This window comes from Paenibacillus sp. 453mf (assembly GCF_900116105.1).
GTDB lineage: Bacteria > Bacillota > Bacilli > Paenibacillales > Paenibacillaceae > Paenibacillus > Paenibacillus provencensis.
The window spans coordinates 2,078,238-2,135,908 of record NZ_FPAC01000001.1; the positions used below are offsets into that span (position 1 = coordinate 2,078,238).

The following is a 57,671-nucleotide window of genomic DNA, read 5'->3' on the forward strand; positions in this document are numbered from 1 at the left end:
AAGAAATACGCCCATGATCTTCTAATTAGGATGAAGGAATTCTTCATCAAACTGTGTAGAAGTTCATGAGCGGATAAACGGCTAACGGTTTATACGCTGTTCATATCAGCCCTGCTTCAACGCTTCTATTACTGAGCCAGCAGCATGCTCCTCTTTGTTCGCTTTTGCCTGCTTCTTAAGCGTGCTGCCAGGTGCAGATTCTAAGGTCTGGGCCTGCCTGACTTTATGCAGCACCTCTTTGCCCGGAAGAAAATGCTGTGTTCTTATGTAGCGGATCGTTCGGGTCTTGGCTCTCATAACAATAGAATGCGTCTCGGCTCTGTCATCAGCAAGATATCGGACTCCACCAAGAATTTCACCTGGCGTGACTCCCGTGGCTGCAAAAATAACATCGTCCTTACCGATCATATCCTCCATTGTCAGCACTCTATATGGCTCTGTAATTCCCATCTTCAAACAGCGCTGATATTCATCTGCATTCGCAGGCATTAATCTGCCCTGGATTTCTCCACCAAGGCAAGACAGCGCTGCAGCAGCCAGTACTCCCTCTGGTGCTCCTCCTGAGCCTACGTAGATATCAATGCCCGCTTCCGGGAATGCCGGCGCCATCGCTCCTGCCACATCTCCATCACTCAGGAATTTGATTCGAACGCCCACTTTACGCAGCATCTTAATGATGCTCTCATGGCGATCACGGTCTAGAATCATAACGGTTAGATCAGAGATGTTCTTGTTTAACTCAGTAGCCGCTTTTCGCAAGGTGACATCAATCGGATCTTCAATACTTACTTTACCGACCAGCGCTGGTCCGACCGCAAGCTTCTCCATGTACATGTCTGGAGCATGAAGCAGATTCCCTTTGCCTGCAACGGCGATAACAGACAGTGCATTATTCAGTCCCTTGGCTACAATCTCGGTTCCTTCCAGCGGGTCCACAGCAACATCCACTTCCGGCCCCTCACTGTTCCCTACTTCTTCTCCGATATACAGCATTGGAGCCTCATCCATCTCCCCTTCGCCAATGACTACCGTTCCCTTAATGGATACAGAATCAAACATGGCGCGCATCGCCAGAGTTGCGGCCTCATCCGCACTATTCTTATCCCCCCTGCCCATCCAAGGAGCTGATGCCAATGCAGCTAGTTCTGTTACCCTGACTATCTCAAGCGCCAATTCACGTTCCACCTTGCTTCCACACCCTTTCTCCCGTTTGAGTCTTATCATAATAGAAGCAGAAGCATAAATCTACCAATTCATCCCTTATTTTATAATGAAATAGACGACTTTGAATGAATATTCCCTTTACTTTAGTGATGAATTCAACTGTTTCTTGGCCCCCATAGAATAATTGCAACCCCTGCAAGACAAATGAACGAGCCTAGCCAATCATAGAAGTCCGGTGTTTTCTTATCGACCCCCCAGCCCCACAATATTGCCATGATGACGAAGACACCTCCATATGCCGCATACACTCTACCAAACGTGGGAAATTGCTGCAGCGTAGGAATGATGCCGTAGATTACTAGAATTAAACTTCCTGCAATTCCATAAATATAATGTCTTCCCTCTCTAAGCCACAGCCACACTAAATATCCGCCGCCAATTTCAGCAAGTCCGGCGAGAATGAACAATATGATAGATACACCCATTGAGATTCTCTACTCCTTCTAAAATGAAATCATTCGATCATACCACACATTAAAAAAAGGCACAGAGCCTCATTCAATAATGAATGTACTCCGTACCTTGGTCTATCATTTTATTATCGTTATGGAATCCATTTCCACTTATTTGGCAGGCAAATATTCTGTCGTGAATACTTCGCTTACATCGAGGTCTTTCGTAAGCAAGCCGATCTCCAGCAGCTGATCCTTCAGCTCATTCCAGCGAGCCTCGGTCATATAGCCCATGCCATTCTCTTCCGCGTCGTAACCAAATACAAATTCTCTTTGTTGTTCTTCTCCAAAGGCAATCTCATCTTCTGCCAAATTAGTGTTAATCTCAAGGATCTTCTTATTAATCTGTTCAAAATTCTCTTTATAATCATACCAGCCTTCTACTGTACCGTTAACGAACGCTTTGACTGTCTCCGGGTTCTCCTCTAAATATTTCTCAGTGGTGTAAACAACGGCGGCATACGGTTCATATCCGGAATCGGCAATCAGCTTCGTTCCTACCTCAATGCCTTGCTTCTCCACAACATACGGCTCACCATTAACGAAGGACTGGCTTGCAGACTGAGGGTCTTCAATAAAGTTACCATGCTGGCCTGTATATGCTACTTCCTTAACCGTATCCAGACTGTATTTATGCTTCAAGAATTCCCAGTAGGGCTGGCCTTGCTGAATAAATACGGTTCTGCCATTCAGATCGTCAAAGTCCTCGATACCAGACTCCTCATGGAACATAAGAGCCTGCGGACTAATCTGAAACGTCGTTGCCAAGGCGACAATTGGAATTCCTTCCTCGCGTGCTAGCAGAATCTGATCCGCATGTGCAACTCCGAACTCCGCTTTTCCGGAAGCAACAATCTGAATGGAGGAGACCTGTGGTCCTCCTGGCTCAATCGTTACGTCCAGATTCTTCCCTTCATAAATCCCGTTCTCTTCGGCTGCATAGAACCCGCCATGCTCCGTCTTGGCGAACCAGTTAAGAACGACCTTAACAGGAGTTGTTTCTTGTGCACTTCCCGAAGCACTGGTATTATCCGTTCCTGCTTCTCCGCCGCCACATGCTGTTAAGGTTAAGGACACAGCGAGGAGCAAGGCGCTCATCTTCGATCTTTTGTTATTCCATTTTACCGACTTCTTCCACATACCCTTCACGCTCCGCTCATCATTTTTAGTAATGGATATCGTACGATTACACAAGTGATGTTCTTCTTGATTTTATAGCTATTCGGCGGGGCTCCAGTAACCTTCATGAACAGCAACAATCTCACTTGCCAGCTCAGGGAATGGCCCGATGACCTCAATTTCTTTTTGTCCTTTGGCAAAAATCTCGCGGCATGGCATGTCAAACGTCGGATTCTGAGGATCATTACCTGTCAGAGCCAACAGCTCCTTCTCCGAGATACCATATACGACACGCCCGATATTTCCCCAATACATCGCACCTGAGCACATGGCACAGGGCTCTGCTGTCGTATATAATGTACACTCCCATAAGAATGCAGGATCATATGTATGTGATGCTTTCTCCATCAACGCAGTTTCGGCATGACCGGTACAGCGATGCTCTGTAATCTCGACATTTCCCTGCTCCAGCAGGATGTGGCCTTCTTTATCCACGAGCACCGCGCCAAAGGGTGTATTCCCACTCTCTCTGGCCATGCGTGATACTTCTATACAACGCTTCAAAAATACAACATGATTGAGCTCCACTGCCTGACTCCCCATTTTCTTCTCCCCTTCACCTCTCTGAATATGACTTGATATTAGATGAACGCACTATATGCGTCAATTAATCTTACACAGTTTTATCATACTGAATAATATAAGTCGTTATTTTTGTGAAAAAGCACATATCTTCAAACTTTTTCGCTAGAAACTTAAGAATATTCATGATTTCCACAAAGTTTTTTTACATTTCATGTTATATCTATGTTCGTTTAACGGATAAATAAATATATATTTCAGCTCAGCTTTAGTTTCTATGTTAATTCAATCTTCTTGTCACACAAAAAAAGCTGCCGTTACATCGGCAGCTCGAAATCCGTGTTTGTTTTCAGCTGTGATATCCTATATGGATCATTTTTATATCAGCACCCTTTTTATTTGTTCCGCTATGACTTCATAATGCTTATGAATAAAGAAATGGTCTCCCTCATAAACGGAGAGCTGACAAGCTCCAAATGTTGTCTCTTTCCAGGCTTCCATTTGGTCTACAGCAATGACATCCTGATTCCCGGCAAGCACGGTGATATCCGTATGAAGCAGGTCTCTGGTTTTCCATTCATAATTCTCTACGAGCCTCATATCCGCCCTAATCAATGGCAAGAACAAATCTAACAACTCTTGATTCTCAAGCACTTCTTCTGACATGCCACCAAGCTTTATCATTTCTTCAAGAAACGTGCGGTCTGATAATTCGGAAATCCGCTTTAACTTTTCATTCAAGTGTGGAGCCCTGCGAGCACCTACAAATAAGTGTTTAAGCTCACGATCATGCTTCTCTCTAATATAATGAGCGAGTTCATAGGCTATTAAGCTCCCCATACTATATCCGAAAAAGGCAAAGGGCTCACTAATCAGATGTACCGGAATGGATAAGTAGGCATCTTCCACTGCCTCATCTATGCTGTTATAAAACGGCTCATTCATTCTTCGTCCTCGGCCCGCCAGCTCAATTGGATGGACCTCAATGAACTCGGACAGCTGATTACGCCAGCGAAAGTACATCATTGATGACCCTCCGGCATAGGGAAAACAGAACAAGTGAATCTTTTTCATTAGCTGCCTCCTCTAATCCAAAGCCCGACTAAGCTCTTGATCAGCTGGCACGGATGCCTCTACGGTGTCATTTTTGCTGTCAAACTTAATCTTGATTCCTGGAATTAAGCCAACAGTAAGCACAAGAACAGACAGGACATATGCTGTAAATAATGAAGTATTGCTCATTACGACACCAGCAAAGGAAGATCCGATGAGCATTGCGCCCATAAACATAGGCGTTATGGTACCATTAACGCGTCCAATCATTTGTTCATCAATTTTGGTAACAAGAAATGTGGAGATGATCACATTTACAAAAGCTAGACATAGAGAGCTTAAAAAGCTGATGACTAATGTAAGCCATAGCCAACCTGACATGACTTCTCCAAGAGTTGTAACCGCGAGAAAGATAACTCCTAATACAAGTGTACGGTTTTGATCCAGCTTGCTGCTTAATGCTGCTGCAACTCCCCCACCTATAAGCAAACCTAATCCCGAAGCTCCCGTTAAATATTGAACCGAGGTTTGATCAAGACCAAGTCGCTCCGTAATCAGAAAAATTTCTAGTGGACTGATTAGACCCGAAGACAATCCCAAAATAATAAATAACAGGGTTAAGAACTTTAAAGAGCTGGACTCCAGAACATACTTCCAGCCTTCTTTCATCTCGCCAAAAAGTGAGGTTGTGGCAGCAGGACTTGGTTCATCTTTTGGCAGAAGCGTTAATATTAGAGCCGAAGCAACGAACAATACAAGAAGTGAATACATCGAAGCTTGAATTCCCAATGTACTATAAATAAAAGTGCCTACGATGGGACCGAGAATAAGAAATAACGACTGAGAGCTCTGTGTAATCGCAATAGCGGACTGGACATGCTCCTCTTCAACATTTCGTTTAACGATTTTAACAGAGGATGGCTGGGAAAACTGACTAACGATGGACGATACAAAGGTGGCAGCATACAGCACCTGCCAATATCCTGATGCCATCACTGCAATAATGAGCACAATGGACAGCGAACTTAGAATGTCACCCATAATCATGGTCCGTTTTGGATTCCAGCGGTCAGCAAGTGCACCTCCAATAAAGGAAAAAACAAAGATTGGAACATATTCAAGCACTGTAATAAGTGAAACTGCAATCGGGTTCCCTTGTGTCTGATCCATAATGAAGTAAAGAATCGCCATATTTCTAATCCAAATTGCTAAATTTTGAAGCAGATCAGATAGGGTAATAACAAGGAAAGCCCTGTTTTTAAACAAAGTATTCATAGCCATCTCCTTTTTAAACCGACTATTCGGTCTATTAATTTATAAAAGAAAAACTGATAAGTTGATATCAGTCTTTCATTGTTTTACTTGTGTGTTGAATTCCCATCAGCAAGCTTGCGATTCCTGATTTATACAATCTGCGAATTTCTGTTAAGTCTTTCTCATAGTAGAGCGTACCTAACCCGTTAAATAATCCATTAATAATATGCATTAAATCTTGTGGGTCACTAGGCTTCAATTCCTCGCGTTCTATGCCTTGAATGATGATTCGCTCATAGGTTACATACGGGATACGTATAAGTGACAGCATTTCATCCAGCATTTCTTGACTGACGACTTGACCTGAAACAAACTCGTTAATTGCATGATTAAGTGGATTAGCCAAATCATCTACATAATGGTCGGCAAGACCGTATAACTTCTCGACTGTTGTTTCGTACTGTGATTCCTTCTCTTGCCAAGAATCCATCCACTCTTGATTATTCAGCTTGATCAAGAACATGAAGAGCTCCTCTTTGCTCTTGAAGTGATAATAAATACTGCCTTTGCTTCGATTGTTAACCGTGCAGATCTCTTCCATTGAAGTTGCGTTATATCCTTTTTGTGCAAAGAGTTCTTTTGTATTTCGAGCGATATCCTTTTTAATCTGAGCTACATCTTTTCTGCGTTTAACTTCGATCGGTAACCCCTCCAGAAAACTGACTGGTCAGTCTATTAGTATTATAGCCATAAAACGATTATTTTCAATATGTACCCTCTTACATATCACCATATTTGCTGGTGATTTGCAAGAGGGTATTGGATATTTTAAAGTTAACAATAATTATTTGTCCTCTTTTTCATTCTTGAATGCTTCATTAATTTCGTTAACAATGGTCTCCGGCAGTTTCTCCACTTCACGAGCTGCCTCGTTCACTTCCTCAGGTACATCCTCATTCTTAATGACACCGAATTTGAAAAATTTGTTTGCCATTTTTCTCCTCCTCTAATCATCTTTTTGTTAGTGTATCACAGCTTTTGTTGAGATGTTAGTATGTTCCAGCTGATTTATTATCGTATCCGGATCATACGCAATTTGTTTCAACAAATCCATATAATGCTTGGTGAACTTATTCATAAATTGTTTTTCGAAAATAGCTGTTCGATAATCAAACTGGATCATATACATCTCTTCAAGCTCCTGAGCAGTTACATATATATCATATTCGCAATAATCGTACTCGCAAGGATATGAAGAAATACAATAATCCCTTTCCTTACTTTCTAATGCGGACAGCATAAAGTTATTAAGATTAAACATGGTGTTAAATAACGGGTTCTCTCCTGGAGATAGCGGTATATCCAAATCCTCTAGCATCTTCTCATACGGATAATGCTGATGCTGTAAAGCAAGATTCATCATCTCTTGGACCTTTTGGAACATGTCTGTCATCGGATCTTCTGTATTAACTCGATATCTCAGCGGGATGGAATTAATGAACAATCCTACGATTTCCTGTACTTCAGCACGTTCACGACCAAATGCGTAGGTTCCAACAATGAGATCCTTCTCATTCGTTAACTGGCTTAACAAAATAAGATAGGTTGAATAGAAGATCGTATAATCCGTTACCTCTATATTCATCGAGTTCTTCATTTGTTCTATTAGAGCCTTGGAAATTTCTATTCTGACATGGCTTCCGTTATGATCAGATGCCCTCGTTCCCTCAAGCTGTAATGGAGATAGCTGAACAGGTCGATAACCGGCAAGATAACTCTTCCAGAAATCCGAAGCGGCTGTGAAATAACCCTGCTCTAGCTTCGTATGTTGCCATTCAGAGTAATCTTTATACTGCAATTCAAGAGATTTCAACTCTGAACCGTCATAGAGTTTAAATAATTCATCCAAAATAATCCCGAGTGAAGTTCCATCAGAGATGGCATGATGCATATCTAGTAATAGAATGTGCTCGTCCCGATCAAGCTTAAGAATCTTTGCTCTTAACAACGAAGCGGAATCTAAAGCAAATGGCTGGATGAATCTCTTAATGACTTGACTTAACTCGCTATAGGAGCCTAGCGGTTCTATCTCAAGCTGAAATCTTACTCGGGACCTAATGCGTTGAACCACATGATCTCCCTGAAGCTCAAATGATGTTCTAAGGGCTTCATGACGTAATATCAGTTTCTGAAAGCTGAGCTTGAGTCTATTCAGATTAAGCTCTCCTTGGATCAGATATGCCGTCGGCATGTTCCAGTCCGTATTCCCTAAGCTGGACAAATATCCATAAGATTGATACGGGGTTGCCCTGTAAACCTCTTGTATAGGGGCTCTCTTGATCGATTCGTAGTTCTCAGAACTTTGCACAGACCGTGTTGCTAAATACTCGGCAAGCAGCTTAATGGATGGATAATCAAATATCGTTTGTAATTCAATTGGCAGATTTATTTCCTTCTGTATTCGAGCAACCAACATCATCGCTTTAAGGGAATGGCCACCTGCTTCAAAGAAATGATCCTCTATCCCGATCTCATCAATACCCAGAACATCACACCAAATCTTATGAAGGTTTGCCTCCAGTGCATTCGTTGGTCTCTCACCATTCATACTATTCACTGGACTTGGCAATGCATGCCGGTCTACTTTGCCATTAGCTGTCAGTGGCAGCTTGTCCAGGAGGGCAATCGATGTCGGAATCATGTATTCGGGAAGCTCTTCTCTTAAGCAATCCCTGATGTACCGATGCACCTTGTCATGCTCTACACCTTCATCAGGAACTAGAAATGCTGCCAAGAATGAATGACCCTGTTCATCTCTTCCTGCTGTTACGGCCGCCTCTTTTATCTCCGGAAGTTCAAGCAGCTTGTTCTCTACTTCGGTCAGTTCTATTCGGTTGCCTCGGATCTTGACCTGCCGGTCCAGCCGGTCCATGAACTCCAGATTTCCATCCGGCAGCCACCTTACCAGGTCCCCTGTCCGATACAACCTCTCTCCCTGCTCAAACGGATGTGAAATGAACCGTTCCTTCGTCAGCTCTGGCTGCTTCAAGTACTCTCTGGCTAGTCCGTCTCCGCCAATATACAGCTCCCCTGGTAGTCCTACAGGCTGCCGCTGACCCCAGCGGTTTAACACGTACACCTTCGTATTGTGAATCGGTTTACCGATAGGAACACTGCTGTGCGCTCGGACATCCTCATCCACCGTATAGGTTGCTGCAAATACCGTCGTCTCGGTCGGACCATATCCATTAGCGATCCGATTAGGACCCACATAATCAAGCGCCTTAATGACATGCTTCTTCGAGCCTGCTTCGCCTCCAAAAAAGAGCTTTCTTACATGCTTCAGGCTCGTGACATCATAATCAACCAGTGTGTTAAACAAGGCTGCTGTCATAAATGCAGACGTTATACCATACCGCTTCATTACTTGAGACAGCTCTGCTGCATCCAGCACGTGCTTCTTCTCAATCAAATATAGCGTTGCTCCATTCAGCAAAGCGCCAAATATTTCATAGGTTGATCCATCAAAGGCATAGTTTGACAGCTGCAGCATCCGATCCTCTGGCTGGACATCCATGAATCCATTATTCACACTGGTCTTCACCACGTTCCGATGTGTGGTCACCACCCCTTTGGGCCTGCCCGTCGAACCGGACGTATACATGACATAGGCGGCAGACTCCGGGGATAGGGACTCTTGTCCATACTCACCTCCAGCCTGACTCCATTCTATGCCTTGACTGCTCCAGTCGATCTCCGAAAGCCACAGCACCGCTCCGTCGTAACCATCGACTCGCATTCCTGCCTCTGCAATGAGCAGCTTGGCTTCACTGTCTTTGAGCATGTAAGTCAGCCGATCGGACGGAAAGCTCGGATCTAGTGGCACATAGGCCGCGCCTGAGCCCAGGATACCCATAATAGAAACCATCATCTCAATGGAGCGGTCTGCCAGTAGCCCGATCCTATCTCCAGGACGTATCCCTTGCTCCTGCAGCACAGCAGATAAATGGGCTGCACGAGTGGCAAGTTCTCGATATGTGACCATCCTCTCTTCAAATACGATCGCAGGATGATCTGGACTCCGTTCAGCCTGCGCTTGAAACAACTCCATAATGGTGGATTCTCGTGGGTAATCTACAGTTGTACCCTCAAACGTGTTTATTTCCAGCTTCTCCTGCACAGTCAGCAGCTCAATGTCTTGAATAAGAAGCTCATTTCCAGCCACTAGCTGCTCTAATACATGTTCATAATGCCCCAGCATTCTCTCGATTGTCTTTGCTGAGAACAAATTAGCGTTGTATTCAATGGTTACGGCTAGTCCATCTTGTGTTTGTACTGCTCCCCATGTCATATCAAATTTGGGCTGTGTACTCACCGTCTCAAGTTGACTGATATGAAGTGATGTCGATTGTAAAGAATAGGTCTCCATATTCTGAAGTACAAACAAGGTATCAAATAGAGGCTGACTTGGATGAATCCGTGAAACTTTTAACTGATCCAATAGTTCTTCAAGAGGATAGGAGCCGTGATCAAATGCCGTTAATAGTTGATCCCTAACATGGCCAAGGTAATTTACTGCTGTAAGATTCCCGATCGGTTTTAGCCGAAGGGGTAAAGTATTCACAAACATGCCGACCATGCCCTGGGTAACGGAGAGCTGCCGCCCCGCCTCAGGCACGCCGATAATGACATCTTCTTCTTGCTTATACTTAGATAACAAGATGGAATAGGCACCGAACAATACTGTAAATAGAGTTGTCCGATGAGCGGAAGCTATGTCCTCAAGCTGTTGTGACAGACTAGTATCGATGTTGAGTCTTGAAATCGCTCCTACAGGGACCTTGGTACTCGCGTTGTTGAAGTCGTATGGGAGGCTTGATTGCGGCAGCTCCCCACTAAATTCCTTAAGCCAGTACTGTTCCTCTGCTTGGTATTGCTCGCTGCCTTTGTACTGCTGCTCCCACCAAGCGTAGTCCTTATACTGCAAGACTGGTTTTGGTTGAAGCTCTTTTCCATCATATTGTTGAAACAACTCTGTAATAATGATACTCGTTGATATCCCATCTGAGATACTGTGGTGCATGTCTAGAACGAGCACGTGCCTTGTCTCTGAAATGGAGAGCAGCCCTGCCCTGAACAACGGTCCTGATGAAAGGTCAAATGGACGAATAAATGATTTTACATATTTTTCTATACTAGATTGAGTTAACGAATGATCTTCAACACCTTTTGTCCAGCTTTTTCGTTCGATACTAAAGTCTGCTTCCCGATTTGGATCAATGCTTTGTCTAAGTTCACCACCAATCATGACATATGAAGTTTGAAGCGCCTCATGTCGTTTCGTCACGATGGAGAGCGCCTCTTGCAGCTTGCCATAATCGAGGTACCCCTTAATTTCAAAAGCGAGTGGCATATTATAGCTGGTTCCCTCTTTGAGCAGCTGCTGGGTATAATAGAGCCTCCATTGAGAAGAAGATACTGGATAGGTCTCCTGTACAGGAGCTGCAATTATAGCAAGCCGTCCATTCATGTCCGATTTCTTGTCATGTACTATAAGGGCTTGCTCCTCAATAGTGTCATGTGTAAAAATCTCTTGCAGAGACAGCTTGACTTGAAGTTCTTGCTGTACTCTGCCGGATAGCATCATGGCTTTGAGTGAATGACCTCCAAGTTCAAAAAAATGATCTCTAATTCCAATATTTTCGACTTTGAGAATTTCAGTCCATATTTGTACTAAGATGCGCTCAGTTTCGTTTGATGCTGTAATCCGGGAGTTGGTTTGATACGCGTAAGGCTTAGGAAGTGCAGCTCGATCTACTTTGCCATTAGCTGTCAGTGGCAGCTTGTCCAGGAGGGCAATCGATGTCGGAATCATGTATTCGGGAAGCTCTTCTCTTAAGCAATCCCTGATGTACCGATGCATCTTGTCATGCTCTACACCTTCATCAGGAACTAGAAATGCTGCCAAGAATGAATGACCCTGTTCATCTCTTCCTGCTGTTACGGCCGCCTCTTTTATCTCCGGAAGTTCAAGCAGCTTGTTCTCTACTTCTGTCAGTTCTATTCGGTTGCCTCGGATCTTGACCTGCCGGTCCAGCCGGTCCATGAACTCCAGATTTCCGTCCGGCAGCCACCTTACCAGGTCCCCTGTCCGATACAACCTCTCTCCCTGCTCAAACGGATGTGAATTGAACCGTTCCTTCGTCAGCTCTGGCTGCTTCAAGTATTCTCTGGCTAGTCCGTCTCCGCCAATATACAGCTCCCCTGGCAGTCCTACAGGCTGCCGCTGACCCCAGCGGTTTAACACGTACACCTTCGTATTATGAATCGGTTTACCGATAGGAACACTGCTGTGCGCTCGGACATCCTCATCCACCGTATAGGTTGCTGCAAATACCGTCGTCTCGGTCGGACCATATCCATTAGCGATCCGATTAGGACCTACATAATCAAGCGCCTTAATGACATGCTTCTTCGAGCCTGCTTCGCCTCCAAAAAAGAGCTTTCTTACATGCTTCAGGCTCGTGACATCATAATCAACCAGTGTGTTAAACAAGGCTGCTGTCATAAATGCAGACGTTATACCATACCGCTTCATTACTTGAGACAGCTCTGCTGCATCCAGCACATGCTTCTTCTCAATCAAATATAGCGTTGCTCCATTCAGCAAAGTACCGAATATTTCATAGGTTGATCCATCAAAAGCATAGTTTGACAGCTGCAGCATCCGGTCCTCTGGCTGGACATCCATGAATCCGTTATTTACACTGGTCTTCACCACGTTCCGATGTGTGGTCACCACCCCTTTGGGCTTGCCCGTCGAACCGGACGTATACATGACATAGGCAGCAGACTCCGGGGATAGGGACACTTGTCCATACTCATCTCCAGCCTGACTCCATTCTATGCCTTGACTGCTCCAGTCGATCTCCGAAAGCCACAGCACCGCTCCGTCGTATCCATCCACTCGCATTCCTGCCTCTGCAATAAGGAGCTTGGCTTCACTGTCTTCGAGCATGTAAGTCAGCCGCTCGGACGGAAAGCTCGGATCTAGTGGCACATAGGCTGCACCTAAGCCCAGGATACCCATAATAGAAACCATCATCTTAATGGAGCGGTCTGCCAGTAGCCCGATTCTATCTCCAGGCCGTATCCCTTGCTCCTGCAGCACAGCAGATAAATGGGCTGCACGAGTGGCAAGTTCTCGATATGTGACCATCCTGTCCTCAAATACAATCGCAGGGTGATCTGGGCTCCGTTCAGCCTGTGCTCTAAATAGCTCCATAATGGTGGAATTTCGCGGGTAATCTGCAGTTGTACCCTCAAACGTGCTTATTTCCTGCTTCTCTTCATCTGCTAACAATTCAATGTCTTTGATTCGCACCGGCACAGAATCAACGAGTTGTTCAAGGATATGTCTATAGTGAGAAGACAATCCTCTAATAAATGACGCTGAATAGATATCTTGATTATATTCAACCGTCATTAGAATGACGTCATCCTGTTCAGCACCAGCCCAGATCATATCAAACTTAGATTGACTAGACGGGACTTCTAATTGGTGTATATGAACATCCTCTATTAATAATTCTGCGGTGTTCATATTCTGCAGAACAAATAGAGTATCGAATAATGGACTTCTTCCAGAATCTCTAGTCACATCCAGCTCTTCTATCAATTCTTCTAACGGATAATCCGCATGCTTATAGGCCTCAAGCATCGTCTTCTTCAATTCATCAAGATACAGGTCAATGGATAAATCCGCTTTTGGTTCACTCTGTATCGCCAGTGTTTGGACAAACATACCGACGACAGGTTCCACTTCTGGAACATCTCTACCGGCAACAGGAATACCAACCACAATCTTTTCTTGCTCCGCATATTTGGATAAGAGAACATAATATCCAGCCATGAGAAGCATAAATAAAGTGATATCTTTTTCCTTCATCTTGTTCTTCATTTTGCTGACCAGCTCTGTATCTAAATAAAATGAATGCTTTGCCCCTCCTAAGCCCTGACTTAGATTTCGGCGTTCAGAGGTTGGCAAATTCAACTCGGGAACCTCATCCTTATACATATGAGTCCAGTATGTCTTAGCTGCGAGATACTTTTCACTCCTATGGTACTGCTCTTCCCAGACCGCATAGTCTTTATATTGAATAGTAAGTGGCGGAAGCTCCACTTCGCTGTATAACTTGAACAACTCATTTAGAATAATGGAAGTCGATACCCCATCTGAAATAATATGATGAATATCCATGAACAAAAGATGATGATCTAAAGTTTGCTCTCTAACGACAGCACGAATCAGGTAAGGCGACGACAGATCAAAGGGTTTAATCTGTGACGAAACCCATTGTTGGACTGCTTCATCATCTAACGGTGATCCTGTCTCCTCTTTCTTTATTTCCCACTGGACACTGCCCGGAGGCAGAATCTGTTGCTTAATCTCATCTCCCATGAGATGAAAAATCGTCCTTAAGGATTCATGACGCATGATCAACTGCTGAAATGCGCAGTTTAGTGCACGCAAGTCTAGCTTTCCCTCTAAACGAAGCAGCATGGGCATGTTATAGCTCGTTCCTGCATGCTCATACTGTGATGCAAGATAAATTCTTTTTTGTGCAGAGGATACAGGATAGAATTCCATCGCTTGCGCCTTCGGCAGGGTAAGCTTCACAGATGGAGCCTCCTGACGATGAATCAAGCTTGCTTGTTCTCTGATCGTCGGATATAAAAAGATATCCTGCAAACTAAGATTGATACCAAACTCATGTTGCACCTTCACGGATAGCTGCATTGCTTTTAATGAATGGCCTCCAAGATCAAAGAAATGTTCGAGCATACCCGGACCTTCAACACCGAGCACTTCGGACCAAAATTTTTGAAGCTGAACTTCAATGTTATTCTCAGGCTGTTCCTTATTCGTCATATGGGATAACCGAACCGGCTCAGGAAGCTTGGAACGATCTACCTTGCCGTTTGTTGTAAGTGGAATGGCCTCGATTATCATAAATGTAGAAGGTATCATATAGTCCGGAAGCCGGCTCTTTAACCACTCTCTCCATTCCGAATAGAGTAACCGCTCTGCTTCTTTATCTATGCCGGATTCATGACATACCACATAAGCGCTCAAACTAACCGTCCCTTGGGTATCAGCAACTGGAACGACAACAGCCTGGTTAATCGCTGGATTAGAGATCAGCATGCTTTCAATTTCTCCTGTTTCCACTCGGTTACCCCGGACTTTCACCTGTCCATCCATCCGTCCCAGATACTCTAATTCTCCCTCACAAGACCATCTGACCAAATCTCCCGTTCGATACATCAGCTTGCCTTGTTCCTGCGGGTTCGGTATGAATCTTTCTGTTGTCATACTCGTATTGTTCAAGTAACCTGCGGCGACACCATCGCCTCCAATGAACAGCTCACCAGGCATTCCAACGGGCTGTTCATGACCCCAAGCATTCCGAACGTAGAGTGAAGTATTATGAATTGGCCTCCCAATCGGGACATTGCTCTTCTGCTTCAGATCATTTGTAATCGGATACGTCGTTGCAAATACGGTCGTTTCCGTAGGGCCATACGCGTTAAATATTCGGCCTTCGCCAAGATAATCAAGTGCTTTATCTACATGCTGAATAGATGCAGTTTCACCGCCAAAAAAGAGCTTGTTAACATGTTTGAAACAAGTCACATCATAGTCCACCATCATGTTAAACAAGGAGGTTGTCATAAAAGCCGAGGTAATGCGCTGCGCTTCCATTATTGATGCAAGCGTTGCTGCATTCAGCAATTCATCTTTTGTTATGATATGGAGCGAAGCCCCATTAAGGAGAGCACCAAAAATCTCATAGGTAGAGCCATCAAATGCATAATTGGATAGCTGCAGCATTCGATCTTCCTTGCCCAATTCGGCAAATCCATTATTGATGCTTATTTTGACCACATTCCGATGTGTTGTCAGAACCCCTTTCGGTTGCCCTGTTGATCCCGAAGTGTACATCACGTATGCGATATCTTCAGGTGCTATTGATCTTCTGTCCGTTGTTCTTGTTAATTCAGATACGACCTTGCCTTGGCTTAACAGGTCACTATATGCAATATGTGTTATGCCTTCTTGATCATAAGCATTTCCACTTGTTGAGACGACAAATCTCGCTCCGCTGTCCTTTAATATATATTCGATTCGATGTTCAGGCAGCGCAGGATCAAGCGGAACATAAGCCGCTCCGGCTTTTAGAATGCCGACGATCGCAATAATCATCTCCATAGACCTGTCCGCTAGAAGACCAACTCTATCCCCTGGATTGACTCCCATTGAAATCAGAACTCTTGTGAAGTGTTCCGCAGCTTCATTCAGCTGATAGTACGTCATCACCTTGCTTCCGTGAATCAGAGCGGGTAACTCAGCTGATTCAACAGCTTGCTGCAAAAATAAGCAGGGTATAGAAGCCTCATGTGGATAATCGGCCTGCCTTCTGTTGTGGAGATTCAGCCATGCGTGCTCCTCTTCAGTCAGCATATTAATATCCATTAACAGCATATCAGGCGCATGGACCATTTGCTCCAGAATCGTCATAAAATGTCCGATCATTCGTTGGATCGTTTCTTCTCTATATAAAAAGGCTGCGTATTCTACGATAAAATCCAAACCATGCGGAGACTCTCGGCAGCCCCATGTCATGTCAAACTTCGCCTGGCTCCAATCCCATTCAGCTGAGCGAAATGCGACATGCTCAAGCTCAATAGGCGGTATATCCATGTTTTGTAATACAAATAACGTATCAAACAATGGATGTCGACTCATATCCCGGGAAAAATTCAAATCATTCAACAGATCCTCTAGTGGATAATCCCCATGGGCTTGCGCTTCCATGAATTGCTGCTTCACTTCCCGGATCCATTCGTGGACTCTAAGGCGACCTTTGGGCTGGGAACGTAAAGCGAGCGTGTTTACAAACATCCCGATCATCTGATGGGTATCCTCATGGGATCTTCCCGCTATCGGAGAGCCTACAACCACATCTTCCGTTCCGCTGTATCTGGATATGAGGATTTTGTATCCCGCAAGCAGCACCATATACAATGTTACTTCATTTGCAGCAGCCACTCTTTTGAGCTGATCCAATAGATCTACTTCAATATGGAATGACAATGTTTTCCCTGCAGCACTTCTAACCGAAGGCCTTGCATAATCTGTACTGATCTCCCCTTCAGGCAGTGCTGCGGCGAACTGATCTCTCCAGTACTTTTGATTCTTTTCATAGCTTGAGCTGGATCGATACTCTTCTTCATATACTGCAAAATCCTTGTAATGTAGCTCTAAAACAGGTAAAGACTTCGATTGATATAAGCGCGCCAAATCCTGATAAATAATACCCGTTGATACGCCATCAGAAATAATATGGTGGGTATCCATAAACAATAAATGGTGCGTTTCATCCAAAGTAATGACCATAGCCCGAATAAGAGGACCATTCCCTAAATCGAACGGACGAATAAATGAATCCAAGGCTTGATTAATCCATTCTTTTTTGGCCGTACCAGAGGATTGATAAATTGCAAAGTCTTCGTCGTTAATCTCTAAGTAATCCATGGACCAATTAACATCCTTAGATGCGATGATCTTCTGCCTCAGTGTCTCACCAATCCATACAAAAGAAGTTCTTAACGATTCGTGCCGCTCTATCAATTTTCTAAGAGCTGACTCCATTCTATTTCTATTAAATTCACCCTCGATTTCCAGTATCATTGGCATGTTGTAATTTGTTTGACCCTTCTCCAATTGCTGCGCGATATATACTCTTTTCTGTGCTGAAGAAACAGGATATGTCTCCTGTATAGGCGCTCGTAATATCGGCATATACTGACTTTCTTGAGACATTTGAATACATCTCGCCATATCTGTCAGAACCGGAGATTGGAACACGTTGTGTAATGAAAGTTTAACACCCAGCACCTTATGTATCTTTGCAGTGAGCATCATTGCCTTTAGCGAGTGTCCACCAAGTTCGAAGAAATGATCTAATGCGCTAATTTGTTGAATGCCCAAAACTTCTTTCCAAATTTCGGCCAGAGCAACCTCCGTTGGACCCGACAATGGAACGAATGTGCTGGATGTGATGTTCGGTTCAGGCAGCCTGCTTCGATCGACTTTTCCATTTGAGTTCAAGGCAAAGGGCGACTCCATCCTATGGAATACAGCAGGCAGCATGTAGTCAGGAAGGCTTTTCTTTAATTCCTCTCTGCATTTTGCTATATCTAAGAAGTAATTATCTTGCACAGGAACAATATAAGCACATAAATATAAATGTCCCTGTTGATCATGAAATGTTTTGACTATTGCATCCTTGACCTCACTCAAATCCTTCAATTTGCTTTCAATTTCCCCTAATTCGATTCGATGTCCCCGAATTTTGACTTGATAATCTGCTCTGTCAAGGTATTCAATACTTCCATCTTCATTTCTTCTGACGATATCCCCAGTCTTATACAGCTTCTTACCAGCATAAAAAGGATGTTCAATGAAACGTTCTGAAGTCAGTGCGGGCCGGTTACGATAGCCTTTGGAAAGTCCATCACCGCCAATATATAGCTCACCTGATACGCCCACTGGCATCGGCTTCAGATCCCGATTTAATATAAAGGCTGTCGTGTTGTGGATAGGCTTCCCAATAGGAGTGCTCCCAGACTCCGTTATCGTGTGACAGGTAGCAAAGACTGTCGTTTCTGTAGGTCCATACATATGTAATAGTCGACCTGGACCCATAACTGTCAAGGCTGTGTTAATATGCCTCGCCGATGCCTTCTCTCCCCCGAATAAAATATGACGTACCTCTGTCAATACGTCAGGGTTCCAATCCACCAATGTATTAAATAGAGCTGTTGTCATAAAAGCTACACTTATATCATATTTGCTGAATGCATTCCCTAGGGATTCAATATTGGAGGCTTCTTCTCTGCTAATCAGTACTAAAGCGGCACCATTCAGCAAGGCTCCATAAATATCAAATGTAGCTCCGTCAAACGCATAGTTTGAAATTTGCAATAGTCTGTCTGTTTTATCTATCTCGATATATCCGTTATTTATCATGGTTTTGATGACATTTCGGTGAGTAGCGGTCACCCCTTTGGGCTTACCCGTGGAACCAGAAGTATAGATGACGTACGCATCATAATCCGGATGCAGGTTAACGGTCGACTCTACGGCATAATTCATATTCTCTGATAACTGTAGATCTGTTAAGGTCACAATCTCGCCATTAAATTCCGGTAAATCCATATCTGTTAACAGCACAAGCTGCTGTACGTCTGCATCCTCCATCATATAGGATAAACGTTCAGACGGAAAAGTCGGATCAAGTGGAAGATAGGCCGCGCCTGTCTTCAATATAGCTAATATGGCAGTGATCATTTCACAAGAGCGCTGCGAGCATAGACCTACGATATCCCCTGGCTTAACTCCTTTATTTCTAAGTAGGTGTGACCATTTTTCTGAAATCTCGTTAAGCTCCCTATAGGTCCACTGCATGTTGCCCATAACGACCGCAGTCCTGTGTGGTTCTGCAGCAGCTTGCTGAGCAAAGAGATCAACTAGTGTTTGATCCATCGGATAATCTGCCTTCGTGTTATTCCAATAGGATAAGTGCTCTGTTTCTTGATAAGTCAGGACTGAAATGTCTTTCACCTTTATTTCAGGGTTTCCCGCGATTTGAGTACAAACCATTTTTAAGTGAGAGAACAGACGCTGAATAAAACGAATAGAGTACATATCCTCGTTATAATTCATCTTTATTCTGATTTCTGTACCCGGGCCAATAGAAATGTTCAGGTCATAATTTGTATGCTCATAAGCCTCAATGGAGCGGATCTTAAAGCCAAGACCAAGCTCTTCCGTATTGAACATACTGTCGCTAGCTGGGTAATTTTCATACACCAACAAATGATTGAATAGGGAACCCCCGCCCGCTTCCGCTTGGACATCGGCCAGTGATAGATAGCTATGTTCCTCCGCCAATACAGAGTTCTCATGAGTGGTTTTGACTAATTCTGCAAAAGTGGTTTCTGAACTCGATTGAATCCTGACAGGAGCGGCATTAATGAACAAGCCCATGATTTGATCAACATCAGGAATGGAGGTAGATCTTCCAGATACGATGGTTCCAAACACGACATCGTCAGAATCTGAATAATATTGAAGAACCACACCCCAAACCGCTTGAAATAGACTGCTCATCGTAACCTGATACTGACGAGATATGGCAGTAAGCTGATCGGTAAGTGATAATCCTAGATTAAACATGCTTTCTTGAATGTTCGAACGATCCTGGTTAGTAGGCGTTCTTTCTTGTGGAAATGAAGATTCCTCATAACCCGACAGATATTTATTCCAGTATGTTTTTGCCTGTGAAGCGTCCTTGGCTTCCAACCACTGAATATATCTCTTGTAAGGAATTACTCTGGAGAGCCTGACAGGCTCTCCAGAAATTTCTCCCCGATACAGTGCAAACCATTCTTGAAACAAAAGTCCGAGGCACCAGCCGTCTATCAAAATATGGTGATTACTCCATATCAATTCATAGGCATTTATATTGGTTTTGATCAACGTTAATCTCAGTAAGGGACCTTTGGATAGGTCAAATCCAATCCTTCTATCCTCAATTGCAAGCTGAGATACGTGATTATTTCGTTCCGTCTCATGTATATTCGTTAAATCCACAAGTCTGATTTTAATGTTCCTATTCTTCAGCACTACTTGCCTTGGCTTATTGATTTTGTCATACACAAAGACAGTTCGAAGTATATCGTAACGATTTATGACTTTATTTAAGCTGTTTTCAAGCGCTTGTTCGTCTACATGCCCTTCCAACGAGAAGATCATCTGCTCGAAATACATATCTCCTTGATCATACAATGAATGAAACAGCAGGGATTCCTGCATAGGAGATAATGGATAAATATCTGCTATTTCTGTCTTGCTCATCATCCCTCAACTCCTTCTCATCTTATCGAAATCAAAGCTCCTTGATGATATCCTCGATGTCGTCCAGCTCATCAAAAGTCAAATCTGAATCTGTGTAATCACTAGGTGTATACTCTTCCTCTCGATCAATACAATGATTGATTAAAGATTTCAAATGAGAATTAAATTGCTCCAGCCTAAGATTTGCCGTGTTCTCCCCGATTACTTCAGGATTGTAGCGATAAGTTAGTTTAAACTTGCTCTTACTGATCACACAGTTCCATTCTTCGTGATGTGTCATCCTGTTCAGTGGGCTGATTAGCTCACCCATAGGCATCGGTGAAAAATGGTCATCTCGGTTATTCTCATGATTCTCGAATTGACCTAGATAGTTAAATACAATGTCAGCGTTCGAGGCATTCAAGGCCTCCCCCATATCTGTAGTCAAATATTTGAGAACACCGTATCCCGCCCCTTTGTTCGGAATGCTGCGAAGCATCTCTTTCATGTTTCTAAGCGTATCACCCAAGTCTTGTGAGGAAGAGAGGATTACAGGATATATGGAAGTAAACCATCCAATCGTGCGACTCAAATCTGACCCATCTACTAAATCTTCTCTCCCGTGCCCCTCCAGATGAATGAGTATCTCAGTCTCGTAAGTCATAGCAAGAGCTGATAGCAGCAGATCATTCACTTCTGTATGATAAGCTCGATGAACCTCGGTTAAGAGCTGCAGGGTTACCGCTGCATCCAGTTCCATGCTTAATGTTGCGCTGTCTTTATATGTGCACGGTACCTGCTTACGACTATGAAGCGCTACAGCCCGTTCCTCTATTTCCTTCCAGTAAGATGCTTCTCTTTGATAATCCCCTCTCGCTGCTTGAGCAGCAAGACGATGACTCCAGTCAAAATAAGTGTCTGTATTATCCAGGATATAAGGTTCTTCTCCAGCAAGCATAGCGTTATAAATTTGCATTAAATCCTCGATGAGAATTCTCCAAGACACGCCATCAATAATTAAATGATGTATGGCAATGAGGAGATGATCTCCTTGATCTGTTCTGAATATCCCAAGCTTACACAGCATGCTAGCAATATCCATCTGCGAATGAATGGCAGTTGCCAAGTACTCCATTTGTGCATCGTAATCTGTATGTTCTTCAAGCTCAAACGTATCCAGCGTATAGAACGGCCCTTGGTCCAAAGGGCATACGATTTGTTTAGTGACCGCATTCTCCTTGGTGAAGCGAATTCGAAGGGCATCATGTTCGGCAATCAGCTGAGCAAAGGAATCACGAAGCACCTGCTCATTCCATCCTCGCGCGTTATACAGCATCATCGACTGATTAAAGTGTCCCTCATCAACAAAGTTCTGTTCGAAGAACCAAATTTGAATTGGAGTGAGTGGGATTTCGCCAACCATAAGTCGTGATGATTCTCTTTTAATCTCTGTCCGTTCAAGGTATAGGGCGCACTCGGCGATCGTTGGATACAGCATTAAATGTTTAACCTGCAATTTCCACTTCAGCTTAGCAAGCTTCGATACAATTTGAATCGACCTGATGGAGTCTCCCCCGAGCGTAAAAAAGTTATCGTCCACACCCATTTGGGTAACACCAAGCACTTCTGACCATACTTCAGACAGAACAATTTCCTCCTCAGTCTGTGGAGCAACGTAGCTTTCTTGAATTAGATCGAGATCTGGATCTGGCAAAGCGCGATGGTCCAGCTTTCCATTTCGCGTCAACGGAAGCTGCGCAATGAATATGAAATATGATGGTATCATGTACTCAGGGACTCTTTCTTGTAGGAATCTCCTGACTTCCTGTGTTGATAGATTTGCAGAATTAACGAGATACGCACAAAGATAATGTCCTGTATCCGCCTTTCGAGCAATAACTACGGCCTCTTTCACCAAAGGGTGCTCCATGAGCCTGGTTTCAATTTCCCCTGGCTCGATCCGATGTCCACGAATCTTGACCTGATGATCTATTCTTGAGATGAATTCCAGGCTTCCATCTGGCAGCCATTTTACCTTATCACCTGAACGGTACACTCTCGGTTCGTTTAATGATGGTATAGATGCAAATCGGGTATGCGTCATTTCGGGTTCCCCGAGATATTCTTGCGCAAGTCCTTCCCCTGCAATATATAATTCCCCTGCTATTCCGATCGGCTGCAAATGTCCTTCCTCACTGACTACATAGGTCCTTGTATTGTGAATTGGCCGGCCAATGGGTACGGAATGCATGGTGTGAAGTGTTTCATCTACATTGTAGGTTGTCGCAAATACAGTGGTTTCCGTAGGCCCATAACCATTTGCAATCCGGTTCGCTCCCAAGTATTCATAAGCACTCTTCATATGAGGCTTTGAAGTCGCCTCTCCTCCGACGAATACCCGCTTTATATGTTTTAGTGACGTAACATCATAGTCAACCAAAGCGTTAAAGAGAGTTGTCGTTATGAAAAAGGAAGCTACGTGCTCCTTCTCTATTATTTCCGCTAGCTTAGCTATATCCAGAACATCTTCCTTTCGAATGACAATAAGTGTGCTTCCATTCAATAGTGAACCAAAAATTTCAAACGTTGACCCATCAAAAGCGTAATTGGACAACTGAAGAATCCGATCCTCTGGTGTAAGAACAACAAAGCCGTTATTAATCGAAGTCTTGACTACATTTTGATGCGTTGTTACAACACCTTTGGGCTCCCCTGTTGAACCAGAGGTATACATGATATAGGCAGGCATGTCTGGGTGAATCAGCACTATATCACCATTAATTGCTTCACTGTTACTCCAATGAAGTGGCTCTAGAGGTGCATATACACCATTAAAACCATTTATGATGGTGCCACTAGGAGCCGCCAAGATCGTAGCACCACTGTTGTTTAACATATAAGCAGCACGTTCATCAGGATATGAAGGATCGATTGGTACATAAGCACCGCCTGCCCGCAGAATCCCTAATATGCCCACTATCATTTCTATCGAACGCTCTGCGCGTAATCCGACGGCTGTACCCGGACGCAGACCTTTATCAATCAACACTGCAGCAAACTGTCTGGTCAGTCGGTTAAGCTCCGAGTAGGTCAAAGACTCTTCATTAAAATGAACAGCTGCATGATCCGGTCTTGATAATGCCTGTTCCTCAAACAACTCTATAATATTTTTCGAGCGAGGGTACGAGGCGCCTGTATTGTTAAAGCATTCGAGAATTTGCTTCTCTTCTTCAACGGTAATTAATTTGAGCTGGTGTAACTGCCCTTTTGGCTGCGAAGTCATTTGATCCAAGATATGAACAAAATGCTGTGTCATTCGATCGATCTGTTCTGCCTGGTACAGCTCCGTACTATACTCCACGGTCATCTTTAACAGACCATCATTATCATGAACTGCCCAGGTCATATCGAATTTGGCCGTACGGGTCGCCCATTCTAATGACTCAATATCCAACTGACTTAGATGAGCTGCTTCGGGCTTAGCATCTTGAAGCACAAACATGGTATCGAATAGTGGATTTCTGCCTGGGTCTCTATTCATACGAAGCTTCTCAATAAGTTCGTCCAATGGATATGCTCCGTGTTCAAAAGCCTGCAGGGTTGCTGTGCGAATAAGTTTAATCCATTCATCGACCTCATAATGGCCTTCAACACAATTACGGAGTGCAATGGTATTAACAAACATCCCGGCAATAGAAGCCGTATCCGAATGATACCTTCCGGCAACCGGTGTACCTACCACAATATCTTTCTCGGCCGTATATTTGGACAGGAGAACGTTGTATCCGGCAAGAAGCACCATAAACAACGTGGAATTTGTCCGAGTTGATAACTCCTTGAGCCGCTTGTACAGTTGAGAATCAAGTTCAAATGAGTACACTGCTCCCTCAAATCCTCTTCTCACCGGTCTTCTTCCTTCGGTTAGAATGTCGATTACTGCTGGGGACTCCTTAAATTTGCTAACCCAGAACTGTTCACTCGCCAAATAATCCGGTTCCGAACGCCTATGATTATGCCAGGTTGCATAATCCTTAAATTGAATAGACATTGGCTCTAACGCTTGACCTTCATATAACTTAATTAAGTCTTGATAGAGGATACCTGTTGATATTCCATCAGAAGCAATATGGTGAGTATCTAATAGCAGTACATACTCATCATTAGACAAGTCATATAAACCAGCACGAATGAGTGGTGCTTCACTTAGATCGAAAGGACGTATAAATTCCCCTAAACAGGACTCGATATAAATATCTGAGGACAATCCTTGCGTATTTTCACCTCTAATAAGTTCAAATTCAATCTCATTTATAGAATGAATTCGCTGCCTGACTTCACCGTCGTCCATTCCATAGCTGGTTCGCAGCGATTCATGACGATGAATCAGCTTTCTAAGTGCAAGCTCCAAACGCTCTACAATTAATTTACCTTTCATTTTCATAACAATGGGCATATTGTAGCTGTTATTCGTCTCCTCAAACTGCTCTATTAGATACAGTCTTTTTTGCGCAGACGATACAGGATAGCTGACCTGTTCAGCTGCCATAGGAATCGGGTTATATTTTTGTTTGTGCCCTTTTTCTATAAGCCTGCTCATCTCCGCCAACGTTCCCGCGTTGAACAGCTCAGGTAAGGCAAGCTTAACTTCCCAGCGCTCATAGATGCGTGCTGCAAGCATCATTGCCTTTAGTGAATGTCCTCCAAGTAAGAAGAAGGAATCGGCAGATCCAACAGATTCTATACCCAGCAGATCGGACCAGAGATTAGCAAGCTCGATTTCAATGTCGGTGACGGGTTCGACGTATGAAGAAGAAGCTGTCATGGCGGGCTCAGGCAGTGCTCTTCGATCCACTTTTCCGTTGTGCGTTAGCGGAAGCGATTCAAGCAATATAAACACGGAAGGAATCATGTATTCAGGCAGAATAGTTCTGAGCTCCTGTTTCCATCCCATCATCAATTCATCTTCGCTGAACCCAAATCGGGGATGGCAAACAACATAAGCCACAAGCATTGAAGTCCCATTCCGATCTCTATGCCCCTTAGCGACGGCTTCACTTACGCCAGGCAGAGAATTGATCGCATTCTCAACCTCATCCGCTTCAATCCGGTTTCCTCTTATTTTTAACTGACCGTCAGCTCTGCTTATATAAGCCAGGTCTCCATTAGGCAGCCATTTTACGATATCGCCTGTTCGATAACTCCGCTCCTTCTCTTGGAAGACGTCTATAAACTTGCTGCTTGTCAGCTCTGGTTGACCTAAATATCCCTCTGCAAGGCCGTCACCTGCTATATAGAGCTCTCCCGGAATGCCTACTGGCTGAAGCTGATCATTTGCATTTACGACGTATAACCTAGTATTCTTTATCGGGCGTCCGATTGGTATATTTCTAGTGATCTTAATGTAATGATCCACCGAATACATGGATGCAAATACGGTTGTTTCTGTAGGTCCATAGGCGTTAATCATCCTATGCTCTCCCAGTGTATCAAGTGCCTTTAATACATGCTGGTAAGAAGCAGCTTCACCACCGAATATGATCTTGCGCAGGCTCTTCAAGCTATCAAGATCATATTCTACCAATGTATTAAACAACGCCGTTGTCATAAATTGTACGGTGATGTTTTCATTTCTAATCGTAGAGGATAGTACAGAAACGTCCTGAAGCATTGTGCTTGGCAATAATACGAGCGTAGCTCCATTTAATAGTGTCCCAAAAATATCAAAGGTTGATCCATCAAATGCATAATTAGAGAGCTGCAGCATTCGATCTTCTGGGCCGAGCTCCACGTGACCGTTATTACAGCAAACATTTACGATACTCCTATGAGTCGTGATCACTCCTTTTGGCTGTCCCATTGACCCTGAAGTGTACATGATATAGGCTGGGTCAGCGGCTGTTGCATATGTTCTCGTTGAAATGAATGAATCTTCAGCGTAGTCTGCCGGCTCAGACATGGATAGTACTGCCCCCATAAATTGTGGAATACACTTTCCTTCTTCCGCAATCAGCCACTTTGCCCCGCTGTTCTCCAGCATGAAATGGAGCCTTTCATCTGGGAAGCTTGGATCTAGCGGAACATACGAAGCCCCAACCTTCAATACCGCCAATATAGAAACGATCATTTGAGGATTTCGATCAGTGAGCAACCCGACATAGCCGCCATGACGTATACCTTGTCTCCACAAGTAGCCTGCCATTCGAATGACACGGTCGTTTAATTCCTTGTACGTAATCTGCTGTTCTTGATACTTCAGGGCTGTATGTCCTGGTTGTTCTTTTACTCTTCGTTCAAATAGATCGATTAATGACAGATTATCCGGATACAAGGCCTTCGTTTGATTCCATTGTTTGAATTGCTCATATTCTGGCGCCGACAGCATTTCGAGATCTTTTATTTTCGTATTTCGGTGGATAAGCATTTCGTTTAGAAGTCGTTCATAGTGAACGGCCATTCTCTTAATAGAATCCTCATTCCATAGATCGGAACAATATTCAATCTCTGCCATCATTCGCCCTTCTTCTACTTGCCATGCCCAGGTCATATCAAATTTTGCTTGCTGGCCTCGCCATTTCATTGGCCGAACATTTAAATCCGGCAAAGCCGTACTATTCAATTTCATATCCTGGAGAACAAAAAGCGTGTCAAACAATGGATTTCTACTCGGACTAAAAGGAATGTTGAGCTTTTCGGTTAGACTGCTAAGTGAATAATCCCCGTGTTCAAAGGCGTCTAGTATATAATGTTTAAGGTTAGTAATATATTCGACTGCTGTCTTTGCTGAATCCGCTCTAACCCGAAGCGGCAGTGTATTCACAAACATTCCTATCGTTTGTTGAGTATCCGCATGGTTACGCCCAGCAATCGGCGTTCCTACAACAATATCTTCTTCCCCTGTATACCTCGACAGTAGGATGTTATAAGCAGCAAGGAGCAGTGTGAAGGGAGTAGTACTATACTTTTCAGCTTCCTGCTGTAGAAGATGATAACTCTTCTCACCGAGCTCAAACCGATATATACTTCCCTGCGAGCTTTTGACTGCTGGGCGCTGATTATCCATTGGCAGCTCCGCTGTCCCTGCAAAATCCGAGTACTCCGTAAGCCAAAATTGCTCACTTTCTTCATAAGCTTTATCTTTAATCCGTTCGCTCTTCCATACCGCGTAGTCTTTATACTGAACTCTGACTGGTTTTAAAGGAAGCCCTTGATATAAAGTCATCAGCTCGTCGTATAGCAGCTCGGTAGAAACCCCATCTGAAATAATATGATGAGTATCGAACGCCAAGTAATGAAGCTCGGGATGGACGGTTAATAGAGATACCCGTAAAAGTGGGGCATTCTCCAATTGAAAAGGCTTTACAAATCCTGTCATCCATTTGTTTAGGTAATCCTGTATGTTAACTTCCTCTGATTGGTCTTCCACAATAGAACGGGAGATTTGCCAATCAAGCTTACTCATATCGTATATCTTTTGAGAAAACTGACCTGATTCCAAATGAATCGATGTTCGTAATGCCTCATGGCGTCCAATAATTCGAACAAAAGAAGCCTCCAGCCTAGCGATATCAACGATGCCTTCAAGCTCAAACAGCATTGGCATATTATAGCTGAGTACAGCTTCTTCATGCTGATATGCATAATAAATCTGCTTCTGAAGATCGGTTAAAGGATACTCTGGCTGCTCAGGTCCGGATTGAATAGCCATGTGAGGCTGCAGGTCTGACTGCTGAATCCAAGCAGACATATCTGCGAGAATCGGCATTTGAAAAATATCAGACAAAGACATTTTGACATTAAATGTTTGATGAATTTTGCCCACGAGCATCATTGCTCTAAGGGAATGACCACCAATCTCGAAGAAATGATCGTGAATTCCGATTTTGCTAATACCTAGAACTTCTTCCCATAAGCTGACCAGTACTTTCTGCGTTTCATTGGTTGCAGGGGCATAGTTATCACCTTGTTTCAGTTCCAGCCTCGGCAATACTCGTCGGTTCACCTTGCCATTGCTCGTTAGAGGAAGCTCTTCAAGCAGCATGAAAATCGTAGGAATCATATAATCTGGCAAGTAAGGTTTAAGTTCATTCTTCCAGCTGGCAATGGTAAAAGGTGTTAGTTTTAGCAGCCGTTTATCTTCAGCTACAACATATGCACCTAAATAGGAATGACCTTGTTCATCCGTATTGGCGACTACAATCGTCTCTTGAACTCCCTCTAGCATTCGAATTCGGGCTTCAATCTCACCTAGCTCAACACGATGTCCTCTGATTTTCACTTGCAGATCGATTCGTTCGACAAATTCAAGACTTCCATCCGAGAGTAATTTCACCCAATCTCCTGTTTTGTATAAACGGGACGACGATAAATTTGGGTCTACAATGAATCGCTCAGATGTGAGCTCTGGCCTGCCCAAATAAGCAAGTGCTACACCATCCCCGCCTATATATAATTCACCCGGTACCCCAATGGGCTGTCGTTTGCCCGATTTGTTTAACACATAGAGCAAGGTGTTATTTGTCGGACGGCCAATTGGAACGTGGGACGCTGAGCTGATCTCATGAAATGTCGAGAATACAGTCGATTCGGTTGGACCATACATATGAATAAGACGTCCTTCGCCAAGTACATCGAGTGCTCTTCCCACATGATTCACAGATACCTTCTCTCCGCCAAACAGCACTTTTCTGGTTCCCAAAAAGCAGCTCGGGTCGAAGTCAATAAGTGTATTGAACAAAGCTGTCGTTAGGAAAAGAACCGTGATGTGCTGACTCGAAATCACATCTGCCAAAGCTACAGCATGTAGCATCTCTGTACGCTCTATCAAGACAAGTGATGCACCATGGAGTAATGCGCCGAATATATCAAACGTTGCACCGTCAAAGGCATAGTTAGAAGCCTGGAGAAAGCGATCACTATCTTTAATCTGCAAATAACCGTTATTTATCATCGTCTTTACAACGTTACGGTGTGTCGCCAAAACTCCCTTTGGCGTCCCTGTTGATCCAGAAGTATACATAATGTATAGAGGCTGTGTAGATTTGATCTGACGGTAGTTTTCTAGATTGGAGCTAGATTGACCTGACCACAGCGCCGTATCGTAGTGTACGATTTCTCCTTCATAACCAGATACTTCATATTCATCAGATGCAATAACCAGGTGGGCTTGACTATCTCCGAGCATGAACAGTATCCGATCCTTCGGGAAGGTTGGATCGAGCGGAACATAAACGCCACCAGCCTTTATCACTGCCAGAATGGACACGATCATATCCATTGAACGATTCATCAATAGTCCCACACGCTCTCCTGGACGCAATCCTTTCTCAGATATATACCTTGCTAATCGATTAGCAGCTTCGTTCAGTTCTCTGTAGGACATTTTGCTCGTGCCCATGATTAGAGCGTCTGCTTCACTTCTGATCCTGCTTTGCTGCTCAAATAATTCAGCGATGTTCAGATGTGCAGGATAATCCACGCTGGTCTTGTTCCATTCGTCAAGCTGCTCTGCCTCAGTCGATGTCAGCAGCTCCACATCTCCGATACTTAGATCTGGAAATTCAAGAAGCTGGCTAAGAATATGGAAGTAGTGATGAGCAATTCTGTGGATCGTCTCTGCTGTCCATAGATCCGTCCGATACTCAATTCCGAGGTCCATCCCCTCCTCAGTTGAAGAACAAATCCATGTCATATCAAATTTGGAAGTGCCCTGATCCCATTCTGAATAGTGCACACTAAGCTCCGTATTAGCCAGCTGCTCCATTCCCTGGTCTTGTACAACAAACATCGTCTCAAACAACGGATGACGTCTATGATCAGTAGATAGAGAAAGTCGATTAATTAATTTCTGTAAAGGGTACGTTCCGTGCTCAAACGCAGACAGGACTTGTTTATGAACAGAATCCAGGTATTCCCGAACGAGCATTCCTGGATCAGGAGTCGTCCGAATCGCCAGTGTGTTTGCAAACATTCCTGTCAGACTCTCTTCTCCCACTGCTCCCCTTAACGAGAAAGGTGTGCCAACCACGATGTCATCTTCTCCTGAGTATTTGGCGAGTAGAACCTGGAATGCCGCCATCATTATCATAAATAAGGTATCGTGACGAGCGGCAGAGATCTGCCGCAATTTACTCTCAAGCTCAGCAGGCATTTCGAAGCGCAGACGCTGACCCTTGAAGCTCCGATGTACGGGTCTAACATAATCCGTAGGAATATCGATGACCGCTGGCTCATGCTTAAATTTGGACAGCCAGTAACGCTCACTGCTTTCGTAGCCCTTCTCATCCATTTCCGATTCCCAAACCGCAAAATCTTTATACTGAATACGAAGTTCTGGCAGCTGTTGATTCTCGTATAATGCGATCAAGTCCTTCAGTAGAATATGAATAGACATCCCATCCGAGATAATATGATGCATATCTAACAGAAGAACGTGATGATCATCGGCAAATGTCATAAGACCTGCTCTAAAGAGAGGTGCCTGTCCCAGATCAAAAGGAACAATGAATTGACTTGCAATTCGTTTAACTGCCTCATCCGATAATTCATGATGCCTTAACATTTCCTGTTGTAATACGAACGGTTCTAAAGCTTCCACTTGATGTACTCTTTGACATAGCTCACCATTTTGTATCTCAAAAGACGTTCTAAGCACCTCGTGTCTTCGAATGAGAGCTAGTAAGCTCTTCACAAGCTTTTCTATCTTAAGTTCGCCCTTTAATTCCACAGTGATGGGCATGTTATAGCTTGTCTCGGCATTCTCAAATTGCTGAACGATATATAGCCGTTTTTGAATAGAAGAAGCAGGGTAGAGATCCTGCACAGCTGCTGGCTGAATCTTTAATATGTCAGTTTTCTGTTTAGAAACCATCCATTCAGCCATTTCTCGTATCGTCGGAAGCTTAAATACATCCTGTAATGAAATATTGATTTCTAAGTTTTTTTGTATCTTTGCCGCGAGCATCATCGCTTTGAGTGAATGACCCCCGATTTCAAAGAAATGTTCATCGATACCTATTCTCTGAACATGGAGTATTTCTTCCCATAGCGAAATTAATTTCTCTTCTAATTCATTCGTAGGTGCTATATAACTGTCGTTTTCCAGTTTCTCAGGTGCAGGCAATGCCTTATGATCCAATTTTCCATTAGAGGTTTTTGGAAGTGTACTTAAAGTAATAAAAGTACTTGGTATCATATACTCGGGAAGCGTTTGTCGTAATTGTTTTTTCCACTTTTGCACACTGTAGTCGGTTCCTTCCGGAACAACATAAGCGCATAGGTAAGAATGTCCATGCTGGTCACGCTGAGCGGTAACTACCGCCTCTTTGATCGAATCCGTTTCGGCAAGCTTCCCTTGGATTTCTGTCAGCTCCACTCGATTACCGCGAATTTTCACTTGCTGATCAATTCTGCCTCTGTATTCCAGTAATCCATCAGGAAGCCATCTTACTAAATCTCCTGTCCGATACATTCTTTGGCCTGGTTCAAAAGGACATGGGACAAAGCGTTCGTCAGTTAGGTCTTGCTGGCTCAGATAACCTTCAGCCAGCCCGTCGCCAGTAACACAGAGTTCACCAGGAACACCTACGGGCTGAAGCTGATCCGCTTGATTAAGAACGTAAACCTTTGTGTTATGGATGGGTTTCCCAATTGGCACTGTATCGTAAGCCAACAAACTCCCGTCTACTGAATATGTCGCTGCGAAGACGGTTGTTTCTGTAGGTCCATATCCATTGACCAATCTGTTCTCTCCGAGTACTTCAAGCGCTCTTGCAACATGGCTTTTAGAGGCGGCTTCTCCTCCGAAGAATAGCTTTCTTACATATTTAAGGCTGTGAACATCCCAATCGACAAGTGTATTAAATAAGGCCGCCGTCATGAAGCAAGATGTAATTTTCTGTGTGAGCATTGTTTTGGCCAGTTCTTGAACGTTTAGCATTTGTTGTCTAGAAATAAGGATGAGAGAAGCACCGTTTAACATGGCTCCAAAAATCTCATAGGTTGATCCATCAAAAGCATAATTGGATAGCTGTAATATACGATCTGACTCCTGTACGTCCATAAATCCGTTGTTAACCGAGGTTTTGACAATATTACGATGGGTTGTCACTACCCCTTTTGGCTTTCCAGTAGAACCCGAAGTATACATAATATATGCAGGGCACTCAGCTGAAATGGAATAAGCCGGGATCAGAACCTCTGTCATCTCTTTTACATTATTTACGTCATCAATGGAAAGGATCTTTCCATCATAATCTTTTATAATTTGTTCTTTATCCGCAATAAGCCAACTTGCCTTGCTGTCGGTGAGAATATTGCTGATCCTTTCATTTGGAAAAGCAGGATCAATCGGGACATAGATACTGCCTGTTCTTAAGATCGCGAATATAGAAATGATCATTTCCATCGAGCGATCGGCTAACATACCAATCGTGTCTCCGGATCTTACTCCCTTCTTCAGCAGAGCCGAAGCCACAGATTCAATACGCTGATCAAGCTCTCTGTATGTTAGTTGCTCATCTCCCATAATAAGAGCTGGGTGATCTGGATACATCAATACTTGCTTCTTAAACAAGCTAACAATAGAATCATTTCTCGGATATGCTGCAGTTGTGGCATTAAACTGCTCAAGCTTCTCTTTTTCTTCCATGGTCAATATTTTTGCCGTATCTAAGATACTATCCGTCTGATGGATCATGCAATCCATAATCTTGAGATATACGTCAAAAAGCCGATCAGTGAAGTCCCTTTCGTACATGGATACCATCTTGACAGATAATTCGCCAAGCGTTACTGAGACGCTAAAATCTAGTAAAGTGTTTGTTCTTTCGAAGCTAAAGGGCATAAAATCAAACAAACCTTCATTAAGTGTTTCGTAAACATGGAAATCTATAAAATTGAAAGCAGTATCGAAGAATGGATTTTCCATGTTGCTTTGTTCTTCTTCCACAGCTTTTTGGATTTGAACTAAAGAAAGTCTTCCGTACTTTTTTAGTTCATTTTGCTTGACTTGAACGTACTGTACTACTTCTCCCCAACTCATACCTGGATGGAAAATCGTACGGAGCGGAACCGTATTTAAGAAGCATCCCAACATGCGAGCTCCATCTTGAGAGACTGGTCGACCATTTTCTACAAGGCCGATCAAGATATCATTTTCATATGAGAACATGTACAGTGAACTGATGTAGGCAGCTAAACATATGGATTTTACAGTGACTTTTTGCTGTTGTGCAGCTCTCTGCAAATGGTTATACCGATCTGAAGATAGTGTCTTGATGGAAGTGCTTGATTCATTAACCTTGCTTAATCTTGGCTGTTCAGGGAATTCATATTTGCGATAATCACTCAGCTCAGCACGCCAGTAATCGAACATCTCTTGATTCGAAGAAAGGGCCAGCTGTTCAATTACATAATCTCTGTAGGTTGACTTTATGGGATTAAGCAATGACTTCTTCCTCCTTCAACATGCCGCATAAATTTAATAACTCAGACATAAAGACAGCTACGCTCCAGCCATCGAGTATCGCATGATGAAAGATCCAGCCAATATACGTTTCTTCATTCGAAGTAAATAGTACAATTCTCCATAGAGGCGCTTGATGAATATCAAAAGGCTGCTCACGATCTTTTATTAAATAATTCGTAATTTCCGATTCCACGTCCGAGGAGGTTAATCGTACTTCCCTCACTTCAAAATTGACTTGCTCACAAACATATTGAACAGGCACAGGAAAATCAGAGATATTGAAGCCTGTACGCAAAATAGAATGCCTGCTGGCTAGAACACTCATGATCTCATGTAGCTTAGAGGTTGTTACTTGAAGCCCATTAATACGGTATATGAATTGGTCGTGATACACCCCTTCGCCTTGATGCTTTATGTAGTGAAAGACCATGCCTTGTTGAATGTCGCTCATAGGGAACAGATCCAGAACGTGTTGTGGAAGAAATGAACGATATAACGGGTTTTCCATCCATTCCTTTCTTTGTTCGATCAGCTTTGCTTTTATTATTCTTTTTTCTTCATCGATTGTATTCGTTACTTTACTGTTCCGAATCAAGCTTCTAATCGTTGGGTATTTATATAAATCAATGATTTCCATACTCGTACCAAGCTCTTTATTGGTCATACTTATAAGCTCGATTGCCCTGATCGAATCCCCGCCTAGTTCAAAATAATTACTTTCTACACCCATATTGGTGTGATGAAGAAGCTCTTGCCAAATACGGAGCATATTTTCTTCCATGAGGCTCTCTGGCAGGACGAGCTCGGCTGTCTTATTCGACTCAGAAAGAGCACCGGGGGTCGGTAGTAACTTCACATCCACTTTATTGTTTGTAGTCATAGGTATCTCTTGCATGTGGAAAAAGTGAGCTGGAAGCATATACTGGGGAAGATGCAGTGACAAATGTTTTCTTAGATCCCCAGCTTGGTGAGAGCGTTCAGATACATAATAGGCGCACAATTTATCTTCATTGAACCGGTCCTTTTTGACAGTTACGACTGCTTGCTGAACCCCATCGAATTGCAACAATCTGGATTCTATTTCACCTAATTCAATCCGATAGCCTCTAATTTTAACCTGATGATCCATCCGGCCAAGATACTCTAGTTCACCATCCATATTCCAACGGGCTAAATCTCCTGTCCGATATAAACGCTTACCAGGAAGGAAAGGAAGCGTTACAAAACGAGCTTCTGTCAGTTCCGGCCGATTTATATATCCTCTTGCAACCCCATCTCCTGCGACATAGATCTCTCCCTCTACACCGATAGGCACAAGTTCACGTTTATCATCTACAATATAGATTTGAAGGGTAGGAATCGGTTTCCCAATCTTACTGGCACGACTGTTTATTTCTATCATACCTATCTCTTTATATGTGACGTGAACCGTTGTCTCCGTAATACCATACATATTAATCAGCTTCGTTTTCGGAAAATGCTGATTAAAGCTGGCTAACATTGCAGGCTGAAGCGCCTCACCACCAAAGATGACCGTCCGTACTTTAAGGCTGCTATTCTTAACCGTTAATGCGATCCTAGCCAGCTGATAAAATGCAGTGGGCGTCTGATTGAGCACGGTTACCTGCTCTTCTTGCAACAAATGAAGAAATTTAGCCGGCTCACGGGACACAGCTTGTGGAACAATTACCAGAGTGCCGCCATACAATAGGGCTCCGTACATTTCCCAGACAGAAAAATCAAAGCAGAAAGAATGGAACAAAGTCCATACATCCTTCTCGCTAAAGTCAAATAAATTTCTATCATTAAATAGAAGCCGTACAACATTCCGGTGCTCTATCATTACTCCCTTGGGTTGTCCTGTTGATCCGGAAGTATAGATGATGTAAGCAAGGTCTGAGGATGCACTCGTATGATGTTGAACGGCTGGCTGACTATAACCTGGCAAGATGGTGACATCGTTTGGATTTACGACAGGGATATCCAATCCTTCTGGAACCAGCGAAATATCCTGAGCGATACATAGTACGGCTCCACTGTCCTTCAGCATGTAACTGATCCGGTCTTCAGGATACTCCGTGTCAATCGGCATATAAGCAGCGCCTGCTTTTAGTACAGCGAGAATTGAAATGACCATATCCATCGTTCTTGGACAGAGAATGCCTACAATTTGGTTTGGCGTTATACGTCTTGAACGAATAACCTCTGCTAATTCGTCCGCTCTGCTATTCAGCTCATCGTAGGTCAGCTGCTGATCTTCAAATTTGATAGCAATACGGCTGCCGGATTGTAGTACTTGTCTCTCGAACAAAGTCTGAATCGTCATCTCTGAGGGGTAATTAGCATGCGTATCGTTAAAATCATAAAGAAGTCTTCGCCTCTCCTGATCGGGCATGAAATTTAAACTAGACAGTTTGATAATCAACAACCCCTTCCAATATTGTTGTGTAAAAATCCAGCAGCCTCTCGATCGTCTCTCTCCGGTATAAATCCGTATTATATTCCATTCGCAGCTTGAGCACGTCAGACTCCTCATACACATGAAGTATTAGGTCATACTTTGAAGTATCGCCTGTTTCAATTTTCATATGGGCTGTGGTCTGTCCTAACGCATATTGATGCGTAAATTCGTTTTGCAGCGTAAACATCACTTGAAGGGGAGAACGAAGTGAACCTGACTCTCTCTCTGAAATGTTGTTCAGCACCATTTCCAAAGGCACATCTTGGTGTTGATAAGCTCCAAGGGCTGTGTTTTTCACTTGATCCAGCAGTTCGTCAAATGTCATCTCATCCGCAATCTCTACTTTCATAACGACTGTGTTCGCAAGGAAACCGATGAGTTTATCTGTATCTGGCCTGTTTCTATTCGCCATCACTGTCGTAATAGGTAGTTCTGCTTGTCCAGTGAATCGATGGATCAGGTAAGAGTAGGTCGCGAACAAGAGCATAAAAAGTGTTGTGTTCGTTCGAGCTACTTTCTCGTAAGCCAGTTTGGTAACACGAGGGCTAACGATTTTTTCGAGTGTATCCCCAGCAAATCTCGGATTTTCAGTTGATAGAGTATCAGATGGCACCTGCAAGGACATATTTTCTCCTTCTATGTGCTTTTTCCAATACTCTGCTTTACGATATAAAAATGAGGACGAGGTGTTCTCTAGCTCGGATTGCCATAAGATGTAATCAGAGTAGCTCACCGTTTCAGCCTGTTCCTCTATATTTCCGTGTAAATAGAGATGTATGAGTTCGTTCGTAAAAATCTCAACTGACCAGCCGTCTGACATAATATGATGCATGGACACAACCAGCGTATGGTCTTCTATGCTATTAGCTAATAAAGTACAGCGAATGCAATGGTCATTGATAAGGTCAAAGCGTCTGTTTGCCTCGTTCTTAATGTATGTGTTACGGTGCAGCTCTCGTTCTTCCTCACTCCACTCTTTCAAATCTACAAATTGAACGTAAGGCACGACATGATCCTCGATATACTGATAGGGACTATTGTTATCCACACCGAATCTAACTCGCAGTGCTTCATGTCGTCCGAATAAAGTTAGAAGACTTCCATAGAGTGTGTCATATTGAAGTTCACCTTGAAACCTGATAGAGAATGTGGAAGTGTAGAATGGGCTGTCCGGGACCATCATATGCAAGAACCATTGACTCTTTTGTTTAAGTGTCAGGGGCAGCCTCTCACTTTTATGAGATCGGACGGGTATCGTTAAGAACTCCTCTTGCTCCTCTGCGTCACTCAACAACTCTAACAAGCCGGCTACTGTTGCCTGTTTAAAGAATTGTGCAGCAGTGATCTGAATAGAATACCGTCTATAAATCATTGTGATCAGCTTGGACATTTTAAGAGAATCGCCACCTAGCTGAAAAAAATCCTCGTGTTCGGACAGTTCCGTTAAACCTAGGACCTTACAGAAACAATCAGCCAAAAAGGCGGCCTTCTCTTCTGTATTCTGGTCCTTTCCTACTCCTTTTGCTTGAATACGGTATAATTCGATCCGGCTTGGATTGAGATGGTTCTCTTCCAATAAATTTCTTATGGCCAAATAAAGAGCAGATTCCGAAATTAATCCTTCATCTAAGGAGTACTGAACCCTCACCCGAGTATTTTCATCGATTGTATCGGTAATAGTCTCCTGTTCTTCTTGAATTTTTTCTATTAATCTACTCTTCTGTACACGTTCTTCTATTAACTGTTCCAATTCATATAGCAGCTCGTCGTAACAACCCTGCATTAAATCACTCACAAGCTGCAGCCTCTGGATCTTGCCGGTAGGCGTACGGTGGAAATTCTCTCTCCTGACCGGAATTACATATCTCGGATAAACTCCAAACTGTCTTGAAATAACTCCTCTTAGATGTTGTATAAGTAAGATGCTGAAATCAGGTTCGTTGTGTATCGGACTAAAAAACAGTAATAGATGATCATTTCCATTCTCTCCTCCGGACATGCCAGCAGCAGCTACATATCCAGGAACGATTCCTTCGACTTCTTTCAAGGCAGCTTCAACTTCAAAGTTATATACATTCTTGGCGTTAATAATAAGAACATCTTTCTCTCTTCCAGTGAGGATAAGACTTCCGTTTTTTACAAAGCCAAGATCACCTGTTTCAAACCATCCATTCTCTGTAAATGCTTCCTTCGTTGCAGCCTCATTCTTGTAGTAACTGTCAATGACTGTACTTCCTCTGAGATGCACTTTGCCAACCACGCCTTCACCAAGCTCAGATCCATTCGGATCCGAGATACGAAGCTCTACTCCTGGGATGACATTTCCAACCTCAGCAAAAGCTACGGACGTATTGCTGTCATTCCCTTCACCAAATATTAAATGATCCTCCAGGCTGTCTTTGCGAACGAAATATACTCCCGTTGATGGAGAGTCATCTAGTTGTTGTCCAAAGCATAAGCTTCCTGAAAATTCGGACATTCCATAAGCGGGAATAATGCAGTGATTACTTAATCCAAAACGAGCTAGTTTTCTTAGAAAGTTTTTCGCTGTCATCACTGAAATGGGCTGACCTACATTTAATAGGATTCTTACTGAAGACAAATCCCAATGATCATCAATACTTTCTTCGTTGAGTTGATTGATCTGATCGTATCCAAAATTAGGAGACCAGGAAAAGGTCACCCGATGCAAGCTCATATCCTCCAGCCATACAGCCGGACGTGATAGAAAACGCTCAACAGGACTTAGAACTTGTTCGCTGCCGATCACCATGCCAAGAATATGGTTGGTTAGAAGACCTCCTGCATGATACAGTGGCATCCAATTTAAAGTGACTTCATTCTCAGTTAATTGTAAATGTCGCTGAATACCAATGATGTTGGATAATATATTTGAATTTCTGTAAGAAACGCACTTTGGAATGCCAGTTGTGCCTGAGGTGAATAGGAACATAGCATAGTCCTCGGCATTCGCTGGATGACGATATGAAGAAGGGATGGATTGAAGCAAATCGTTCGTTGATACGATTCTGTCCGTCGCATGATGAAGTGGTTGATCGGTTACGATCAGTGGAGATTCGAGGAGAACTTGCACCTTCTCGAATTTTTTTCTTTCTGCGTGATTAGCTGAGAGCTGCAATGTGTTTTTCATAGGTGCTGGGAGAAACCCGCCCATGATGCAGCTCCAGAAGAGGATAACAAAGTGATCAATTCTTTCGATCTGGAAAATGACTTTATCACCTGGTTTAAGCCCTTGAGCAACAAGTCCGCCAAGCATCCGCTCCGCCTGCAGTGATAACTCAGCGTAATTCGAAGTTATGATTTCGCCACTGTTTAAATAGTAATGAATTTTTTTGGCGGGAAACTTAAGGACCGTTCGATCGAAAGCTTCAATTAAAGTATGCGGGTCACTCTCGTTCCAAGTTAACGGCTTCCCTATTAGAAGAGATGAATGCTGCTCATTCGGTCCACTTAATTCCTCCCTCAACTTCACTGTCGGCTTGGAATATGTAAAATGCTCCCCCCTCGTTAGTAAAACGGAGGCTGGGTTACGGTTTGTATCATCTAAGCAGGCTAAACTGGTTTGTTTTTCATGGAGAGTTACCTTTACATTAGTTAGCTTATAAAGTTGTCGAATACGTTGTTCAAGCAAGCAGGCTAACATCATTCAATGCTTCCTCCTTCAACTCAGCGTATAATTGAGTTCATGAATAACTTGATCGAGGCTTTCTTGTGTTATATCAATGGAGATCCAGCCTCGAACACTATTAATAAGCCATATCTGCGATGCCTCAATTATATCCCGCATCGTAAGGACTCTTTCAACTACCAATCCGCTCTGGACAAGCTCGTTTCGAAGCGTACCTCCCAGAAGTCCACAATGAATCGGAGGAGTGAACTTCATATTATTGATTTCAAAAACGACATTCCCGGTTGTAAACTCTGTTATTTCCCTATTTTCGTTCCACAGAAGAACATCATAGGCTTGTCCTCTTTTTTCGTAATGTTCATTATAGATCTCCCGATACGTTGTTTTATGATAAAGAAAACGGTTAGCTGATGAAATCGGAGATTGAGCTAAAACGGCTTCATTCACACCATTTCTATTAGTAATAGGCTCGTTATTTATATTAAAGCTTCCGTTCTTGGACAGCAGCAGTCTTGTTTTCCAGATCCCATCCTTATGCTGGGTTGAATGCTGTAAGAGTGCTTGCCTAATTAAATCCCAATTTCCTTCATACTCAAAATAAGCAGCAGAATTCTTCATTCTTTGAAGATGAGGGTCCAGCAAATCATATATTCCATTTTCGAGTCGGATTGATTCCAACAGCTGAAATTCCGGTCTAACTTCAGTTAATAGCAAAGCCTTTGTTCTAGCCTCTTGATATTCTTCCTCTGCTGTAGAGTCCCAAGTAATACCGCCACCCACACCATATTCAGCTTGATCTGTCCGGTGGTCTATCCAAACCGTTCTAATTGCAACATTAAATATAACCGATCCATCTGGATTGATTACGCCAATGGACCCGCAATAAATCTCTCTGGGGGTATGCTCCAGTTCCTGTATAAGGTGCATCGTGCTGATTTTTGGAGCACCCGTGATGGATCCACACGGAAACAAAGCTTTAAAGGTATCAAATAGACCTGTATCTTCCTTTATATTAGCCGTTACCGTAGAGGTCATTTGAAACAGTGTGTAATACTTCTCAATATCAAATAAGCTGGGTACATCTACACTCCCTGGCTCAGCGATAACTCCAAGATCGTTCCTCAACAGGTCTGTAATCATTACATTTTCCGCTCGATTCTTATCAGAATTACGTAACCATTCAGATAAAACCTTATCCTCTTCCAAGGTAACGCCGCGTCTAACGGTTCCTTTCATCGGGCGGGTTTCAATCTGTCTGCCTTTTTTCTTAAAGAACAATTCGGGAGAGGCACTCAGAATACTAAAGTCTCCCATGTGAAGCATTGCTGAATAATCTGCTTGCTGGGCAAGACACAATCTTGTGTAGAAGTTATAAGGATTACCTTCAAATGAAGATCGGAGCCGCATGGTATAGTTAACTTGATATGTATCTCCACGTCTTATTGCTTCATGGATTTGACGTATGTGGTCATTGTATGTGGTTTCTTCTATGGTAGGACTCCACGCTGAGACCTCAAACTTCTCGCATTCAAAGTGAACTTCGCCGCCATGATCATGATCAAAAATTCCAAACCAGAGTAGAGGTAAAACGGTATTCTGATGAACCCTGAATGCTGAATCAAATGCAGGGGCGGCTTCATAAGAAACATAGCCAGCTGCATAATATCCCTCTTTTGTGTACTGCTCAACTCTTTGTAATGCTTCTTTAACTTCTGAAACGTTCCTTGCCATAATAACTTCTCGTGGATTGCTAAATACTTTCCGTTGCTTACACTTCTCTTCATTTACGAAATCCAAAATGATATAGGGATTGTCCTTATTAAAGTTCATTAAACGGTAGCCTCCTATAAGTGCCGGTTAGTATTAAACATACTTTAATTCTGTTGCTCGTTTCTGTACGGAATAGATTTGGAGAAAGTTGTTTAATATTTGTTTACCGTAGGGAGTAATAATGGATTCGGGATGAAACTGTACACCTTCGATATCATACTTCCGATGTCTAAGTGCCATGACTTCCCCTGCCTCAGACGTCGCCGTCACTTCGATATCATCTGGAACCTCATGATGAACGATTAGGGAATGATATCTTGCTACCGTCAGGGGGTTTGGAAGATTCTGAAAGAGACCTTTGCCCTCATGTTGGATAAGGGATGTTTTACCATGCATAGGTCGATCTGCAGGTCTGACTTCAGCCCCAAAGGCTTGTCCAATTGCTTGATGACCAAGGCAAACGCCGAGTATTGGAACTTTTCCAGCGAAGTAGTTGATGAGTTCTAGAGAGATTCCCGCATTCGAAGGATTGGAAGGACCTGGAGAAATGACAATGTAATCTGGATTTAAAATTTCTAATGCATTTAATGTAATGGAATCATTTCTATATACTGTGACCTGTTGTCCAAGTTCAGATAAATACTGCACTAAGTTGTATGTGAATGAATCAAAGTTATCAATTATAGCAAGCATATACATCCTCCTATAGTTAGGATACCAATTGGGAACTTAGACTGACCGTCCGGTCTTTTAATGGGTAGAAATGTTTATTTCCTCTCTAATACTCACCTCCTATAATTAGACTGACTATTCGGTTTGTTAACATTCATATAATTCTAATATACTTGATATTATGTACTAATCTACTACAAATTACCTGAGAATGGTATCAGTATAGCACAAGAAATGTGAATATTTGTTATTATATTTAGTTTTTTCTGTAAAAATGTTCAAAATGGTAACACTGACCTATTGTTTAATACAGCTTTCGACATGTTAAGACAAGTGGCCGATTTATCGTCCCGGCTTCGAACATGCTTTGATTAACGGATCTTGGAATGGAGGTTGGTAGATCCAATTTAGATAAGAGCTGATTTTCGGGTCACTTTTTAATGCTTCAATTGAAGTCAACCCAAGAACAACAAGCTCTCTTCGTAAATAAATGGTGAATTTGCTTATGGCATGGAATACAGAGATTCCCGTTTCCTTATGACTTCCACCCAACTCACGGGGGGTTAGATGATGCACCGTTGTGACTGGGACGACCCGGTTGCATAGTTCACACTTCCTTAGATGATCCTTCATTTTCTTTTCATTACACATACTATCCCTAAAAAAGGATGAAAAGGATGCTGGCGACAGACGAACTAGAGACGTATCGCATTTCATGCGGATAGATGAATTATACATTACATTGACTGTCAACGCTTGCAGACGGCAAGCAGATTAAAGAGAGATTGCTTCCTTATATTCTGGCAGTACAGCCTGCTACACTATCATAGCTTAAGTCCATCAAAGCTATGCTCTATGAATCATCTACGCATATCTTCACTATGCCTACACAATCAGAATTCTGTGTAATCAAGAAAGCACTCGATCAAGACTTGAGTATGAATATGGAAAAAATGCTTCGATCTGTTCAGCAGCAAAGATTGACCCGATCGGGATCGGTTCTATTGCTCGCTCAAGGGATCGTAACTGGAATGAGGAAGAATGGTCCCGCATCTATCCCACCGTGCAATTACAAGTCCATGTAAATTCCAACTTCGTCGGCGATGACATGTAATATGAATAGGCCTCATGCTGACGAATATTTTATTTAAGTTTTCCTAGATTTTTGTTGCGCAATAATTGATTAACACGCTCCGAGCTGACCAGCATGAGCAATATAAACAGCAATACGACAGCTGGGAATAGGCTGATTCCGAAGTTTGTTGCGATAAATCCGAATATAGGCGGAAGAAACGTGGTCCCTGTATAGGCAACGGCCATTTGGTACCCGATTAATTTTGCAGCATGCTCCTTGCCGAACCTCGCTGGCGTCTCATGAATAAACCCGGGGTAGATCGGAGCAAATCCGAGACCAATGAGAACGAAGCCTGCAAGAAGGAACACCTCAGGAAGCGGGAGCAATAAGCACAAGCCGCCAATAACCGCTATGAGATGACCGGCAAGAATTAATACACGGTTGCTTAATTTCATTGTTATAAATCCGGTAATGAAGCGGCCGATGGTAATCCCGCCATAATAGAGGGATATCCATACTGCAGCGGTATCTGCCGGTATATTTCTTTCACCTACCAGATAACTTGCGCCCCATAAACCAACGGTCATCTCTACACCACAGTATAATAAGAACGCAATAAGTGTATATTTAACACCTGTCATCCGAAGGGGATGTTGCGGTGTGGTAGGCATAATCTGATTTGAGGGAGACATTTCTTCAATATTCTCTTGGTCCTTCTTCCGGTCTGATTGATGCAGCTGGGCGACTTTTTTCCACAGAGGAAGTGTGATGAAGAGCAAGAGAACAAGACTAAACTGAATCATTGAAACGGCGAAATACCCATCTCTCCATGAACCCTGCTCAGCGATATAATAAGACATGATGATGGGACCGCCGGTTGCTCCAATTCCCCAGAAGCAATGCAGCCAGCTCATATGGCGGGCTTTATAATTCGCTGCTACATAGTGATTCAGAGCTGAGTCGACTGCGCCTGCTCCCAGACCACGGAATGGCCAGAATAATCAGCCAAGCAAGTGAAGGTGCAAAAGAAAAGCCGATCAGTGCACCTGCAGTCAGGATACAGCTGAACAGAGTAATCTTGCCTGTTCCAAAAGCCTGGATTAACCAGCCGCTCGCGAGACTCGATACGATTGTCCCTGCAGCAATAATCATCGACAGCAGCCCTGCTGACTCAAATGATGCTCTAATATCGGGCTGCATGACTGGCCATGCTGCGCCAAGCATGGAATCCGGCAGCCCCAGACTAATAAATGCTAAATAGATAATAATCAAAAACCAAGTTGCCATTTCACCATCCCTTTCTAAGCTGTCATTAGCTAAGTTCTGTGTACTTGGGCTCAAAGCTCGCTGAGAGCCAGCCATTTCAAGCCATCCGCATAATCTCGAGCCACAGATTGTTCAAAGACAAGCTCAGGACAAGTCGGAATCGAATGTCTTGTAAGATAGTTGTTCCATTCTGTCAGGAACGCTTCTTGATCGAGCTGCTCCTTGTATATAACAATCATATCGGGTGCCAAGACCGCGTTCACACTCTGTAAAATGCGGCACGCGATTTCATGAAAAGCTTCCACATTGAGCGGTTTAGTCCAATCCACATCTACAGGAAGATATTTAATTTCCCCTGCCATTCCATTCTTTCCCTTAATGACTCCTCCATTTAGATACGTACCCATACCAGGCGGATACTTCTCCGGAAAATAAATGCCTACAATGCACTGATCATCAGCTGCTTGTTCCCGGTAAGCATATCCGCTTATGGCTGCATTTACATCGTTCTCTACAACAACCGGTAGTCCATAGGTAGATTCAAGCTGCTCTGTCAATCGCATCCCATACAGCAGCTCATGACTTGTAACTGTAATCACCCCGTCAACCGATTGACCTGGAATTCCGATCCCGATGACTTTAATAGACTCAAATTCTTCTATCAATCGATCTATACATTGGAATAAGATGTCAGGGTTAAAATTCTGATAAACATATCTCTCCTGCTTTAATATTTCTTCATTAAGGTTCACGACACTAGCGTTGATCACATCTTCACTCTGCTCTTCCACCATATGAAGCACAAGTGCCAGACTATAGTTATAATTGTACCGATAGGTAAGAGCTGGCCTGCCGCCGCTAGATACCTGGTTCTCCTCTTCAAACAGCTCTCCGCAGTGTACCAAATGCTTCACAAGCGAGTTAATCGTGACAACACTTAGCCCTGTCTTATGGGCAAGCTGTGGCTTGGTGGCGCTTCCACTCTGTTTCATCACTCGCCGAATCATATTTAGATTCATCTGCTTCATTAAGTTTACACTCGCTTTTTCCATACTCTTCACCTGCCGCATACTTAATAAATAATCTTTATAAAGTCTCTTTATTTATAGACTGCTATTAAAGTCATGTCAATACTTATTATGTAATAAGAAGGCTATACTATAATCTCCGGCAAATAATCCTCCTCACCTCTATTAACTGAATGTAGTTTTTCTGTCTAAAATATCGCAAATAAAACGCAAATCCATGTAGAAAATATAACAAAATAAGCTATCCCTTCGTATGAACACTCGGGATAGCTTTGTATTCTGCCAATTTGCTGTTACTTTCGTTTCAGCTTATTGGTTTGACTCATCAAATATAACAAATACGGTGTTCCGAGTAATGCAGTTACAATACCGGAAGGCAATTCCTTTGGAATGATCACCACTCTCCCGATCAAATCTGCACCAGCCAGGAGTATGCCGCCGATCAAAGCAGCGATCACCATTGACTTCCGATGATTGGAGCCAACCAGCATCCTCGCCGCATGAGGTGCAAGTAAACCGATGAATCCAACTGAACCCACATTTGCGGCTGCAATAGAAGCAAGAAGTACAGCGATAATGGCGACATAGATGCGGGTGTTCCGCACATGAAGCCCTAGACCTGTTGATGTATCCTCGCTGAAGGTCAGCAGATCCACCCTTCTGCCCAGCCATGCTGCGAGCGGCAGTAGAATCAGGATTGCCGGAAGAATACGCATGACCTCTGTCCAGCTTCGATTGTAGGTGCTGCCTGCCATCCATGACAAGGCAGGTGCAACGTCAAGCTCTGCATGGATAATCATTAAATTAATAATAGCCGATCCAAAAGCAGCCACAGCGATCCCGACGAGTGTAAGTACCGTAGGATGAAGCCCCCGTCTCCAGGATACCCCATAGACAATCGCAGCAGAGATGATTCCGCCAATCACCGCACCGACTGGAATCCAATTCGCAGATAGAGCCGGAAAACTAACCATAATCAGCAGTGCTCCAGCTCCTGCGCCACTGGTAACCCCGACGACCTGAGGATCACCCAACGGATTACGAACGGCATTTTGCAGCAAGCATCCACTGACGGCAATCGCCATACCTGACAATCCAGCAGTCAGGAGCCTGGGCAGCCTGTTATCCAGCAGAATTGAGCGATACATTTCGTCACCGCCTCCGGTGAATAATGCTGCTGCTTCCGCAAATGGGATGTACAGGCTTCCATTCATCAGACTGACTATCCATACAAGCACCAACAATGCACTGAAAATACCAACAAGTAATGGATACGACATACGACGCAGGCTGGTCCCTGTCATCATGGAGCTGCCAGAACTATCACTGCTGCCAATCATGGATCGGGATACACGCAAGGCAAGCCAAATGAGACAAGGAGCTCCGATCATTGCCGTTATCGCGCCAACCGGCAATTCTCCGTATGCATCGACGAAGGTGCGGGAGATCGTATCAGCACCTACTAACAGCGCTGCACCCCATAGTGCAGCAAGCGGGATTAATCCCCCGTGCCGGTTCACTCCAGACAAACGCACAAGATGGGGTGCAACGAGTCCGATAAATCCGATTGGACCGACCACACTTACCGTTACACAAGCTAACAATACGGAAGCACCCATGGCAAGAAAGCGAATCGCCCCTACTTTTTGTCCGATGGAACGTGCGGATTCCTCATTCAGTGTTAGCACGTCCCATTGCCGTACTCCCAAGATCAGCACGATGAGTCCGCCTATAATCCAGGGCCATGTAAAAGCGACTCCGTCCCAGTCATTCTGAATCAGCGAACCCGAGCCCCATAAAAAAATACCTTGCGTTGTCTGCTGATTCAGCAGCAGCAGCGCACTTGTAATCGAGGATAACACAAGCGTTACGATCATTCCTGACAAGGCAATCCGAAGCGGTGAACCTTTTGTTTTGCCCGCAAGCGCAAACACGGACAGGGCAGCTAAAGTTCCTCCGATGACGGCAAAGGGTAGAGCATATAAATGCTGGAGTCCAGGCCAGAAGATCATTCCTGCGACGACAGCCAGATAAGCTCCGGCATTCACCCCAAGCGTCGTCTCCGATGCGAGCGGATTTCGTGTAACGGTTTGCATCAGCACACCTGATACGGCAAGTGCAGCCCCCGCAAAGAGTCCTATCACCGTTCTTGGCAGCCGAACACTGCGGATCATATGATGCTCTGCCAGGTCCTGAGGAGATAGCAGTGCCTGCACTACTGTCTTGACGGATATATCTGCTAAACCTTGAGTCAGGCTGAGAAATGTTAGTAATAACAGCGATACAACTCCTGCAATTAGCATCCATAACGGCTTCCAGCCCCTCCCCGATGAGACGGAGGGGACTGGATGAATGCTTGCAGGCTCAGTAGATTGAGCTTGATATTTCCCTAGATTCATTGTGTAAGCAAATCAGCTGTTTTCTGTGCCATAACCTGAGCGGATAAGGGGCCGCCGTATGGCCACATATCGCCGCCAAGCGCATATACACGATTTTCTTTAACGAAATTCAGTCCATTCCAGACCGGATTATCCTTCAGCTGATTATCGATGACATTATCACTCTCTTGAATAATATGAAGGAAATTGGCATCCTGTAGAGCTGGCAGAGCTTCTACATCCGTCGTTGTAAAGCCATAAACCTCAAATTGGCTAGGCTTATATGCATTTGTCAAGCCGATGTGTTCCAAAATCTTGACCGCAAGTGAATTATCCGTGGATATGCGGAAGGTCACTGCATTTTGGTTGCTGAAACCCATCGCAAGTGCAAATGGACGTTCTGTCATACCTGCTGATTCCAACTTGGCTTTGGAGTCAGCATAGGTTTGATCCAGCTCACTAAGTACTTTTTCCGCTTCGTCTTTCTTGTCGAGAACGTCTGCGATCGTATTAAATGTACTCAGCATCTCTTCATACTGATCTCCTTCACCTTCAGCAGGATAAGGGTCAAACACAAGTATTGGAGCGATTTTGGTGTAAGCTTCATAATTGGATCCGAGATTGGATTTGAGCCCAATGATGAGGTCAGGCTTCAGTGATGCAATAATTTCCAGGTTCGGCTCCTGACGCGTACCTACATCCGTCACATCAGCACCAATCTCAACAGGAATATCAACCCATGTATTCATTCCTTCAATGTCGGCAATCCCAACAGGCTGAACACCAAGCGCCATCACATCTTCAGCATATAACCACTCAAGAGCAACCACACGCTGTGGTACACCCGTAATTTCCGTTTCCCCAAGCACATGTTTAATCGTTCGCGTCTGCGGCTCGCTCGTATTGCTATCTGCACTCTGTGCAGGCTGGTTCGTCGACTCTCCAGACCCGGAGGTCTCATTGACAGCGGTGCCTGAACCCCCTCCACAACCAGCAAGTACCAGAGCAAACATCAAAACAATGAACACCAAACTCTTTGCATTATGCACTGCATTTCCCCCTATAACCTATATGTATTTTGTAATAACTGCTAGATGATAATCACTATTGATAATAATTATCATTATCATCATTGATTACAATAATAGATACTCCCCTAGATTATGTCAATAAAAATTCATATTGGTATCACCGACAAATGAATCGTATCCATGATCACTCTGATATCAAAAAGCAGGCCCCCCTCAGGAGTTTACCTGATGTTAGGCCTGCTTTCCCTATTTTTATTCCTCATTTTAGATATGTTCCAGCTCCAGCAAAAACTGAAATGTCGAGCCCTTCCCTTCGATACTTTGAACACTGATGCTGCCGCCCATAAGCTCAAGGAGACGTTTAGTTATGGCTAGTCCTAATCCCGTTCCTCCGTAATTACGGCTAATCTCGGGATCTAATTGAGAGAAGGATTGAAACAACAATCGTTCCTTATGCTTCGGTATGCCGATTCCTGTGTCTTGAACCTGTACCATCAGCAGCACTCGCTTGCGGCCAGGTATATGAATCGATTCAGCTCGGATCAACACCTCACCAGATTCCGTGAATTTCACACCATTGCTGATTAAATTGATGAGAATCTGTCTTATTTTTGCTTCATCACCGATCAAACTGTGCGGTATTCTGTTATCACATTCCTTCGTTAGCGTGATTCCCTTATTTCTTGCCTGTGCACTGAAGAGATTGGTCACTTCATCTAACACATCATGAAAACAAAATGAGGAATGCCGAACCTCTACCTGGCTGGTTTCCAGCTTGCTCAGATTAAGAATATTATTCAATGTTTGAATAAGTGAATCACTGCTGCTGAGTATAATTTCCATATAGCTGAGCTGTTCTTCATTAAGCTTCGTATCGGCGAGAAGTGATGCCATCCCCATAATAGCGTTCATTGGTGTTCGTATTTCATGGCTCATGATGGATAAGAACTCGGATTTTTCCTTCTCCGCCCTCTCTGCCTCATCCTTTGCCTTCCTAATTTCGTTGATTGAAGTCATATCCCTAAGAACCACGACAGAACCTTTTTTCTCCTGCTCTATAATGGAATGCACTTGATATTCAGCAATAAAGGTACTGCCATCTTCTTTTCCGAAGAGTGCCTCTTGAACACAAGTGTCCCCTTCATTTGACAGAATCGCTTTGTGGATCGGCATTTGATTCTTGTCGTATGGATAGTAATTCTCATTAATTTGAACAAAATAATCCGTCAGCCGCGATCCGATCACCGCATGCTCGTTCATTGTGATCAGCTCTGCACCCGCTTTGTTTAAATACAGTATCCGTCCCTCCGGATCAACACCGAAGATCGCATCCTTAACCGTATTAAGAATTAATTCAAGCTGTTTGCCCAGATTTTCAATCTGCTTCAGATACACGGTGCTCTCCGTCGTATCTGCGGTAATACCATAAACACCTACTACACTGCCATTCATCATGATAGGAACATTAATTACGTGCGCTTCGAAGACATGACCGGATTTGCGCAGCATTTTGATATTATATTCTTGGGGGATTCCTTTGGCTGCTTGTGAAAAATGATAGTGGGTTTTCTGCAAACTGTCTGTATGAATCAATACTGAAAAATGACCTGTCAACAGCTCCTCTTGTGTATGCCCTGTTAACGCACATTGACCCTCATTAACTCTAATCAAATTACCATTTAGATCCAATGAGGCTACACCGAGCGGATTGTATTTAAATAAAGATTTATATTCCTGCAGTTCTCGTTCCAGATCTTCAGGCTCTGTATGCTGTACCTTGCTCACTGGACTATTCAATGGAGAAGGGACAAGCTGTACGACGGCATAACCTTCTTCTGCTTCCAGAAGGCTGATCCACATTTCCGCTGTGCAGACACCCCCTTGCTGATTCACCACTTGAACACGGCGGCTTGCTGACGTTTCGTCATGTACCCTTAGCTCCTGAACAATAAGGTCAAAATTAAATTTAGTACGATCCGAATTTACGATGATATCACATAATGTCAGGGTTGATTCCTCGCGATCACTGCTTACACCCAGCCAGTTCTCCATGGCCTTATTCACTCTGACGAAAGCTCCATCTTTTTCCAACACAAGAGCACAGGGGATTGGAGATCTGTAGAACAGACTTTCCCAATGCTTGCTTTTTTTAAATAAGTCAGACATTAAGTTCCCCCTTATTTTACAAGAACTATACTATTAATAACCGGAAGCAGCGGAGTTCAAAACGAAGAAATACAAATGAATATAGTGATTTTTCATACAAAGACTGTATATAGGAAAAGACAGCCTATTCGGCTGCCTCACTCTTTATATTTACCTTATTCTCACCGGTTAGCTTCGTAAATAAGAATGCTCCCAGGCAGGCTGTAACGAATAATATAGCACCCATGGGTACTGCCGTCGTTTCATCAATACCGACGAGAGGAGATACGGCTGAGCCAATTAGCAACGGCACCAATCCTAATACCGCACTCGCGCTTCCCGCTCGATGTCCTTGATGCTCCATCGCTAGCGTGAAGGTGCTTGTAGCAACAATCCCGATGGTAATCATATAGATGAAGATACAAATAACAACAAGGAATAAAGGGCCACGAAGCGCAGTCGTGATCAAGAGCAGCAGTGTAGCACTAACAGCTATCCAAACCCCAATTCTAAGCAGTGTTCGCTCAGGAACAATACCGCCAAAACGGCCAATCAGAAAGCTACCGAAGATGATCGCAATCCCGTTAATGCCGAACAGAATACTGAACACCTGGGGTGACACACCATAGATTTCCTGGTAAACGAATGGCGTTCCTGAGACGTAGGCAAAGCTTCCGCCATGAACAAACCCAACGGTAAGAGCATATCCGATGAATACCCGGTCCTTGAACAATTCTCCCATCGTTTTCACAGAATGTCCAAGCGAACTTGGCATTCTTTTCTCTGGAGGCAGCGTTTCTTTGAGACGCATCCCTATGATCAGCACGATAAAGAGTCCAAACAAACTGAGAAAATAGAAGATCGATTGCCAGTTCGCTGATGGAATGAGCAGGATAGCTCCACCAGACATTGGGGCCACCATCGGAGCTACAGCATTAATGACCGATAGCAATGCAAAAAACTTCGTGAGCTCTCTGCCGTCAAACACGTCACGCACCACCGCACGTGAGATAACAAGTCCCGCAGCAGCGGTAAAGCCTTGAAGGAACCTTGCCACAATAAGCATTGTAATATTAGGCGCCAGCGCACAAAATAGCGAGGACAATGCAAATAAACTGAGTGAAATCAGGAGCGGGACCTTTCGCCCGCGGGCATCACTAATGGGACCCACGATAACCTGACCTATAGCAAGACCAATCAAGCAAGAAGTTAAGCTTAACTGGACAAGTGAAGCTCTCGCACCCAGATCCTCGCCAATCTCGGGGAAGCTGGGAAGGTACATATCGATATTGAATGGTCCTAATATTCCGAGCAAGCTCAACAGAAATGCTAAGGCTAGCCGCTCTTTACCGGTTGGATTGTGCAGCATGCGTAGTAAACACCTATTTTCTTAGGAAATTTAGCTTATGTTGTTTCGGTCTTAAAATAACAAGCCACTGGCTTGTCCCTCTGTAGATGCATGCACAAGCATGAGATTCCGAAAAAGACAAAGCTCTGAACATTATAAGCATTCCTTGCCTATTTGTTAAGTCATTTCTTTAACGTTGACGATTGATCCTCACAGGTTATCGTGTGATCAAGCATTGTAAATATAGAAAAAAGTCGCCAAAAAAAGGCGACTTCGTAATCCATTCATCGTATTTCAAACGACTAACAACCCTCTTATTTCCTTGTAACTTATTCTACATCCTTACCCGTCCATAATCTGACCCGCTCTTTAATCCATTCTGTATATTGCTGCTCCATCTCAACTGCGTCTTCTTTATCCAGTTCAGCTAGCATATTGTCATAAATCGCATCGAATTGATCCGGAGTTGCAATGATCGCTTCAGGAATGCGCTTCTGAATAATGTCCTGCGTTTTTTGGTAGATGACATTGTAATTTCCGCTGTCAGTTGGGATCGGCATATTGTATGCTGCTCCCCACTCTTTAACCGGGAATTCATCTTCGGATGGGAATAGTTCCTTCCAGGTACTGATTCCATAGCCTGCAAGCACTTCCTTCTCAACCTCTGAATAACCCTCTTGTATCTGCTCCGGGAAATTCGTCGTGAAATAGTTATCCGTCGAATCCTTCACTCCGTCACCATAATGCGCTCCAAATATATTGTAGAGACCAATTCCGGTTTCTTTGGTAAAGTTACTGTTGTCGTTGTTCTTCCGTTCCTGAATATCTGCTGGAATCTTGCGTACCCCATCCTCTACAACATAATGCTCACCCTCGATACCCCAATTTCTTAAGATCTGTCCTTCCTCGGAGGACATCCAGTCTAAGAACTTGATTGCACGCACCGGGTCTTCCGCATCAACCGTTATACCAATACCATATCCATCAAAGCCCATTGGCTGAAAATCCGCACGTTTGAAGGACTCATCCAACGTAACTGGATAAAATCCATAAGTGTTTTCGTCTAGACCCGCGCTTTTGAGCGCATTCTCTGCATCGCTGAATCCCCAGTTTGGATCGAAGAGAGACAGCACACGACCACTAGCGATCTTGGCCTTGTATTGATCATCCTTCTGAACAAAGCTTTCTTTATCAATTAGACCATCATTCCACAGCTTGTTTAACCAACTGAAATATTCCTTCTCTTCAGGACGCTTGTAATGAAGCTGCGCTTCATAAGTCTCAGGATCAATAAAATACTCTCCATCACCAGGACCACCGGTAGCCATAACCGCCGGGTCTGTCACGGTAATCATCCGACGCCATCCATCTGCGCTAAGTGTAAGTGGGATGGTCGGCTGACCGTCTTCTGTAGTTGGGTGCAGCTCATAGTACTCTCTAATCACATTCTCGTAATCCTCTATAGTCTTGATCTCGGGATACCCAAGCTCTTTGACAACACGGTGCTGAATAGCAACCCCATTAGTAGCATCAAAATACGTCTGGTCAATGGCACCGTTGGTTGGAAGCCAGTAAATGGATGGATCGTCATTGCTGTATTTCAAGCGATTATAATGTTCTCCATACGCCTCTTTTATGTTCGGTGCGTGCTCCTCAATTAGCTCTGTAAGATCGAGCATGGCTCCAGCTTCGACGAGTCTGGACAAATTCCCTTTAGGAAAGATTAAATCGGGATAATCGCCGCTTGCAGCCATGAGTGAAATCCGGTCATTTCCGCCACCGCTGGAGATATCATATTCCGCTTCGATGGTTACACCCGTCATTTCAGTAATTTTTTGTCCTACTGCATCCTGCATTCTGTTCCAATTGGGACTGGCATCTGCCCCGAAGAATGTAAATGTAATGGGCCCATTCTCATCTGAACTCGCGGGTGCATCACTTTCCGTGGAGCTGCCGCATCCAGCAGCTAGGAGTAAACTGCTTGCCAGAAGCCATGCTCCTATTTTCTTGCCATTTGGTCTCATCCTCTAAAATCCCCCTATTTCTTATGGAATTGCTCCTTCTACATTATTAACGACGAATAGCACCGTTTCTAATTCTGTAGATGAATGCGTTTACATCATTTCAATTAAAAGTATATGGAATTCTAAGAATGCAAACCTTGATTTTTCAGTCAGCAATATAGGATGATATAGACATGATAACGAACTGCTCGGTGGTGGTATTTTGAGTAAGGTCCAATTAAACTGGTTCACAAATGATGAAGAATTTCCCTTCTTTATTCAATATGGCGGTCATGACGAAGATACGTCCTTGCACAGGCATAACGATTTCTCAGAGCTGGTCATCGTCCTTCAGGGTCATGCAACCCATGTGGTCAATAATGAGGTATCCTTTATCAAGAAGGGATATGTTTTTGTAATTAACGGTGAGACCATTCACGGATACAAAGATCCTCAGGATTTCAAAATATGCAATATTATGTACAAGCCTGATTTGTTAACCTACATTGGTTCTGATCTGAACGCCTCTAAAGGTTATCAAGCGCTGTTTGTATTGGAGCCTCTCTATCGGAACATTCAGTCGAATGAGAGTAAATTGTACATGTCTCTCACCAATTTGGAATATGTCTCATCACTGATTACTGCCATGATGAATGAATATAAAAATAAACATCCGGGCTATAAAACAATGCTCACCTCCCGACTTATCGAGCTTGTTGTGTACTTATCCCGTCAGTATGAGAGCAGTGATACCGATACAGACAGCCATGTCATGCATTTGGCTACGGCTGTATCCTACATTGAAGACCATTATTTGGAGGCAATAACTCTTGAGGAGATTGCAGAACATTCTGATATCTCAGTAAGGCATTTAAACCGGATCTTTAAATCCTATTACCAAACCTCACCCATGGCATACCTGCAGCGTCTAAGGTTAGAGCGGGCCTGCCAATTATTAAGATTAACCCGACTCCCGATTACGCAAATTTCATTTCAATCCGGATTTAATGACAGTAATTATTTCGCTAGACAGTTTAAAAAAGCATATGGAATGTCGCCAAAAGCATTCAGGCAAAGTGAACCATCCTGATTTTTTAGAGAATTGAATAATGCGGATTATACAAATAGAGATAGCTCGACATCAGTTTTGATGTCAACCTATCTCTTTTGTCATCTTAATCTACAGTTTTACATTCAGTAGTGCTGGATGTTCTGCTACTAGAGTCTTCTTCCTTCTCTTCTCTATTCATCCTTCGGTTCATATTCATACCAATCGAAGTAGGAAGGTCCAGAATGACCAGCAAGACTTGCCGCGTACATAGCAATCATGACACCAGTAAAACCGCCAGCTACTTCGGTAGATAGAAAGGCCGTCTCTGCCGTTCCAGCTGTTACAGTAACTACACCATCCGCATCTCGAAAGGAAAAGGTGAAGGATTCTCGATCGGTTTGAATCTCAAGCTGAACAGGTCCTGGAGGGCAGTCATAGGACACTTCGACTTTCAAGGAACCTACGGTTCTTCTGAACAGAATCTTCTTGCATCCTTTCACCGAAGTAATCGCCAGCTCATAATGGTATTTCTCATTCATATAAACGGTAAGTCCTGACTCATCTCCATCTTCAGCCGGATCAAACTCAATTGAAGTGGCTACTCTGCTATTAAAATGACTGAGCCGGCGCCCTATGAATGCCGGAGATCCCACATTATCGAGTGTAACCGAGTCTCCTCGGAGCACCAGATATCCTGTCCGTTCTGACAATGACCAGCTATCCGGCCTCGGATTACGTAGAAAAATCCAGTCCACACCAAGCTCAGCCTCATCGAATTCATCCCTGATGGGCTTTCTTGGCAACGGCTCCCCTATAAATTCCGGTGCATCCATAATAGGTTCAATTCGTCCGCCTTCACCGATCATCGGCCACTGATCCTTGGTCCAAGTCACGGGTGCGAGGAATACCTCTCTTCCTAAATGATGCCGCATAGGGTAAGAAGCTGGCCTAACGCCAAGAAGCACAGCCCACCAGCTGCCGTCATGAGCTTCAATAATATCCGCATGGCCTGTAGCGTGAATGCTGCTCTTCAGACTGCGATGGGATAGAATCGGATTATGGGGACAAGCTTCGAAAGGGCCGTAAGGCTCCTTGCTTCTTGCGATCGTCTCCATATGCCCGTACTCCGTCCCCCCCTCAGCAAGCATCAAATAGTAATAATCGCCGATTTGATACAAATGAGGGGCTTCCGGGTATGCACCTCCTGTCCCCTTCCAAATTAGACGACTGTCTGTGAGCATTTCTCCTGTTTCTATGTCAATCTTACATTGATAGATTCCGTCTCCCTGATCTCCTGTACGGGTTGATTGAAAATATACGGTGCCATCCCTGTCAAATAAAAGGGAAGGATCAATGCCATCTTGGGCTACAAGGATAGGGTCAGACCAGCTGCCCGCAGGGTTCTGGGTCTTCACATAGAAATTGCCGATGCTGCCTACGTTTGTGGTCACCATATAGAACCAGCCCTCGTGATATCGGAGTGTAGGAGCAAATATACCGCATGAGCTAGGTACATCCCTCAATGGAAGCTGCTGCTCTGTAGTGAGCACATGTCCAAGCTGTTTCCAATTCACAAGATCATTACTATGGAATATCGGTACACCTGGAAAGTATTGAAATGAGCTAGTGACCAAATAGTAGTCTTCGCCCACTCTGCAAATGCTCGGATCAGGATGAAAT

23 protein-coding genes and 1 pseudogene (1 of these 24 only partly in view) are annotated in these 57,671 nt (G+C 43.7%); 2 read left to right on the plus strand and 22 right to left on the minus strand.

The genetic code is table 11. The annotated features are described in order from the left end of the window. Positions 1–105: 105 nt before the first annotated feature. The 14 genes from glpX to BM415_RS09990 all read right to left on the minus strand — a co-directional run bounded on the left by glpX (position 106) and on the right by BM415_RS09990 (position 42,687). A complete protein-coding gene (glpX, locus tag BM415_RS09930) occupies positions 106–1,185 on the minus strand; it encodes a class II fructose-bisphosphatase (protein ID WP_091157388.1) in 1,080 nt (359 codons plus the stop codon). Positions 1,186–1,319: 134 nt separating this feature from the next. After that, positions 1,320–1,649 carry a YnfA family protein gene (locus BM415_RS09935; RefSeq protein ID WP_091157391.1) on the minus strand — a complete coding sequence of 110 codons (330 nt, stop codon included), beginning with the start codon at positions 1,647–1,649 and terminating at the stop codon, positions 1,320–1,322. Between the two features lie 138 nt (positions 1,650–1,787). Further along, positions 1,788–2,816 (minus strand): ABC transporter substrate-binding protein, encoded by a 1,029-nt coding sequence (locus BM415_RS09940; protein ID WP_091157393.1) that lies wholly within the window; start codon positions 2,814–2,816, stop codon positions 1,788–1,790. 78 nt (positions 2,817–2,894) lie between these two features. Beyond that, positions 2,895–3,398: a nucleoside deaminase gene (locus BM415_RS09945; RefSeq protein WP_091157396.1), complete on the minus strand. Its 504-nt coding sequence runs from the start codon at positions 3,396–3,398 to the stop codon at positions 2,895–2,897. A gap of 357 nt (positions 3,399–3,755) precedes the next feature. Beyond that, complete coding sequence (locus tag BM415_RS09950) at positions 3,756–4,451, minus strand: thioesterase II family protein (RefSeq protein ID WP_091157398.1); 696 nt, start codon at positions 4,449–4,451, stop codon at positions 3,756–3,758. A 12-nt stretch (positions 4,452–4,463) separates the two neighbouring features. Next, on the minus strand, positions 4,464–5,711 hold the full coding sequence (locus tag BM415_RS09955) for an MFS transporter (protein WP_091157401.1): 1,248 nt from the start codon (positions 5,709–5,711) through the stop codon (positions 4,464–4,466). A gap of 61 nt (positions 5,712–5,772) precedes the next feature. After that, entirely contained in the window at positions 5,773–6,384 is a 612-nt protein-coding gene (locus BM415_RS09960) for a TetR/AcrR family transcriptional regulator (RefSeq protein WP_244533277.1), read from the minus strand. A 144-nt stretch (positions 6,385–6,528) separates the two neighbouring features. Further along, positions 6,529–6,678, minus strand: a complete 150-nt coding sequence (locus tag BM415_RS25055) for a hypothetical protein (protein WP_170862422.1) — start codon at positions 6,676–6,678, stop codon at positions 6,529–6,531. A 27-nt stretch (positions 6,679–6,705) separates the two neighbouring features. After that, on the minus strand, positions 6,706–20,673 hold the full coding sequence (locus tag BM415_RS09965; protein WP_091157405.1) for a non-ribosomal peptide synthetase: 13,968 nt from the start codon (positions 20,671–20,673) through the stop codon (positions 6,706–6,708). Positions 20,674–20,701: 28 nt separating this feature from the next. Next, the gene (locus BM415_RS09970) at positions 20,702–34,093 is read right to left on the minus strand and encodes a non-ribosomal peptide synthetase (RefSeq protein WP_091157406.1); all 13,392 of its coding nucleotides are present in this window, start codon (positions 34,091–34,093) and stop codon (positions 20,702–20,704) included. Continuing rightward, positions 34,086–36,539, minus strand: coding sequence for a non-ribosomal peptide synthetase (locus BM415_RS09975; RefSeq protein WP_170862423.1), 2,454 nt, complete (start codon positions 36,537–36,539; stop codon positions 34,086–34,088). The genes BM415_RS09970 and BM415_RS09975 overlap by 8 nt, the downstream gene beginning before the upstream one ends. After that, entirely contained in the window at positions 36,520–40,242 is a 3,723-nt protein-coding gene (locus tag BM415_RS09980) for a condensation domain-containing protein (protein ID WP_091157411.1), read from the minus strand. The genes BM415_RS09975 and BM415_RS09980 overlap by 20 nt, the downstream gene beginning before the upstream one ends. A gap of 15 nt (positions 40,243–40,257) precedes the next feature. Further along, positions 40,258–42,054, minus strand: coding sequence for an aminodeoxychorismate synthase component I (gene pabB / locus BM415_RS09985; RefSeq protein WP_091157414.1), 1,797 nt, complete (start codon positions 42,052–42,054; stop codon positions 40,258–40,260). A 33-nt stretch (positions 42,055–42,087) separates the two neighbouring features. Further along, complete coding sequence (locus BM415_RS09990; RefSeq protein ID WP_091157417.1) at positions 42,088–42,687, minus strand: anthranilate synthase component II; 600 nt, start codon at positions 42,685–42,687, stop codon at positions 42,088–42,090. Positions 42,688–43,627: 940 nt separating this feature from the next. On the opposite strand from BM415_RS09990, the gene BM415_RS25910 reads away from it, so the two are divergent. After that, positions 43,628–43,780: a Ger(x)C family spore germination C-terminal domain-containing protein gene (locus BM415_RS25910; RefSeq protein WP_348272325.1), complete on the plus strand. Its 153-nt coding sequence runs from the start codon at positions 43,628–43,630 to the stop codon at positions 43,778–43,780. Positions 43,781–43,809: 29 nt separating this feature from the next. On the opposite strand, the pseudogene BM415_RS10000 reads toward BM415_RS25910, so the two are convergent. The 7 genes and pseudogenes from BM415_RS10000 to BM415_RS10030 all read right to left on the minus strand — a co-directional run bounded on the left by BM415_RS10000 (position 43,810) and on the right by BM415_RS10030 (position 54,961). Next, positions 43,810–45,028: pseudogene (locus BM415_RS10000) on the minus strand (MFS transporter). A 50-nt stretch (positions 45,029–45,078) separates the two neighbouring features. Continuing rightward, positions 45,079–46,059, minus strand: coding sequence for an ROK family protein (locus BM415_RS10005; RefSeq protein ID WP_091157418.1), 981 nt, complete (start codon positions 46,057–46,059; stop codon positions 45,079–45,081). Between the two features lie 269 nt (positions 46,060–46,328). Beyond that, positions 46,329–48,434, minus strand: coding sequence for a Fe(3+)-hydroxamate ABC transporter permease FhuB (gene fhuB, locus BM415_RS10010; protein ID WP_091157421.1), 2,106 nt, complete (start codon positions 48,432–48,434; stop codon positions 46,329–46,331). Continuing rightward, entirely contained in the window at positions 48,431–49,462 is a 1,032-nt protein-coding gene (locus tag BM415_RS10015) for an ABC transporter substrate-binding protein (RefSeq protein ID WP_244533203.1), read from the minus strand. The genes fhuB and BM415_RS10015 overlap by 4 nt, the downstream gene beginning before the upstream one ends. Before the next feature lie 246 nt (positions 49,463–49,708). After that, complete coding sequence (locus BM415_RS10020; protein ID WP_091157423.1) at positions 49,709–51,610, minus strand: PAS domain S-box protein; 1,902 nt, start codon at positions 51,608–51,610, stop codon at positions 49,709–49,711. A 124-nt stretch (positions 51,611–51,734) separates the two neighbouring features. Next, positions 51,735–52,958, minus strand: a complete 1,224-nt coding sequence (locus BM415_RS10025) for a Bcr/CflA family efflux MFS transporter (RefSeq protein ID WP_091157426.1) — start codon at positions 52,956–52,958, stop codon at positions 51,735–51,737. A 308-nt stretch (positions 52,959–53,266) separates the two neighbouring features. After that, positions 53,267–54,961 carry an ABC transporter substrate-binding protein gene (locus tag BM415_RS10030; RefSeq protein WP_091157428.1) on the minus strand — a complete coding sequence of 565 codons (1,695 nt, stop codon included), beginning with the start codon at positions 54,959–54,961 and terminating at the stop codon, positions 53,267–53,269. A gap of 202 nt (positions 54,962–55,163) precedes the next feature. Here BM415_RS10030 and BM415_RS10035 point away from each other — a divergent pair, with 202 nt between their 5' ends. Next, a complete protein-coding gene (locus BM415_RS10035; protein WP_091157431.1) occupies positions 55,164–56,030 on the plus strand; it encodes an AraC family transcriptional regulator in 867 nt (288 codons plus the stop codon). Positions 56,031–56,182: 152 nt separating this feature from the next. Here BM415_RS10035 and BM415_RS10040 read toward each other — a convergent pair whose 3' ends face one another. After that, positions 56,183–57,671: the 3' portion of a glycoside hydrolase family 43 protein gene (locus BM415_RS10040; protein WP_091157434.1), read on the minus strand. 29 nt of this gene lie beyond the right edge of the window; the window shows 1,489 of its 1,518 coding nt (coding positions 30–1,518); the start codon falls outside the window, past its right edge — the gene reads right to left on this strand; its stop codon occupies positions 56,183–56,185.

What these genes read in the sequence shown, in the direction of transcription:
- BM415_RS09935 (WP_091157391.1), bottom strand. Translation starts at nt 1,649, where the DNA reads ATGGGTGTATCTATCATATTGTTCATTCTCGCCGGACTTGCTGAAATT.
- BM415_RS09940 (WP_091157393.1), bottom strand. Translation starts at nt 2,816, where the DNA reads ATGTGGAAGAAGTCGGTAAAATGGAATAACAAAAGATCGAAGATGAGC.
- BM415_RS09945 (WP_091157396.1), bottom strand. Translation starts at nt 3,398, where the DNA reads ATGGGGAGTCAGGCAGTGGAGCTCAATCATGTTGTATTTTTGAAGCGT.
- BM415_RS09950 (WP_091157398.1), bottom strand. Translation starts at nt 4,451, where the DNA reads ATGAAAAAGATTCACTTGTTCTGTTTTCCCTATGCCGGAGGGTCATCA.
- BM415_RS09955 (WP_091157401.1), bottom strand. Translation starts at nt 5,711, where the DNA reads ATGGCTATGAATACTTTGTTTAAAAACAGGGCTTTCCTTGTTATTACC.
- BM415_RS25055 (WP_170862422.1), bottom strand. Translation starts at nt 6,678, where the DNA reads ATGGCAAACAAATTTTTCAAATTCGGTGTCATTAAGAATGAGGATGTA.
- BM415_RS09965 (WP_091157405.1), bottom strand. Translation starts at nt 20,673, where the DNA reads ATGATGAGCAAGACAGAAATAGCAGATATTTATCCATTATCTCCTATG.
- BM415_RS09980 (WP_091157411.1), bottom strand. Translation starts at nt 40,242, where the DNA reads ATGATGTTAGCCTGCTTGCTTGAACAACGTATTCGACAACTTTATAAG.
- pabB (WP_091157414.1), bottom strand. Translation starts at nt 42,054, where the DNA reads ATGAACTTTAATAAGGACAATCCCTATATCATTTTGGATTTCGTAAAT.
- BM415_RS09990 (WP_091157417.1), bottom strand. Translation starts at nt 42,687, where the DNA reads ATGCTTGCTATAATTGATAACTTTGATTCATTCACATACAACTTAGTG.
- BM415_RS10005 (WP_091157418.1), bottom strand. Translation starts at nt 46,059, where the DNA reads ATGGAAAAAGCGAGTGTAAACTTAATGAAGCAGATGAATCTAAATATG.
- fhuB (WP_091157421.1), bottom strand. Translation starts at nt 48,434, where the DNA reads ATGAATCTAGGGAAATATCAAGCTCAATCTACTGAGCCTGCAAGCATT.
- BM415_RS10020 (WP_091157423.1), bottom strand. Translation starts at nt 51,610, where the DNA reads ATGTCTGACTTATTTAAAAAAAGCAAGCATTGGGAAAGTCTGTTCTAC.
- BM415_RS10025 (WP_091157426.1), bottom strand. Translation starts at nt 52,958, where the DNA reads ATGCTGCACAATCCAACCGGTAAAGAGCGGCTAGCCTTAGCATTTCTG.
- BM415_RS10030 (WP_091157428.1), bottom strand. Translation starts at nt 54,961, where the DNA reads ATGAGACCAAATGGCAAGAAAATAGGAGCATGGCTTCTGGCAAGCAGT.